53 protein-coding genes, 1 other RNA gene and 1 pseudogene (1 of these 55 running past the window's edge) are annotated in these 56,276 nt (G+C 61.8%); 38 read left to right on the top strand and 17 right to left on the bottom strand.

What is annotated here, in order from left to right; genetic code table 11:
• Positions 1-137: pseudogene (locus tag H040_RS18485) on the top strand (molybdenum cofactor biosynthesis protein MoaE); the annotation flags it as partial.
• 164 nt (positions 138-301) lie between these two features.
• On the opposite strand, the gene rhlB reads toward H040_RS18485, so the two are convergent.
• Together rhlB and H040_RS18495 are read right to left on the bottom strand one after the other, a co-directional pair.
• A complete protein-coding gene (rhlB, locus tag H040_RS18490; RefSeq protein ID WP_027918034.1) occupies positions 302-1,765 on the bottom strand; it encodes an ATP-dependent RNA helicase RhlB in 1,464 nt (487 codons plus the stop codon).
• 101 nt (positions 1,766-1,866) lie between these two features.
• The gene (locus H040_RS18495; RefSeq protein WP_027918033.1) at positions 1,867-2,523 is read right to left on the bottom strand and encodes an alpha/beta hydrolase; all 657 of its coding nucleotides are present in this window, start codon (positions 2,521-2,523) and stop codon (positions 1,867-1,869) included.
• Between the two features lie 331 nt (positions 2,524-2,854).
• Here H040_RS18495 and H040_RS18500 point away from each other — a divergent pair, with 331 nt between their 5' ends.
• The 4 genes from H040_RS18500 (at position 2,855) to H040_RS18515 (ending at position 7,011) form a co-directional block, all read left to right on the top strand.
• Positions 2,855-3,883 carry an amino acid ABC transporter substrate-binding protein gene (locus tag H040_RS18500; RefSeq protein ID WP_027918032.1) on the top strand — a complete coding sequence of 343 codons (1,029 nt, stop codon included), beginning with the start codon at positions 2,855-2,857 and terminating at the stop codon, positions 3,881-3,883.
• A gap of 66 nt (positions 3,884-3,949) precedes the next feature.
• Positions 3,950-5,128: an amino acid ABC transporter permease gene (locus H040_RS18505; RefSeq protein WP_027918031.1), complete on the top strand. Its 1,179-nt coding sequence runs from the start codon at positions 3,950-3,952 to the stop codon at positions 5,126-5,128.
• Positions 5,129-5,138: 10 nt separating this feature from the next.
• On the top strand, positions 5,139-6,236 hold the full coding sequence (locus H040_RS18510; protein ID WP_027918030.1) for an amino acid ABC transporter permease: 1,098 nt from the start codon (positions 5,139-5,141) through the stop codon (positions 6,234-6,236).
• Positions 6,237-6,246: 10 nt separating this feature from the next.
• Positions 6,247-7,011: an amino acid ABC transporter ATP-binding protein gene (locus tag H040_RS18515; RefSeq protein WP_027918029.1), complete on the top strand. Its 765-nt coding sequence runs from the start codon at positions 6,247-6,249 to the stop codon at positions 7,009-7,011.
• A gap of 36 nt (positions 7,012-7,047) precedes the next feature.
• Here H040_RS18515 and algW read toward each other — a convergent pair whose 3' ends face one another.
• Positions 7,048-8,208: a Do family serine endopeptidase AlgW gene (gene algW, locus H040_RS18520; protein WP_027918028.1), complete on the bottom strand. Its 1,161-nt coding sequence runs from the start codon at positions 8,206-8,208 to the stop codon at positions 7,048-7,050.
• Between the two features lie 169 nt (positions 8,209-8,377).
• Here algW and H040_RS18525 point away from each other — a divergent pair, with 169 nt between their 5' ends.
• The 3 genes from H040_RS18525 to cysN all read left to right on the top strand — a co-directional run bounded on the left by H040_RS18525 (position 8,378) and on the right by cysN (position 12,277).
• Positions 8,378-9,136: a Nif3-like dinuclear metal center hexameric protein gene (locus H040_RS18525; protein WP_027918027.1), complete on the top strand. Its 759-nt coding sequence runs from the start codon at positions 8,378-8,380 to the stop codon at positions 9,134-9,136.
• Between the two features lie 306 nt (positions 9,137-9,442).
• Positions 9,443-10,360, top strand: a complete 918-nt coding sequence (cysD, locus tag H040_RS18535) for a sulfate adenylyltransferase subunit CysD (protein WP_027918026.1) — start codon at positions 9,443-9,445, stop codon at positions 10,358-10,360.
• 15 nt (positions 10,361-10,375) lie between these two features.
• Positions 10,376-12,277, top strand: a complete 1,902-nt coding sequence (cysN, locus tag H040_RS18540; protein WP_027918025.1) for a sulfate adenylyltransferase subunit CysN — start codon at positions 10,376-10,378, stop codon at positions 12,275-12,277.
• 650 nt (positions 12,278-12,927) lie between these two features.
• Here the strand turns inward: cysN and H040_RS18550 are convergent.
• From H040_RS18550 to H040_RS18570, 5 genes are all read right to left on the bottom strand, one after another.
• Positions 12,928-13,188 (bottom strand): bacteriocin immunity protein, encoded by a 261-nt coding sequence (locus tag H040_RS18550; RefSeq protein WP_027918024.1) that lies wholly within the window; start codon positions 13,186-13,188, stop codon positions 12,928-12,930.
• A complete protein-coding gene (locus H040_RS18555; protein WP_256208041.1) occupies positions 13,188-13,544 on the bottom strand; it encodes an S-type pyocin in 357 nt (118 codons plus the stop codon). Before H040_RS18555 ends, H040_RS18550 begins: the two co-directional genes overlap by 1 nt.
• Before the next feature lie 121 nt (positions 13,545-13,665).
• Entirely contained in the window at positions 13,666-13,929 is a 264-nt protein-coding gene (locus H040_RS18560; protein ID WP_027918022.1) for a bacteriocin immunity protein, read from the bottom strand.
• On the bottom strand, positions 13,926-16,199 hold the full coding sequence (locus tag H040_RS18565) for an S-type pyocin domain-containing protein (protein WP_081784260.1): 2,274 nt from the start codon (positions 16,197-16,199) through the stop codon (positions 13,926-13,928). Before H040_RS18565 ends, H040_RS18560 begins: the two co-directional genes overlap by 4 nt.
• A gap of 114 nt (positions 16,200-16,313) precedes the next feature.
• Positions 16,314-16,793, bottom strand: coding sequence for an Lrp/AsnC family transcriptional regulator (locus tag H040_RS18570; protein ID WP_027918020.1), 480 nt, complete (start codon positions 16,791-16,793; stop codon positions 16,314-16,316).
• A gap of 127 nt (positions 16,794-16,920) precedes the next feature.
• Here H040_RS18570 and H040_RS18575 point away from each other — a divergent pair, with 127 nt between their 5' ends.
• The gene (locus H040_RS18575; RefSeq protein ID WP_027918019.1) at positions 16,921-18,117 is read left to right on the top strand and encodes a methionine gamma-lyase; all 1,197 of its coding nucleotides are present in this window, start codon (positions 16,921-16,923) and stop codon (positions 18,115-18,117) included.
• Positions 18,118-18,277: 160 nt separating this feature from the next.
• Here the strand turns inward: H040_RS18575 and H040_RS18580 are convergent, their stop codons facing one another.
• Positions 18,278-18,715 (bottom strand): YhcB family protein, encoded by a 438-nt coding sequence (locus H040_RS18580; RefSeq protein WP_027918018.1) that lies wholly within the window; start codon positions 18,713-18,715, stop codon positions 18,278-18,280.
• Between the two features lie 135 nt (positions 18,716-18,850).
• Here H040_RS18580 and H040_RS18585 point away from each other — a divergent pair, with 135 nt between their 5' ends.
• From H040_RS18585 to zapE, 3 genes are all read left to right on the top strand, one after another.
• Entirely contained in the window at positions 18,851-19,486 is a 636-nt protein-coding gene (locus tag H040_RS18585; RefSeq protein WP_027918017.1) for an alpha/beta hydrolase, read from the top strand.
• A gap of 25 nt (positions 19,487-19,511) precedes the next feature.
• The gene (locus tag H040_RS18590) at positions 19,512-20,855 is read left to right on the top strand and encodes a tryptophan--tRNA ligase (protein WP_027918016.1); all 1,344 of its coding nucleotides are present in this window, start codon (positions 19,512-19,514) and stop codon (positions 20,853-20,855) included.
• 198 nt (positions 20,856-21,053) lie between these two features.
• Positions 21,054-22,148 (top strand): cell division protein ZapE, encoded by a 1,095-nt coding sequence (gene zapE, locus H040_RS18595; protein ID WP_027918015.1) that lies wholly within the window; start codon positions 21,054-21,056, stop codon positions 22,146-22,148.
• A 118-nt stretch (positions 22,149-22,266) separates the two neighbouring features.
• Here the strand turns inward: zapE and H040_RS18600 are convergent, their stop codons facing one another.
• Both H040_RS18600 and H040_RS18605 read right to left on the bottom strand, forming a co-directional pair.
• Complete coding sequence (locus H040_RS18600) at positions 22,267-23,163, bottom strand: GlxA family transcriptional regulator (protein WP_177326689.1); 897 nt, start codon at positions 23,161-23,163, stop codon at positions 22,267-22,269.
• A 213-nt stretch (positions 23,164-23,376) separates the two neighbouring features.
• Positions 23,377-24,417 carry an NADP(H)-dependent aldo-keto reductase gene (locus H040_RS18605; RefSeq protein ID WP_027918013.1) on the bottom strand — a complete coding sequence of 347 codons (1,041 nt, stop codon included), beginning with the start codon at positions 24,415-24,417 and terminating at the stop codon, positions 23,377-23,379.
• Positions 24,418-24,674: 257 nt separating this feature from the next.
• Between H040_RS18605 and rplM the strand changes: the two genes are divergently transcribed.
• From rplM to H040_RS18640, 7 genes are all read left to right on the top strand, one after another.
• Positions 24,675-25,103 carry a 50S ribosomal protein L13 gene (gene rplM / locus H040_RS18610; protein WP_003251819.1) on the top strand — a complete coding sequence of 143 codons (429 nt, stop codon included), beginning with the start codon at positions 24,675-24,677 and terminating at the stop codon, positions 25,101-25,103.
• A 14-nt stretch (positions 25,104-25,117) separates the two neighbouring features.
• A complete protein-coding gene (gene rpsI / locus H040_RS18615) occupies positions 25,118-25,510 on the top strand; it encodes a 30S ribosomal protein S9 (protein WP_003260797.1) in 393 nt (130 codons plus the stop codon).
• A gap of 264 nt (positions 25,511-25,774) precedes the next feature.
• Positions 25,775-26,368, top strand: a complete 594-nt coding sequence (gene petA, locus H040_RS18620; RefSeq protein WP_027918012.1) for a ubiquinol-cytochrome c reductase iron-sulfur subunit — start codon at positions 25,775-25,777, stop codon at positions 26,366-26,368.
• Complete coding sequence (locus H040_RS18625) at positions 26,368-27,579, top strand: cytochrome b (protein WP_016395499.1); 1,212 nt, start codon at positions 26,368-26,370, stop codon at positions 27,577-27,579. Before petA ends, H040_RS18625 begins: the two co-directional genes overlap by 1 nt.
• Positions 27,579-28,358, top strand: a complete 780-nt coding sequence (locus H040_RS18630; RefSeq protein ID WP_027918011.1) for a cytochrome c1 — start codon at positions 27,579-27,581, stop codon at positions 28,356-28,358. Before H040_RS18625 ends, H040_RS18630 begins: the two co-directional genes overlap by 1 nt.
• Before the next feature lie 117 nt (positions 28,359-28,475).
• A complete protein-coding gene (locus H040_RS18635) occupies positions 28,476-29,099 on the top strand; it encodes a glutathione S-transferase N-terminal domain-containing protein (protein ID WP_027918010.1) in 624 nt (207 codons plus the stop codon).
• Positions 29,100-29,109: 10 nt separating this feature from the next.
• Positions 29,110-29,541, top strand: a complete 432-nt coding sequence (locus H040_RS18640) for a ClpXP protease specificity-enhancing factor (protein ID WP_027918009.1) — start codon at positions 29,110-29,112, stop codon at positions 29,539-29,541.
• A 51-nt stretch (positions 29,542-29,592) separates the two neighbouring features.
• Here H040_RS18640 and H040_RS18645 read toward each other — a convergent pair whose 3' ends face one another.
• From H040_RS18645 to H040_RS18665, 5 genes are all read right to left on the bottom strand, one after another.
• Positions 29,593-29,811 (bottom strand): YgdI/YgdR family lipoprotein, encoded by a 219-nt coding sequence (locus H040_RS18645; RefSeq protein ID WP_027918008.1) that lies wholly within the window; start codon positions 29,809-29,811, stop codon positions 29,593-29,595.
• Positions 29,812-29,915: 104 nt separating this feature from the next.
• Positions 29,916-30,494, bottom strand: coding sequence for a BON domain-containing protein (locus tag H040_RS18650; RefSeq protein WP_027918007.1), 579 nt, complete (start codon positions 30,492-30,494; stop codon positions 29,916-29,918).
• Positions 30,491-31,084: a phosphoheptose isomerase gene (locus H040_RS18655; protein ID WP_008097558.1), complete on the bottom strand. Its 594-nt coding sequence runs from the start codon at positions 31,082-31,084 to the stop codon at positions 30,491-30,493. The genes H040_RS18650 and H040_RS18655 overlap by 4 nt, the downstream gene beginning before the upstream one ends.
• 86 nt (positions 31,085-31,170) lie before the next feature.
• Complete coding sequence (locus H040_RS18660) at positions 31,171-31,542, bottom strand: YraN family protein (protein WP_027918006.1); 372 nt, start codon at positions 31,540-31,542, stop codon at positions 31,171-31,173.
• Positions 31,542-33,359: a penicillin-binding protein activator gene (locus H040_RS18665; RefSeq protein ID WP_027918005.1), complete on the bottom strand. Its 1,818-nt coding sequence runs from the start codon at positions 33,357-33,359 to the stop codon at positions 31,542-31,544. Before H040_RS18665 ends, H040_RS18660 begins: the two co-directional genes overlap by 1 nt.
• Positions 33,360-33,580: 221 nt before the next feature.
• Between H040_RS18665 and rsmI the strand changes: the two genes are divergently transcribed.
• The 18 genes from rsmI (at position 33,581) to lpxC (ending at position 52,968) form a co-directional block, all read left to right on the top strand.
• Positions 33,581-34,423, top strand: coding sequence for a 16S rRNA (cytidine(1402)-2'-O)-methyltransferase (gene rsmI, locus H040_RS18670; RefSeq protein WP_177326688.1), 843 nt, complete (start codon positions 33,581-33,583; stop codon positions 34,421-34,423).
• Positions 34,424-34,490: 67 nt separating this feature from the next.
• Positions 34,491-34,850, top strand: an RNA gene (gene rnpB, locus H040_RS18675) — RNase P RNA component class A.
• 309 nt (positions 34,851-35,159) lie between these two features.
• Positions 35,160-35,615, top strand: coding sequence for a division/cell wall cluster transcriptional repressor MraZ (gene mraZ, locus H040_RS18680; protein WP_011535546.1), 456 nt, complete (start codon positions 35,160-35,162; stop codon positions 35,613-35,615).
• Complete coding sequence (gene rsmH, locus H040_RS18685; RefSeq protein ID WP_027918003.1) at positions 35,612-36,559, top strand: 16S rRNA (cytosine(1402)-N(4))-methyltransferase RsmH; 948 nt, start codon at positions 35,612-35,614, stop codon at positions 36,557-36,559. Before mraZ ends, rsmH begins: the two co-directional genes overlap by 4 nt.
• The gene (gene ftsL, locus H040_RS18690) at positions 36,556-36,849 is read left to right on the top strand and encodes a cell division protein FtsL (RefSeq protein WP_027918002.1); all 294 of its coding nucleotides are present in this window, start codon (positions 36,556-36,558) and stop codon (positions 36,847-36,849) included. Before rsmH ends, ftsL begins: the two co-directional genes overlap by 4 nt.
• Positions 36,849-38,582, top strand: coding sequence for a peptidoglycan D,D-transpeptidase FtsI family protein (locus tag H040_RS18695; RefSeq protein ID WP_177326686.1), 1,734 nt, complete (start codon positions 36,849-36,851; stop codon positions 38,580-38,582). Before ftsL ends, H040_RS18695 begins: the two co-directional genes overlap by 1 nt.
• Positions 38,579-40,069, top strand: a complete 1,491-nt coding sequence (locus H040_RS18700; protein WP_371260235.1) for a UDP-N-acetylmuramoyl-L-alanyl-D-glutamate--2,6-diaminopimelate ligase — start codon at positions 38,579-38,581, stop codon at positions 40,067-40,069. Before H040_RS18695 ends, H040_RS18700 begins: the two co-directional genes overlap by 4 nt.
• Entirely contained in the window at positions 40,062-41,429 is a 1,368-nt protein-coding gene (locus H040_RS18705; RefSeq protein ID WP_027917999.1) for a UDP-N-acetylmuramoyl-tripeptide--D-alanyl-D-alanine ligase, read from the top strand. Before H040_RS18700 ends, H040_RS18705 begins: the two co-directional genes overlap by 8 nt.
• Complete coding sequence (gene mraY, locus H040_RS18710; RefSeq protein WP_027917998.1) at positions 41,429-42,511, top strand: phospho-N-acetylmuramoyl-pentapeptide-transferase; 1,083 nt, start codon at positions 41,429-41,431, stop codon at positions 42,509-42,511. Before H040_RS18705 ends, mraY begins: the two co-directional genes overlap by 1 nt.
• A 6-nt stretch (positions 42,512-42,517) precedes the next feature.
• Positions 42,518-43,864, top strand: coding sequence for a UDP-N-acetylmuramoyl-L-alanine--D-glutamate ligase (gene murD / locus H040_RS18715; RefSeq protein ID WP_027917997.1), 1,347 nt, complete (start codon positions 42,518-42,520; stop codon positions 43,862-43,864).
• Positions 43,861-45,075 carry a putative lipid II flippase FtsW gene (ftsW, locus tag H040_RS18720; protein WP_027917996.1) on the top strand — a complete coding sequence of 405 codons (1,215 nt, stop codon included), beginning with the start codon at positions 43,861-43,863 and terminating at the stop codon, positions 45,073-45,075. Before murD ends, ftsW begins: the two co-directional genes overlap by 4 nt.
• On the top strand, positions 45,065-46,144 hold the full coding sequence (murG, locus tag H040_RS18725) for an undecaprenyldiphospho-muramoylpentapeptide beta-N-acetylglucosaminyltransferase (RefSeq protein ID WP_027917995.1): 1,080 nt from the start codon (positions 45,065-45,067) through the stop codon (positions 46,142-46,144). Before ftsW ends, murG begins: the two co-directional genes overlap by 11 nt.
• Complete coding sequence (murC, locus tag H040_RS18730; protein WP_027917994.1) at positions 46,137-47,585, top strand: UDP-N-acetylmuramate--L-alanine ligase; 1,449 nt, start codon at positions 46,137-46,139, stop codon at positions 47,583-47,585. The genes murG and murC overlap by 8 nt, the downstream gene beginning before the upstream one ends.
• Positions 47,582-48,538, top strand: a complete 957-nt coding sequence (locus H040_RS18735) for a D-alanine--D-alanine ligase (RefSeq protein WP_027917993.1) — start codon at positions 47,582-47,584, stop codon at positions 48,536-48,538. Before murC ends, H040_RS18735 begins: the two co-directional genes overlap by 4 nt.
• Before the next feature lie 5 nt (positions 48,539-48,543).
• Positions 48,544-49,413 (top strand): cell division protein FtsQ/DivIB, encoded by an 870-nt coding sequence (locus H040_RS18740; protein ID WP_027917992.1) that lies wholly within the window; start codon positions 48,544-48,546, stop codon positions 49,411-49,413.
• Positions 49,414-49,427: 14 nt separating this feature from the next.
• On the top strand, positions 49,428-50,690 hold the full coding sequence (gene ftsA, locus H040_RS18745; protein ID WP_027594020.1) for a cell division protein FtsA: 1,263 nt from the start codon (positions 49,428-49,430) through the stop codon (positions 50,688-50,690).
• 55 nt (positions 50,691-50,745) lie between these two features.
• Positions 50,746-51,942, top strand: coding sequence for a cell division protein FtsZ (ftsZ, locus tag H040_RS18750; protein ID WP_027917991.1), 1,197 nt, complete (start codon positions 50,746-50,748; stop codon positions 51,940-51,942).
• A gap of 114 nt (positions 51,943-52,056) precedes the next feature.
• Positions 52,057-52,968 (top strand): UDP-3-O-acyl-N-acetylglucosamine deacetylase, encoded by a 912-nt coding sequence (gene lpxC / locus H040_RS18755; RefSeq protein ID WP_027917990.1) that lies wholly within the window; start codon positions 52,057-52,059, stop codon positions 52,966-52,968.
• Between the two features lie 52 nt (positions 52,969-53,020).
• On the opposite strand, the gene H040_RS18760 is transcribed toward lpxC, so the two are convergent.
• On the bottom strand, positions 53,021-53,482 hold the full coding sequence (locus H040_RS18760) for a DUF721 domain-containing protein (protein ID WP_027917989.1): 462 nt from the start codon (positions 53,480-53,482) through the stop codon (positions 53,021-53,023).
• Between the two features lie 377 nt (positions 53,483-53,859).
• On the opposite strand from H040_RS18760, the gene secA reads away from it, so the two are divergent.
• Positions 53,860-56,276: the 5' portion of a preprotein translocase subunit SecA gene (gene secA / locus H040_RS18765; RefSeq protein ID WP_027917988.1), read on the top strand. It continues 319 nt past the right edge of the window; only the first 2,417 of its 2,736 coding nucleotides appear in the window; it begins with the start codon at positions 53,860-53,862; its stop codon lies off the right edge, out of view.

A 56,276-nucleotide genomic window follows, 5' to 3' on the forward strand; every position in this document is an offset into this window, starting at 1 on the left:
CGGCCTTCGATGCCTGCAACTTCATCATGGACTACCTGAAGACCCGGGCGCCGTTCTGGAAGAAGGAAAATACCCAGGAAGGACCGCGCTGGGTGGAAGGCAAGCAGAGTGACCAGGATGCCGCTGGGCGCTGGTAATTTTTGGTTTGATGGCCGGGGCTTTGCCCCGGTTCGCGGGTAAACCCGCTCCCACAGGGATCTTCACAGCATTCTGAAATTGGGTACCACAGGTAAACCGCTGCCCGCAGACCCTGTAGAGAATCCTGTGGGAGCCGGTTTACCCGCGAAGAAATCGGCGCCGATCAGTGGTGCTTGCGCGGCACCGGCTTCAACAGCTCATCCGGCGGCATCTCGCACTTGATCTTGCGCCCCAACAGCTCTTCGATCGCCGGCAGCTGGTAGGAGTCATCCTCACCGGCAAAGCTGATCGACACACCGCTGGTGCCAGCACGGCCGGTACGGCCAATGCGGTGCACGTAATCATCCGGGTCTTCCGGCAGGGTGAAGTTGATCACGTGGCTGATGCCGTCGATGTGAATCCCGCGCCCGGCCACGTCGGTGGCCACCAGCACGGTGATGCGCCCTTCACGGAAGCTCTCGAGGGTACGAATACGCTTGTGCTGCGGAACGTCACCCGACAACTGCGCGGCATTGATACCGTCGCGCACGAGTTTTTCCTCGATGCGCCGCACCTCGTCCTTGCGGTTGGCGAACACCATCACCCGTTCCCACTTGTTCTGGGTCACCAGGTTGTACAGCAGCTTGTACTTGTCGCTGCCGGCCACCGCATACACGTGTTGCTCGACCGTTTCGCTGGCGACGTTCTCCGGCTCGATCTCGACGATCGCCGGGTTGGTGGTCCACTGCTTGGCCAGGTTCATCACATCTTCGGTGAAGGTGGCGGAGAACAGCAGGGTCTGGCGTTCGCTCTTTGGCGGGGTCTGGCGGATGATCTGCCGTACCTGGGGGATGAAGCCCATGTCGAGCATGCGGTCGGCTTCGTCCAGCACCATCACCTCGACCATGTCCAGGTGCACTTCGCCGCGCTGGTTGAAGTCCAGCAGACGGCCCGGGGTGGCCACCAGGATGTCGCAGTGACGGGATTCCAGGGCCTTGAGCTGCTTGTCGAAGTCCATGCCGCCGACGAAGCTCATCACGTTCAGGCCGGTGTACTTGGTCAGGGCGACGGCGTCCTTGGCGATCTGCACCACCAGCTCGCGGGTGGGGGCGATGATCAGTGCGCGTGGCTCGCCCATGTAGCGTTCTTTCGGCGGCGGCGTCTGCTGCAGCTGGGAAATGATCGAAATCAGGAACGCCGCAGTCTTGCCAGTACCGGTCTGGGCGCGACCGATGGCGTCCTGGCCAGCCAAGGTGTAACCCAGTACCTGCGCCTGGATCGGCGTGCAGTAAGGGAAGCCGAGGTCGTGGATGGCATGCATCAGCTCGTTGGAGAGCTTGAAGTCGTGGAAACGGGTCTTGCCTTCCTGAGGCTCGACCACGAAATCTTCCGGCTTCCACAGGCTTGCCTGGGGCTTGGGCTTGCGTTCGCGACGTGGTTTGTCCTTGGCCGGCTTGGCGGCGGGCGCTGGCGCACCGGTGGCTGCTTCGGCTATCGCGGCGGCCTTGGCGCGGGGCGCGGCTGGTTTGGGCTCGGGCCGGGCCTCTGCTGTAGGGGCGGGCGCCGTTGGCGTCACGCTGGCAGCAGGAGCGACGGCCTGTGGCGCGGCGTCTCCTTTGCCGAATATTTTCTTGAGTGCCTTGAGCACGATCGTCTCATCAACTGGTTAAGGAATGTACGCCGGGCAGTGTAATGCAAGATCTGGACGCGGCGTAGCGGAAAACTCCCACAGCTACAAATGGGGTTGGCTTATTGCAATTGCTTGCTCAGCCAGTCGTGGATATCGCTGAGCTCCTCGACTGCCACTTCGTGTTCCATCGGGTATTCGTGCCAGCGTGCGGCAACGCCCCAGGTATTGAGGTATTCGAACGCGGTACGGCCCATGGACGGGATCACCACCGGGTCGTGCACGCCATGCAGGCAAAGGGCCGGGGTGCGTTGCTGGCAGGCGCTTAGCTGATGGCTGTCAGTGAAGGTCGGGGCGTAAGTGGACAGGGCAATCACGCCGCCCAGCGCCTCTTGCCACTTTATATAGGCAGTGTGCAGCACCACCGCGCCGCCCTGGGAGAAGCCGGCGAGGATGATCCGCGACAAATTGATGCCCTTGGCCTGTTCGGCCTTGATCAGGCCGATGATCTGTTCAGCTGACTCTTCCAGTTGCGCTTCGTCAATGGCGCGGGCCGGGGTCATGGCCTTGATGTCGTACCAGCTTGGCATGGCATAGCCGCCATTGATGGTCACCGGGCGGGTCGGTGCCTGGGGCATGACGAAGCGAGTGCTGAGCAGGCGCTCCTGCATGAATTCGGCAACAGGTAGGAAGTCGTAACGGTCGGCACCCAAACCGTGCAACCAGATCACACAGGCGTCAGCGGTTTTCTGGGGTTCGAGAATCAGCGGGTTGGTCATGACTGCTCCGAAAGAGTGCGGGTGTTGTTATCGCGTGCGTGAAAAGAAGGCGCGGGAATTGATTGTCAGAAAAAGAATGTCGCAACGATACAACTTTCCCTACTTGACGATCGCTTAAACGCTACAGCCAACAAATCTGGTACGCGCTTTGCAATTCTTCATTCGATGCAAAGGGCAGGCCGTGACGGTAACACCCTTTGCACGCGAAGGCTGTCACAGAACAGCCCATTGCGCCAATTGACCCAATAACAAGCCAACAAGGGTCGGATGCGCCTCAAAAGGGTGCGGTGCAATTCCGGCTCGTACAACAAGAGCGATTTGGAGGTTGTGAATGAAGATGTTGAAAACCACCCTGGCAGTCCTGACCGCTGCCGCCGCGCTGGGCGCCGTAAGCACTGCCCAGGCCGGCGCCACCCTCGATGCGGTAAAGAAGAAGGGCTTCGTCCAGTGTGGCGTGAGCGACGGTCTTCCGGGCTTCTCGGTACCTGATGCGCAGGGCAAGATCGTCGGTATCGACGCCGATGTGTGCCGCGCCGTGGCCGCCGCCGTGTTCGGCGATGCGACCAAGGTCAAGTTCAGCCAGCTCAACGCCAAGGAACGCTTCACCGCGCTGCAATCGGGCGAAGTCGACGTGCTGTCGCGCAACACCACCTGGACCAGCTCGCGTGATGCCGGCATGGGCCTGGTGTTCGCCGGCGTCACCTACTACGACGGTGTTGGCTTCCTGGTCAACAAGAAGCTGGGCGTTTCCAGCGCCAAGGAGCTCGACGGCGCAACCATCTGCATCCAGGCGGGTACCACCACTGAACTGAACGTGTCGGACTTCTTCCGTGCCAATGGCCTGAAGTACACCCCGATCACCTTCGACACCTCTGACGAGAGCGCCAAGTCGCTGGAGTCTGGCCGTTGCGACGTGCTGACCTCGGACAAGTCGCAGCTGTTCGCCCAGCGCTCCAAGCTGGCCGCGCCGACCGACTACGTGGTTCTGCCGGAAACCATCTCCAAGGAACCGCTGGGCCCTGTGGTGCGTAAGGGCGATGAAGACTGGTTCAGCATCGTCAAGTGGACCCTGTTCGCGATGCTCAACGCTGAAGAGGCCGGTATCACCTCGAAGAACGTCGAGGCCGAAGCCAAGTCCACCAAGAACCCGGACGTTGCCCGCCTGCTGGGCGCGGATGGCGAGTACGGCAAGGACCTCAAGCTGCCCAAGGACTGGGTAGTGCAGATCGTCAAGCAAGTCGGCAACTACGGCGAAGTGTTCGAGAAGAACCTTGGCCAGAGCACCGACCTGAAGATCGACCGTGGCATGAACGCCCTGTGGAACAACGGCGGCATCCAGTACGCGCCACCTGTGCGCTGATGGCTGCACCTGCGGCGGCATCCCGCCGCCGCAGGTTGTTCGAATCCCTATTTTTCGGGGCACTTCATGCAAAATCAAATTGGCGCACCCAAGGGGCTGTCCCTGAACGACCCGCGTGTGCGCGCCTGGCTGTTCCAGATACTCACGATCGCCTTCGTGGTGGGCCTGGGCTGGTACCTGTTCCACAACACCCAGACCAACCTGCAACACCGGGGCATCACCTCGGGTTTCGACTTTCTCGAGCGCAGCGCCGGCTTCGGCATCGCCCAGCACCTGATTCCCTATGTGGAATCCGACAGCTATGCGCGGGTGTTCGTCATCGGCCTGCTCAATACCCTGCTGGTGACCTTCATCGGTGTCATTCTGGCGACGATCCTGGGCTTCATCATCGGTGTGGCACGCCTGTCACCGAACTGGATGATCAACAAACTGGCGACCGTATATGTGGAGACGTTCCGCAATATCCCGCCGTTGCTGCAGATCCTGTTCTGGTATTTTGCCGTGTTCCTGACCCTGCCGGGGCCACGGGGCAGCATCAACATCGACGACACCTTCTATATCAGCAACCGTGGCCTGAACATGCCCGGCGCCTCCATGGCTGACGGCTTCTGGCCGTTTGTCGCTGCCGTGGTGCTGGCGATCGTGGCCATCGTGGCGATGGTGCGTTACGCCAACAAGCGCTTCAACGAAACCGGCAAACCGTTCCACAAGTTCTGGGTGGGGCTGGCGCTGTTCATTGCCATCCCGGGCCTGTGCGTGCTGCTGTCTGGCAGCCCGGTGCACTGGGAAGTACCACAACTGAAGGGCTTCAACTTTGTTGGCGGATGGGTGCTGATACCTGAGCTGCTGGCATTGACGTTGGCACTGACTATCTATACCGCCGCGTTCATCGCTGAAATCGTGCGCTCGGGTATTCGTTCGGTCAGCCATGGTCAGACCGAAGCCGCCCGTTCCCTTGGCCTGCGTGAGGGCCCGACCCTGCGCAAGGTGATCATTCCCCAGGCACTGCGGGTGATCATTCCGCCGCTGACTAGCCAGTACCTGAACCTGGCGAAGAACTCGTCGCTGGCGGCCGGTATCGGCTACCCGGAGATGGTCTCGCTGTTCGCCGGTACCGTGCTCAACCAGACCGGCCAGGCCATCGAGGTGATCGCCATCACCATGAGTGTCTATCTCGCCATCAGCATCAGCATTTCGCTGCTGATGAACTGGTACAACAAGCGCATAGCGCTGATCGAGCGGTGAGGATACGCCCGTGAATGCCCATGTTTTCAAACCTGACATGCCGCCACCGGTGAAAACCGTCGGCGTGCTCGCATGGATGCGTGCAAACCTGTTCTCCAGCTGGCTCAACACCCTGCTGACCCTGTTCGCCGTGTACCTGGTGTGGCTGATCGTGCCGCCGCTGGTGCAATGGGCGCTGATCGACGCCAACTGGGTCGGCACCACCCGCGCCGATTGCACCAAAGAAGGCGCCTGCTGGGTGTTCGTGCAGCAGCGTTTCGGTCAGTTCATGTATGGCTACTACCCGGTCGAACTACGCTGGCGCGTGGACCTCACCGTGTGGCTGGCCGTGCTGGGTGCCGCACCGCTGTTCATCAAGCGCTTCCCGCGCAAGGCCATCTACGGCCTGAGCTTCCTGGTGCTGTACCCAGTCATTGCCTACACCTTGCTGCACGGCGGCCTGCTGGGCCTGACCAATGTCGCCACCAGCCAGTGGGGCGGCCTGATGCTGACCTTGGTGATTGCCACCGTGGGTATCGTCGGCGCCTTGCCGCTGGGCATCCTGCTGGCCCTCGGGCGGCGTTCGAGGATGCCCGCGGTGAAGGTGGTCTGCGTCACCTTCATCGAGTTCTGGCGTGGCGTGCCGCTGATCACCGTGCTGTTCATGTCGTCGGTGATGCTGCCGTTGTTCCTGCCTGAAGGCATGAGCTTCGACAAACTGCTGCGGGCGATGATCGGGGTGATCCTGTTCCAGTCGGCGTATGTCGCCGAGGTGGTGCGCGGTGGCCTGCAGGCCATCCCCAAGGGCCAGTACGAAGCTGCCGCGGCCATGGGCCTTGGCTACTGGCGCGCGATGGGCCTGGTGATCCTGCCGCAAGCGCTCAAGCTGGTAATCCCCGGCATCGTCAACACCTTCATCGCCCTGTTCAAGGACACCAGCCTGGTGATCATCATCGGCCTGTTCGACTTGCTCAACAGCGTCAAGCAAGCCGCCGCTGACCCGGCCTGGCTGGGCATGGCCACCGAGGGCTATGTGTTCGCCGCCCTGGTGTTCTGGATTTTCTGTTTCGGTATGTCCCGCTACTCCATGCACCTGGAGCGCAAGCTGGACACTGGCCACAAGCGTTAGGAGTTTCGAAATGAGTGAAGCGATCAAGCAGCCTGCCGGCCCCGAAGGCATCATCCAGATGCAGGGCGTGAACAAGTGGTACGGCCAGTTCCATGTGCTCAAGGACATCAACCTGAACGTGCGCCAGGGCGAGCGTATCGTGCTGTGCGGCCCGTCCGGCTCGGGCAAGTCGACCACCATCCGTTGCCTCAACCGCCTGGAGGAGCACCAACAGGGCCGCATCGTGGTCGATGGCGTGGAGCTGACCAACGACCTCAAGCAGATCGAAGCGATCCGCCGCGAGGTGGGCATGGTGTTCCAGCACTTCAACCTGTTCCCGCACCTGAGCATTCTGGAAAACTGCACGCTGGCGCCGATGTGGGTGCGCAAGATGCCCCGGCGCAAGGCCGAGGAAATCGCCATGCACTACCTGGAGCGGGTACGTATTCCAGAGCAGGCGCACAAGTTCCCGGGGCAGCTCTCGGGTGGCCAGCAGCAGCGCGTGGCAATTGCCCGGGCGCTGTGCATGAAGCCGAAGATCATGCTGTTCGACGAGCCGACGTCGGCGCTGGACCCGGAAATGGTCAAGGAAGTGCTCGACACCATGGTCGGCTTGGCCGAGGACGGCATGACCATGCTCTGCGTGACCCACGAGATGGGCTTTGCCCGCACCGTGGCGAACCGGGTGATCTTCATGGACAAAGGGGAGATCGTCGAGCAGGCGGCACCGGATGACTTCTTCGACCGACCGCGCAGCGACCGGACCAAGCTGTTCCTCAGCCAGATCCTGCACTGATGCAAAAAGGGGCTGCAAAGCAGCCCCTTTTTGCCCTTACTTCTCTTCCGAGTTGGTGGCGGGTGCCGGTGGCGGCCGAAGCCCTACTTCGGCAATCAGCTTCAGCTGCTGACCATTGCGCATCACCTCGATGGTGATCTTGTCGGTCGGCTTGATCCGCGCCACCTGGTTCATCGACTTGCGCCCGTCGCCAGCGGGTTCACCGTTGATGCTCAGGATCACGTCACCCAGCTGCAACCCGGCCTTCTGTGCCGGGCCGTCGCGGAAGATACCGGCCACCACGATGCCAGGGCGGCCCTGCATGCCGAACGATTCGGCCAGTTCCTGGCTCAACGGCTGCACCTCGATGCCCAGCCAGCCACGGATCACCTGGCCGTGTTCGACGATCGATTTCATCACCTCCAGCGCCAGCTTGATCGGGATGGCGAAGCCGATGCCCTGGGAGCCGCCGGACTTGGAGAAGATTGCCGTGTTGATACCGACCAGGTTGCCATTGGCGTCGACCAGCGCACCACCGGAGTTGCCCGGGTTGATCGCCGCGTCGGTCTGAATGAAGTCTTCGTAGTTGTTCAGGCCCAGCTGGTTGCGGCCGGTGGCGCTGATGATGCCCATGGTCACGGTCTGGCCAACACCGAACGGGTTGCCAATGGCCAGCACCACATCACCGATGTGGATGTTGTCTGAGCGGCCGATGGTGATGGCTGGCAGGTTCTTCAGGTCGATCTTCAACACCGCCAGGTCGGTTTCCGGGTCGCTGCCGATCACCCGTGCCAAGGTTTCGCGGCCGTCCTTCAGGGCCACGACGATCTGGTCGGCGCCGCTGGTGACGTGGTTGTTGGTCAGCAGGTAGCCCTCGGGGCTCATGATCACCGCCGAACCCAGGCTCGACTCCCAGCGGCGCTGCTTGGGCAGGTTGTCACCGAAGAAGCGGCGGAACTGCGGGTCCTCGAACAGCGGGTGAGCGGTCTTGTTCACCACCTTGGTGGTGTACAGGTTGACCACCGCCGGGGCGGCGAGGGTCACGGCGTCGGCGTAGGACACCGGCCCCTGCATGATCCGCGTGGTTTGCGGGGCTTGCTGCAGGTTGACGTCCTGGCTGGGCAGGCCGACCCACTCTGGGTAGCGCTGGATGATCAGTACGGCGATCAGAATGCCGGTGAGCAGGGGCCAGCCAAAGTAACGCAAAGCCTTGAACATGAACGAGTCCTGGAAAGAGCGGGGGGCCATCGGCCGCGCAGTGGGGCATGAGCGCGCGCGATCATACACCGGTTCCCCCGATGCCGGCGACGGCCCATAATGGCCGGCATTATACGGGCGTTCTCCAGGCGTTGCGCCCGAGAAAAGCGCAGATTTCGAGGAGATTTTCATGGCCGTCGCACTCAACACCCTCGTCGAGGAAGCCGAACGCTACCTGGGCAGCGCGAAGATCCAGGATTATTGCCCCAACGGCCTGCAGGTCGAGGGGCGGCCGCAGGTCAGCCGCATCGTCAGCGGCGTCACTGCCAGCCAGGCGCTGCTGGATGCTGCGGTCGAGGCCGAGGCCGACCTGATCCTGGTGCACCACGGTTACTTCTGGAAGGGCGAGAACCCCTGCGTTACCGGGATCCGTCAGCGCCGGCTGAAGACATTGCTCAAGCACGACATCAGCCTGCTGGCGTTTCATTTGCCGCTGGATGTGCACCCCGAGGTTGGCAACAACGTGCAGTTGGCGCGGCAACTGGATATCACCGTCGAAGGCCCGCTGGACCCGGAAAACCCCAAGGTCGTCGGGCTGGTCGGCTCGCTGAGCGAGCCGGTGACCGCGCGTGATTTTGCCCGCCGGGTGCAGGAAGTGCTCGGGCGCGAGCCGTTGCTGGTGGAGGGCGACCAGATGATTCGCCGGGTCGGCTGGTGCACCGGGGGCGGGCAGGGCTACATCGATACCGCTATCGCTGCCGGAGTGGACCTGTATCTCACCGGCGAGGCGTCGGAGCAGACCTATCACAGCGCCCGCGAGAACGGGGTCAGCTTTATTGCCGCCGGGCACCATGCAACCGAGCGGTACGGCGTGCAGGCGCTGGGCGATTACCTGGCGCGGCGCTTTGCCCTGGAGCATCTGTTCATCGACTGCCCAAATCCGATCTGATATCGGCGTCGCCTGCTTCGCGGGTAAACCCGCTCCCACAGGGATAGCGCCAGTCTTCATGAGTTGAGCAATTCAGCTGCTCCCACAGGGATAGGGCCAAGCCTGAGGTCTGTGCATCACCTGTGGGAGCGGGTTTACCCGCGAAAGCGCCAGGCCTGCCAGCCCCAAACCCTCAGTCATATCGTTAGACTTTTTCGATCTAGCCCGCCTCCTAAATAGAAGCAGCCGCTGTGATAAAGTGGCTCGCTCGAACACGGCCCGCTGGCCGTCCATAAGATCGTTTTTCGTGTTTTTTCGTGAGTAGCCATGGTCGACAAACTGACGCACTTGAAACAGCTGGAGGCGGAAAGCATCCACATCATCCGCGAGGTGGCCGCCGAGTTCGATAACCCGGTGATGCTGTACTCGATCGGCAAGGATTCCGCCGTGATGCTGCACCTGGCGCGCAAGGCCTTCTTCCCGGGCAAGCTGCCGTTCCCGGTGATGCACGTCGACACCCAGTGGAAATTCCAGGAGATGTACAGCTTCCGCGACAAGATGGTCGAGGAAATGGGCCTGGAGCTGATCACCCACGTCAACCCTGAGGGTGTGGCGCAGGGCATCAACCCGTTCACGCATGGCAGCTCCAAGCACACCGATATCATGAAGACCCAGGGCCTCAAGCAGGCACTGGACAAGTATGGTTTCGATGCTGCCTTTGGTGGCGCGCGCCGCGACGAAGAGAAGTCGCGGGCCAAGGAGCGTGTCTACTCGTTCCGTGACAGCAAGCACCGCTGGGACCCGAAGAACCAGCGCCCGGAGCTGTGGAACGTCTACAACGGCAAGGTCAACAAGGGCGAGTCGATCCGCGTCTTCCCGCTGTCGAACTGGACCGAGCTGGACATCTGGCAGTACATCTACCTCGAAGGCATCCCGATCGTGCCGCTGTACTTCGCCGCCGAGCGTGAAGTCATCGAGAAGAACGGCACCCTGATCATGATCGACGACGATCGCATCCTCGAGCACCTCTCCGAGGAAGAGAAGGCGCGCATCGTCAAGAAGAAGGTGCGTTTCCGTACCCTCGGCTGCTACCCGCTGACGGGCGCTGTCGAGTCGGAAGCCGAGACCCTGACGGACATCATTCAGGAAATGCTCCTGACCCGTACGTCCGAACGCCAGGGCCGTGTCATCGACCACGATGGCGCCGGTTCCATGGAAGACAAGAAACGCCAAGGCTACTTCTAATTTCAGGGTTACTCCATGTCGCACCAATCTGATCTGATCAGCGAGGACATCCTCGCCTACCTGGCCCAGCACGAGCGCAAGGAACTGCTGCGCTTCCTGACCTGCGGCAACGTCGACGATGGCAAGAGCACCCTGATCGGGCGCCTGCTGCACGACTCCAAGATGATCTACGAGGACCACCTCGAAGCCATCACCCGTGATTCGAAGAAAGTCGGCACCACCGGCGAAGAAGTCGACCTGGCGTTGCTGGTCGACGGTCTGCAGGCCGAGCGTGAGCAGGGCATCACCATCGATGTCGCCTACCGCTACTTCTCCACCGCCAAGCGCAAGTTCATCATCGCCGACACCCCGGGCCACGAGCAGTACACCCGCAACATGGCCACCGGTGCGTCGACCTGTGACCTGGCGATCATCCTGGTCGATGCCCGCTACGGCGTGCAGACCCAGACCCGCCGCCACAGCTACATCGCATCCTTGCTGGGCATCAAGCACATCGTGGTTGCGGTCAACAAGATGGACCTCAAGGGCTTCGATGAAGAAGTCTTCGAGTCGATCAAGGCCGATTACCTGAAGTTCGCCGACGCCATCAACCTGACCCCGAGCAGCCTGCACTTCGTGCCGATGTCGGCGCTCAAGGGCGACAACGTGGTCAACCACAGCGATCGCTCGCCGTGGTACGCCGGCCCGACGCTGATGGAAATCCTCGAAACCGTCGAAGTGTCGGCCGACCGCAACTTCACCGACCTGCGGTTCCCGGTGCAGTACGTCAACCGCCCGAACCTGAACTTCCGTGGCTTCGCCGGGACCCTCGCCAGTGGCGTGGTGCACAAAGGCGACGAAATCGTCGTGCTGCCTTCGGGCAAGAGCAGCCGGGTCAAGTCCATCGTCACCTACGAAGGCGAACTGGAAAACGCCGGCCCAGGCCAGGCGGTGACCCTGACCATGGAAGACGAGATCGATATCTCCCGTGGCGACCTGCTGGTGCACGCCGATAACGTGCCACCGGTGACCGACCAGTTCGACGCCATGCTGGTGTGGATGGCCGAAGAGCCGATGCTCCCAGGCAAGAAATACGACATCAAGCGCGCCACCAGCTATGTGCCGGGCTCGATTGCCAGCATCACCCACAAGGTCGATGTGAATACCTTGGAGCAGGGGGCTGCAAGCGCTCTGCAGTTGAACGAGATTGGCCGCGTCAAGGTAGCCTTGGACGCCTCGATCGCCCTGGACGGTTACAACAGTAACCGCACCACTGGCGCGTTTATCGTCATCGACCGCCTGACCAACGGCACCGTCGGCGCCGGCATGATCATCGCGCCGCCAGTCCTGCCGCACGGCAGCACTGGCCAGCATGGCAAGCAGGCTCACGTGGCTACCGAAGAGCGCGCCCTGCGCTTCGGCCAGCAACCGGCCACCGTGCTGTTCAGCGGCCTGTCCGGGGCTGGCAAGAGCACTCTGGCCTATGCCGTCGAGCGCAAGCTGTTCGACATGGGCCGTGCGGTGTACGTGCTCGATGGGCAGAACCTGCGCCATGACCTGAACAAGGGCCTGCCACAGGACCGTGCCGGCCGCACCGAGAACTGGCGTCGCGCCGCCCACGTGGCGCGCCAGTTCAACGAAGCCGGCCTGCTGACCCTGGCTGCGTTCGTTGCCCCGGATGCCGAAGGCCGCGAACAGGCCAAGGCGCTGATCGGCAAGGACCGCCTGGTGACCGTTTACGTTCAGGCCTCGCCGCTGGCGTGCCGCGAGCGTGACCCGCAAGGCCTGTACGCTGCGGGTGGCGACAACATTCCGGGCGAGAGCTTCCCGTTCGACGTGCCGCTGGATGCGGACCTGGTGATCGATACCCAGAGCACCAGCGTTGAAGAAGGCGTGAAGCAGGTGCTGGATGTGCTGCGTCAGCGTGGCGCCATCTAAACGCAGGTGCTGAATGAAAAACCCCGCTTCGGCGGGGTTTTTTGTTTGCGGGGCGGGAACATACAGTTTGGTTACCGGGCGCTTGCCGTGACATTTTCAGCGCCTATGAAAACGAGCGCCGCCCGCGCGGCGCATCGCGGATAAATCCGCTCCCACATTTGCTGCAACGTGGCCATGCCTGATAGGCCATGGTTGTCAGCCTTGTGCGTTCGGTTGGATTTTGAGATTGGCGCTGACACCGCTCCGCATGTCTCAAGACATGCGCCAAGGCAGGCGACCCTGACCTCACAGGTTCGGCACGTTGCAACAAATGTGGGAGCGGATTTATCCGCGATGCGCCGCGCGGGCGGCGCTCGATTTGCGCACCGCTGCACAACTCAAGACAGGCACTTGGTAGACATCACGCTATTTCTTGGCAAGCCATAGGCAGGTAGCTGATATCAAGTATCACAAGGCCACTGTTTTGTACCCTCTAGCCTTTCTTGCCTCGACGGAATCGAAGTGCCGGTCATAGTCACTTCGGCGTTCACATCCTTGCTTGTAAGGATCCATATCGCAGGCAAATTTCTGGTTTTGCCGATCAGGCAAAAGCAGGTTTCTGCCATTGGTGCAACCGGATAGAAGCCGCATCAACATCCATACAGATGTGTTCATTGCATGTCATTGAACAAGGGAAGTTCCTTTGATTTTCGCCAAGCAATGATCCGTGCGATCACCCCCTCGGCGCAGCCCTCGAGGTCGTTTGCCGGGTAGTAGAGGAGATCAGAGCCATCCGGGTGGCCGGCCATCTCGATAAAGTGTTCGAGCAAGCGATCCTGCCAAGCCGAGGTACCGGAAGCCTGTAGCAATTCCTCAACCACAGTCCTGAACTCGGTGCGCGTGTAACTTGTAAGGGAGCGTTTTTGACTCATCACCACTTCACCTCCGATGACAGCGCATACTGCAGGGCACTCATGATCCGCAGGTTCTCGGCATCGTACATCGCACCGCCAAAGGCGGGTGAGTCGAGGTGGCAGATCTCGAAGTTGCGCACGCCTTTTGCGGTTTCAGCGAAAGGCGCGCGGGGTGGCCAGCCTTGCTTGATGCGGTTGAGTTGCGAGGTAACGAATTGTTGGGAGTAGATCGGGTCTTCTGCAATTGCCAGCCAGAAGGCCTGAGAGAAATCGTCGAAGTCGATGAAGGTTTGTTCAGCAAGTTTGTTTGCTATATGCCCGGGGAGTGGGAATGCCATGTCAGCGTTTCTCTCTTGAAGTGATGTCGAGATCATGGCTATGTTTTTTTGGGATGGAAATATTCACCGTGCTACATTGGATGTAGGTTCATTTTGAAGAATTTGTAGGAGCGTTCTCACTCCAAAGGGAGGTACCCCGCCGGAGCGGGGTGTACGTTCAGTTTTCCTTGAATCCAGGTTTTCCGTTTGCTGCACGCCACGCTTTGATAATGCTCAGAACTGCTTCAAGCTCACTCTGCTCATCATTTTCAGGCCAGTAAATCAGGTCTGTACCGCTAGGGTGCTCGGTAACTGCAGTAAAGTGTTCCAGCAATGGATCTAGTATCTCATCTGGCTCTTCGGCATTAGCGCGATAGATCTCCTTGAGAAACTCAATGAACTCCAACTCCGTGTAATCGCTGTAGTTGGATTTAATACTCATGACTTGTCTCCATAATGAATCTTGTGATGCGCTGCTGGTGTGACAACCCTGATGTTGTCGATGTCGTACACTTCGCCGCCTTCGCTGATTGGCACTACGTGATGCAGCTCAAAACTTTTCTTTTTTCCGTAAATGTCAGAATTTCTTGCTCTGGGAGCGTGCCCATTTTCGCGCATGCGAATAATGTTCTGTTTGGAAAACTGCCTTGAGAGCTCGGGGTCAATTGCTACAATTTTCCAGAGTTTTTCTCGAAAAGCATCGTAGCTCCGAAATTCTATACCTCTAAGCTGGTCAGCAATATGTGCCGGTATCGGCGCGCCTTCACCGCGTGTGGCCTCGCCAAGCCAGAGCCCTGTTACTTGTGCACCGATTCCTGTGGCGATACCTGGCTCATACCTTGGACTCTTGAACACCACCAGGATAGGCGGCAATCCCGAGTCGATCGGGAAGGTGATGATCAGCCGTTCCTGATCGAGAAGATCCAGTGCAGGATAGCTTTCCGTTGTGTTGCTGACAGGGTTGAGGCTGCTGCCGGAGTAAACAATCGTGCCCGGCGGAGCGGGTGGCAGGCTAGTGGAGCTACCTTCACCACCTCCGGGCGGGCTGGCGGGTGTCCAGGTCAGGATGCGCTGTGGGTTCTCCAGTGCGAGGCTGTATACCTGCCGTTCAGCATCGAATGTTGCGGCCCTTACCGGCACTGCCTTACCGCCGGGAACCACGTACAAGCTGATGTCGTTTGCGTCTTCACTACCAGCAAGTAAATAAGGCAGGTCCACGCTGGCTGATGAAAGGGCGAGGGCGGCCAGGTCAGGTCCGTCTGGTGGAGAAAGGCTGGAAAGAGGCGTGCTGATCAGGTACCGCCTTTCCGAATTACCCAGCGTTGCAGGCCAGGCTGCCGAAAGTATGGCTACAGCCAAGGGGGCCGCTGTGGTAGCCAATCGACCTACCGCTGCGATGATTGCTTCGCGAATAGCAACCGACGCGACATCCGCAGCAAAGGTCGCCAACCCGATCGGAATGACGGTCGTCGCCGAGACAGCGGAGTGGGTGTCATTGATGTAACTGATGCGTTGGCGTGCTGCCTCGGCTTGCTGCCGGGCCGCTTCTTCGGCAGTTGCATGTTCGGCTGCAATCCTTGCCTGCAGTTGTTCCATTTCCATCGCTCGCTGGGTCAGGTTCGCCATGGACGCGCTGAATTGCTGCAAATAGCGAATGGACTCTGTGAGCGCCAGTGCCCGGTGATAATCTGCCCAAAGCACGCCGGCCCGGCGGGTAGCCTGTTCGTCGACGAGGTCTTGCAGTGCCTCGGTTTGAGGCTTGGAAAGTGGCGACACGATGTTCGGGTTGGAGTCACTGAAAGCGGGTATCTCGGCTTGCTTCGCGGTGATCAGCACATTGGCAGTGTTTATGTAGGCCGAAAAGCGCTGGATGAGGGTATCGGTTTCCTGGGTTGGTGTGGATTGAGCCACTTGGTGCTGCAGGAAGCTGGGCAGGCAGTCGAAGCAGATCTGCTGCTCATGAAGAATTTGCCCATACCGCCGTTCGATGGCTTTGGGCAGGTCGACAGCAGGTTGCGCAATTTCTGCCTCGTCGACCTGGCGAGCCATTTCAGGCAGGTCCACCGCCAACGCCTGAAACGTCTGCGCTGCGATGTGCAAGCGGTAGGCGGCATCGACAGAAGCATTGAACGTCTCCCAGACTTGTCGGCCCCATGCCTCGCCAGAGGTGCCCATCGGGAATGCGCCATCGTCATTCAAACGGGTGGCGAAGGAGTCGTAGCGTTTATAAAAGGGAATGGCACCGTAGAAGCTGATTGCCACGGGGGCGATTTGAAGATACTCGGCGCGCCTTTGTTGCAAGCTCGTAGTGGCCAGTTTTTGGCGTAGCTCCAGATGCTGGACAGGCTGACCCGCAGCTTCCGCGATCGCCTGTTGTTCGATGGCAGCGCGTTCAGCGCTGATTTGCGCGGGCAGTTGCTCAAGAGCGGGTGCATATTGTTCGGCGTAGATATTGTTGACGGCAGTAAACTCCTCGCCGAAAACCGTTCGCCAGCCTTTTTCCTGGGCGAAAGGGCTAGGCCCTCCAGTACCTCGAGGCCGCCCTGCATCCAGTCCCCAGCCGCCATAGCCGGTCCCTGACAACGGGGGCAACGGGCTGAGAGGCACTCGATCTGGGGCTTGCGCGCGCGTCAAGACGCCCTCATTCAGATTCAGCGCACCGCGGGTATCACGGAAGGGTTCACCAAATTTGACGGTTTCATTTTGAACCATGTAGTCATCCTCCTGGTCGCTACATGGCAAAGCGTGCTCCAGGCAGTTTTTCCTGTATGTCAGGCGCTGCTCGTCAATCAGTAGGAGTGTTCCTGCTGATTGGAAAGATCTGGTTTAAATATGCTTTTCGGAAACAGGAATAACGCGCTTTTCCTTAACAGCCTTGTAGGAAAAGCTTGAATAAATCTCCTTCACCCCTGGCAGCCGCTGCAGCACTTCCCGGGTAAATTCGCCAAACGACTCTAGATCCTTCGCCAGAATCTCCAATAGAAAGTCATACCGCCCGGAGATGTTATGGCAAGCAACAATCTCGGGAATCTCCATCAGCCTTTGCTCGAACGCTAAAGCCATATCTTTGGTATGCGAGTCCATCATGATGCTGACAAATGCCGTCACCCCAAACCCAAGCGACTTGGGCGAAAGAATGGCCTGATAACCGGTGATGTAGCCGTTGTCCTCCAGCAACTTGACCCGTCGCCAGCAAGGCGAGGTGGTCAGCGAGACCTGGTCGGCGAGTTCGGAAACGGTGAGGCGGGCGTTGTCCTGCAAGGCCGCTAGCAGGGCGCGGTCAGTGCGGTCGAGGCTTGAAGGCATGTTTTGCCCTCCTGGTGTTGTATTTGTTGTTTTCTTTCCAAAACAGCCGCCAATGCGTGGGCAACTTTGGAAAATATCAGGCAGCTCGGTGGCATAAGCTTATAGCAAACCACCAGAGGCTGTTGCCATGCGCGACTCCCATAACAACACCGGTTTTTCCACCCGCGCCATCCACCATGGCTACGACCCGCTTTCCCACGGTGGTGCTCTGGTACCCCCGGTTTACCAGACTGCAACGTATGCCTTCCCCAACGTCGAATACGGCGCGGCGTGCTTTGCCGGGGAACAGGGCGGGCACTTCTATAGCCGCATCTCCAACCCGACCCTGGCCTTGCTGGAGCAGCGCATGGCGTCGCTGGAAGGGGGCGAGGCAGGCCTGGCGCTGGCCTCGGGCATGGGCGCCATCACCTCGACCTTGTGGACTCTGCTGCGCCCCGGTGACGAACTGATCGTCGGGCGCACGGTGTATGGCTGCACCTTTGCCTTCATGCACCATGGCATCGGTGAGTTCGGGGTGAAAATCCGCCATGTCGACCTCAACGACACCCAGGCGCTGAAAGCAGCGATCACCCACAAGACCCGGATGATCTACTTCGAAACACCGGCCAATCCAAACATGCAACTGGTCGATATCGCGGCGGTGGCCGAAGCGGCGCGGGGGCATGACCTGCATATCGTGGTCGACAACACCTATTGCACGCCGTATCTGCAACGCCCTCTGGAGCTGGGCGCCGACCTGGTGGTGCATTCGGCGACCAAGTACCTCAGTGGCCATGGTGATATCACGGCTGGCCTGGTGATCGGGCGCAAGGCGCTGGTGGGCCGGATTCGCCTTGAAGGCCTCAAGGACATGACTGGCGCGGTACTGTCGCCGCACGATGCCTCACTTTTGATGCGTGGCATCAAGACCCTCGCGTTGCGCATGGACCGTCACTGCGCGAATGCCCTGCAAGTTGCTGAATTCCTTGCGTGTCAGCCGCAGGTGGAGCTGATCCAGTATCCGGGGCTGCCCTCGTTCGCTCAATACGAACTGGCGCAGCGGCAGATGCGCTTGCCGGGCGGCATGATCGCTTTCGAGCTCAAGGGCGGGATCGAAGCCGGGCGGCGCTTCATGAATGCGCTGCAACTGTTTGCCCGGGCGGTGAGCCTGGGCGATGCCGAGTCGCTGGCGCAGCACCCTGCGAGCATGACCCATTCCAGCTATACGCCCGAAGAGCGGGCGCATCACGGGATTTCCGAGGGCCTGGTGCGGTTGTCGGTGGGGCTGGAAGATGTCGAGGATCTGCTGGCGGATGTCGAGCAGGCTTTGAAGGCTTGCAGCTAGATTGCTTGCTCGGGCCTCTTCGCGGGTAAACCCGCTCCCACAAAGACCGCGCAGCCTTCAAAACCTGTGAAGTCCTGTGGGAGCAGGTTTACCCGCGAAGAGGCCAGTGAATCCCGCCCAAGAAAAAGGCCTCATGCGAGGCCTTGTTCGTTTAAGCGGTTCAGCGCTTGAGCCCGTAGCTCTCGTCGAGCATGCCCGGCGAGTTCGGCGACTTCGGTGCATAGTCGCGCGGCACTTCGGCGGTGTCCTTCGGTGGGGTCAGGCGGTCACGCGGACCCTGTGTACCCTCGGAGTGCAGGGCGGCAAGCAGGCGCTGGCGGGTCAGCTCGTCGAGCGCCAGGTGGTTGGCGCCGTCGGCCAGGTGATCCTGCACGTCCTGATAGCTCTGGGTCAGCTTCTTGACCAATACCGCAGTGCTGTTGAAGTGGGTAACCACCTGGTTCTGGTAGCTGTCGAAACGCTGCTGGATATCGTCCAGCTGACGTTGGGTGCTGCTGGGCGCCGCATTGGGCAACAGGCGGGCCACGATGAAACCGACCGCCACACCGATGACCAGGGCCAGGGTTGGCAACAACCAAACAAGGAGCGAGAGTTCCACGAGTCCTTCCTCTATAAACGGCTTTGCTTTACGTTAACGGCTCAGACCTGCGCTGTATACCGCGAGCGATCGCAAATCAGAACAGAATTCCTCACCTAGACGAAACGACCCCCCTTGAGGTCACGGAGTAGTGCCTTGCTTGTTCGCGAAACCCCCTTGTTCATCGATGGCCCGATCGGCCAGCTTGAAGCCCTGTACCTGGATGTGGCCGATGCCCGCGGTGCGGTGTTGATCTGCCACCCCAATCCGGTCCAGGGCGGCACCATGCTCAACAAGGTGGTTTCGACCCTGCAGCGCACCGCCCGCGACGCCGGCTATGTGACTTTGCGCTTCAACTACCGCGGTGTCGGCCAAAGTGCCGGCAGCCATGACATGGGCGCTGGCGAGGTGGCCGATGCCGAGGCCGCCGCAGCGTGGCTGCGCGCGAAGCACCTTGAGCTGCCGCTGGTGCTGATGGGCTTCTCGTTCGGCGGCTTTGTCGCCACCAGCCTGGCCGGGCGCCTTGAAGCGCAGGGTGTGGAGCTGCAACAGCTGTTCATGATCGCCCCGGCGGTGATGCGCCTGACCGCCGACTTCCCGCTGCCACAGCGCTGCCCGATCGCCGTGGTGCAGCCAGACGCCGATGAAGTCGTCGATCCGCAACTGGTTTACGAATGGTCCCACGCACTGGGTCGCCCCCATGAGCTGCTGAAAGTGGCAGAATGCGGACACTTCTTCCATGGCAAGCTGACCGATCTGAAGGATCTGCTGCTGCCGCGCCTTTCGAACTGAGCCAAGCCTGAATAAGCGAACACCCATGACCACGCGCATCCTCACCGGTATCACCACCACCGGCACCCCGCACCTGGGCAACTACGCCGGCGCCATCCGCCCGGCGATCGTCGCCAGCCAGCAGCCCGGTGTCGACTCGTTCTATTTCCTGGCCGACTACCACGCCTTGATCAAGTGCGACGACCCGCTGCGCATCCAGCGTTCGCGCCTGGAAATCGCCGCCACCTGGCTGGCCGGTGGCCTGGACCCGGCAAAGGTGACCTTCTACCGCCAGTCCGACATCCCCGAGATCCCGGAGCTGACCTGGCTGCTGACTTGCGTCGCGGCCAAGGGCTTGCTCAACCGCGCCCACGCCTACAAGGCCTCGGTGGACAAGAACCTGGAAACCGGCGAAGACCCGGATGCCGGCGTGACCATGGGCCTTTACAGCTACCCCGTGCTGATGGCCGCAGACATCCTGATGTTCAATGCCAACAAGGTGCCGGTCGGCCGTGACCAGATCCAGCACGTGGAAATGGCCCGTGACATCGGCCAGCGCTTCAACCACCTGTTCGGCCAGGGCAACGACTTCTTCGCCCTGCCGGAAGCGGTGATCGAGGAGAGCGTGGCGACCCTGCCGGGCCTGGACGGGCGCAAGATGTCCAAAAGCTACGACAACACCATCCCGTTGTTCACCAGCGCCAAGGACATGAAAGACGCCATCTCGCGCATCGTCACCGACTCGCGTGCGCCTGGCGAAGCCAAGGACCCGGACAATTCGCACCTGTTCACCCTGTTCCAGGCCTTCTCGACGCCAGCGCAGTGCGCAGCGTTCCGCGATGAGCTGCTGCAGGGCCTGGGCTGGGGCGAGGCCAAGCAGCGCCTGTTCCAGCTGCTCGACGGCCAGCTGGCCGAGAAGCGTGAGCACTATCACCAACTGATCTCGCGCCCGGCAGACCTGGAGGACATCCTCCTTGCCGGCGCCGCCAAGGCGCGCAAGATCGCCACCCCGTTCCTCGAGCAGCTGCGCGAGGCCGTTGGCCTGCGTTCGTTCCGCAGCAGCGTGCAGGCCACCACCGAGGTGAAGAAGAAAGCCGCCAAGAGCGCACGCTTTGTCAGCTTCCGTGACGAAGACGGCAGCTTCCGCTTCCGCCTGCTGGCCGCCGATGGCGAGCAGCTGTTGCTGTCGCGCAGTTTCGCCGACGGCAAGAGCGCCGGTGCCGTGAGCAAGCAGTTGCAGCAGGGCGGCGAAGCCGACGTGCGTGTCGAAGGCCTGGGCTTCAGCCTGTGGCTCAACGGCGAGCAGGTTGCCGACGGGCCGCAGTTCGACAGCGCCGAAGCCCGTGATTCGGCTGTCGAAAGCCTTCGTGTAGCGCTTCAGCCGTTGTAGGAGCGGATTTATCCGCGAACACCGGCATAGCCGGTGCCAGGCACCGCGTTGTCTGCTTCGCGGGTAAATCGGGGCGCCGAACCGCCGCTCCCACAGGAATGCGAACCGCCTGAGGCATTTCGCCGCAAGTCTGATTGCCATTAAGCGGGCCTGTCGCTACAGTGACGGCCCGTTTTTTGTTGCCTCGCTAACGAAATCATGACGCCCCTAGAACGATATCAAGCAGATCTGAAACGTCCCGACTTCTTCCATGACGCGGCGCAGGAAACTGCGGTGCGTCACCTGCAGCGTCTGTACGACGACCTGGTGCGCGCGCAGAACAACAAGCCGGGCGTGTTCGGCAAGCTGTTCGGCAAGAAGGAGCAGACGCCGGTCAAAGGCCTGTACTTCTGGGGTGGGGTAGGACGCGGCAAGACCTATCTGGTCGACACGTTCTACGAAGCGCTGCCGTTCAAACAGAAGATGCGCACGCACTTCCACCGCTTCATGAAGCGCGTCCACGAGGAAATGAAAACCCTCAAGGGCGAAAAGAACCCGCTGACCATCATCGCCAAGCGCTTCAGCGAAGAAGCCAAGGTGATCTGCTTCGATGAGTTCTTCGTTTCCGACATCACCGATGCCATGATCCTGGGCACCTTGATGGAAGAGCTGTTCAAGAACGGTGTTTCGCTGGTGGCGACCTCCAACATCGTCCCTGACGGCCTGTACAAGGACGGCCTGCAGCGCGCGCGCTTCCTGCCGGCTATTGCCATGATCAAGCAGTACACCGACGTGGTGAACGTCGACAGCGGCGTCGACTACCGTTTGCGTCACCTGGAGCAGGCCGAACTGTTCCACTTCCCGCTCAACGATGCGGCGCACCAGAGCATGCGCGCCAGCTTCAAGGCGCTGACGCCCGAGTGCACCCAGGCCGTCGAGAACGACGTGCTGATGATCGAAAACCGCCCGATCAACGCCCTGCGCACCTGCGACGACGTAGCCTGGTTCGACTTCCGTGCCCTGTGCGATGGGCCGCGCAGCCAGAACGACTACATCGAGCTGGGCAAGATCTTCCATGCCGTGTTGCTGAGCAATGTGGAGCAGATGGGCGTCACTACCGATGACATCGCTCGCCGCTTCATCAACATGGTGGACGAGTTCTACGACCGTAACGTCAAGCTGATCATCTCGGCCGAGGTAGAGCTGAAAGACCTGTACACCGGCGGGCGCCTGAGCTTCGAGTTCCAGCGCACCCTGAGCCGCTTGCTGGAAATGCAGTCGCACGAATTCCTCTCGCGCGCACACAAGCCCTGAAGGCAGCTGCAAGCCACAAGCTGCAAGCGGTAAGAAAAAGCCAGAACAGTTCGAGAGCTGTTCTGGCTTTTTTGCTTTTTCTTGCCGCTTGCAGCTCCGGCTTGAAGTTCAGGTGGCCTCAGGCCTCTTGCATGAACTGCTGGCGATACTGGTTCGGCGACAACTCAGTATGCTGGCGGAACAACCGCGCAAAGAAACTCGCATCGTCGTAACCGACCTCATAACTGATGGTCTTGATGCTTTTGCGCGTGCTCGACAGCAGCCCCTTGGCCGTCTCGATGCGTAACCGCTGCAGGTAGTGCAACGGCTTGTCACCGGTCGCCCCCTGGAAGCGCCGCATGAAGTTGCGGATGCTCATGCCATGGTTGCGGGCAACATCCTCGAAGCGGAACTTGTCGGCGAAGTGTTCCTCCAGCCAGTGCTGGATCTGCAGGATGATCAGGTCCTGGTGCAGTTTCTGGCCGCCAAAACCCATACGCCCAGGCGTGTAGTTGCGCTGCACTTCGTAGAGGATGTCGCGGGCTACGGCTCGCGCCACATTTGCGCCGCAGAAGCGCTCGATCAGGTAGATGTAAAGGTCGCAGGCGGATGTGGTGCCGCCGGCGCAGTACAGGTTGTCGGCGTCGGTCAGGTGCTTGTCCTGGTTCAGGCGGATCTTCGGGAAGCGTTCGGCGAAGCTGTTGAAGAAACGCCAGTAGGTGGTTGCTTCCTTGCCGTCGAGCAGGCCGGATTCAGCCAGCCAGAACACCCCGCTGGCTTCGGCACACAGTACGGCGCCACGGGCGTGCTGTTCGCGCAGCCATGGCAGCACCTGTGGATAACGTTGCAGGAGGTTGTCGAAATCGTCCCAGAAGGCCGGGAGGATGATCACGTCGGCATCATCGAGGCCGCCTTCGACCGGCAGCTGCACATGGCTGAAGCTGTCCACCGGCTGGCCATCGGGGCTCACCAGGCGAATCTCGAACATGGGCTGCAAGCCCAGGCCCAGCTGCTTGCTGTAGCGCAGGCTGGCCAGATGGAAGAAATCCTTGGCCTGCATCAGGGTCGATGCGAACACCTTGTCAATGGCCAGGATGCTGACGCGCCGCAACGACGCCGAGGGTTGGGTAAACATCATTGTCATTGTTCTTATAGGGTAGAGTGGTCAATCACCGGCTGGATCGTCTTATTTTTTGGCGATTGTGTCTACCCCGTGTAACAGAGGGGCCGCGAGGCGGCCCCTTGCGGCTCAGGGTGCGGGGTTCGGCTGTTCCTGGTGGATTGCCTCGATTGCCGCCAGCAGTTCGTCGCTGAGGTTCAGCTGCAGGCTGTCGAGGTTGCTCTGCAGTTGCACCAGGTCGGTCGCGCCGATGATGTTGCTGGTCACGAACGGCTGCCGGGTGACGAACGCCAAGGCCATCTGCGCCGGATCCAGGCCGTGCGCCTGGGCCAGCTGTACATAACGGCTGCAGGCCGCCACGGTCTGCGGGTTGGAGTAGCGGGCGAAGCGGCTGAACAGGGTCAGCCGGCCCTTTTCTGGCCGTGCACCGTGCTCATACTTGCCCGAGAGCATGCCGAACGCCAGCGGCGAATAAGCCAGCAGGCCGCACTGCTCGCGGATTGCCACCTCCGCCAGGCCCACCTCGAAGCTGCGGTTGAGCAGGTTGTAAGGGTTCTGGATCGACACCGCACGCGGCCAGCCACGGCTATCGGCCAGGTGGAGGAATTTCATCGTGCCCCATGGCGTTTCGTTGGACAGGCCGATGTGGCGGATCTTGCCGGCACGCACCTGCTCGTCGAGTACTTCAAGGGTTTCTTCCAGTGGGGTGAACAGGTCGTTGGCCAGGTGCTGGTAACCGAGCTTGCCGAAGAAGTTGGTGCTGCGCTCCGGCCAGTGCAGCTGGTAGAGGTCGATGCGGTCGGTCTGCAGGCGCTTGAGGCTCTCGTCCAGCGCGGCAACGATGTGCTGGCGGTTGTGCTTGAGCTGGCCGTCGCGGATGTGGCTGATGCCGTTGCCGGGGCCGGCGACCTTGCTCGCCAGCACCCAGTCGTCGCGGTCGCCGTTGGCGCGGAACCAGTTGCCGATGATGCGCTCGGTGGCCGCGTAGGTTTCAGGGCGTGGTGGCACCGGGTACATCTCGGCGGTGTCGATGAAGTTGATGCCGCTGGCCTTGGCCAGGGCAATCTGCTCGAAGGCCTCGTCCTGGGTGTTCTGCTCACCCCAGGTCATGGTGCCCAGGCACAGGGCGCTGACGTCGAGGTCGGTACGGCCGAGCTTGCGGTATTCCATCGGGAAAACACTCCTTGGCAAAGAAGCCCATCAAAGCAGGTTGAAATTTTTCGCGCAATCTGGATAATTCTGCCCCTCTCCGTGTGGCGGAAGTGATGCACCACCACGCAGGAAGAACCCCGTCGAACATTGGCGTGCCCGACCCGAGCCCCCAAAAGCGTCAGCGTTCGGCTGCGCGCTTGCCCTTGGCAAGCTGTGCACTATCCAGTAAGATTCGCCGTCTATTTTTCGCTGGGCGGCCTCTGAGGCTTTAGAGAATGAAAACTTTTACTGCTAAACCGGAAACAGTAAAGCGCGAGTGGTTCGTAGTTGACGCCGCTGGCCAGACCCTGGGTCGTCTGGCTACCGAAATCGCTACCCGTCTGCGTGGCAAGCACAAACCAGAATACACCCCTCACGTTGACACCGGCGACTACATCGTCGTCATCAACGCTGAACAGGTTCGTGTGACTGGTGCCAAGTCTTCCGACAAAATGTACTACTCCCACTCCGGTTTCCCGGGCGGTATCAAGGAAATCAACTTCGAGAAGTTGATCGCCAAGGCCCCTGAGCGTGTTATCGAAACCGCGGTCAAAGGCATGCTGCCTAAGAACCCGCTGGGTCGCGACATGTACCGTAAGCTGAAAGTGTACGCGGGTGCTGCTCACCCACACACTGCTCAGCAGCCTCAAGAACTGAAGATCTAACGGGAAAGTTCATTATGTCGGCGACTCAAAATTACGGCACTGGCCGTCGCAAGACCGCAACCGCTCGCGTTTTCCTGCGTCCGGGTACTGGTAACATTTCCATCAACAACCGTTCTCTGGACGTGTTCTTCGGTCGCGAAACCGCTCGCATGGTTGTTCGCCAGCCACTTGAGCTGACCGAAACCGTTGAGAAGTTCGACATCTACGTCACCGTTTCCGGTGGTGGTGTCAGCGGTCAGGCCGGTGCGATCCGTCACGGTATCACCCGCGCTCTGATGGAATACGACGAAACCCTGCGTGGCGCTCTGCGTCGTGCTGGCTACGTCACCCGCGACGCTCGTGAAGTCGAGCGTAAGAAAGTGGGTCTGCGTAAAGCGCGTAAGCGTCCTCAGTACTCCAAGCGTTAATACCGCTTCGGCAGTCGAAAAAAGCCCGGTTCCTTGGAACCGGGCTTTTTTTTGTGCTTGAACTAACCTGTCAGCATGTCGGTGACCGCTTGTCGCATAGACGCAGATCAAGCAAAGCGCGGGTTATAGCTCCCTGTGGGGGTAATCACCTTGTCACTGTGTGGATTTGTTTCTTACCATGGCGGCCAATTTTTAGCGCCACAGACACAACCTAAGTACAGGCCAGGTACAACTGGCCAAGCAAAGCTGATGGGAGAGGACTGAATGAGCAATGACGGCGTCAACGCAGGCCGGCGCCGCTTCCTCGTAGCCGCGACATCCGTGGTCGGGGCAGCGGGGGCAGTGGGGGCTGCGGTACCGTTCGTGGGGTCATGGTTTCCCAGTGCCAAGGCGAAGGCGGCCGGCGCACCGGTGAAGGTCAATATTGCCAAGGTCGAGCCGGGGCAGCAGATGGTTGCCGAGTGGCGTGGCCAGCCGGTATTCATCGTGCGGCGAACGCAGGAGATCCTTGGCAACCTGAAGAAGATCGAAGGTGACCTCTCCGACCCTCAGTCGAAGAGCTCGGTGCAGCCGGCTTATGTCGACCCCGAGGTTCGCTCGATCAAGCCGGAAATCCTCATTCTCGTAGGCCTGTGTACGCACCTGGGCTGCTCGCCGACCTTCCGCCCGGAAGTCGCGCCCGCAGACCTCGGGCCGAAGTGGGTCGGTGGCTATTTCTGCCCTTGCCACGGCTCCCACTACGACCTCGCTGGTCGTGTGTACAAGTCGCAGCCGGCGCCTCTCAACCTGCCAGTGCCGCCGCATTCTTATGAGTCGGACGACATCGTCGTCATCGGCGTCGACCAGGAGAAAGCATGATGAGCAAGTTCATGGACTGGATTGACGCTCGCTTCCCCGCCACCAAGATGTGGGAAGACCATCTGAGCAAGTATTACGCGCCCAAGAACTTCAACTTCCTGTATTTCTTCGGCTCGCTGGCCCTGCTGGTACTGGTCAACCAGATCGTCACTGGCGTGTGGCTGACCATGAGCTTCACGCCCTCGGCGGAAGAGGCCTTCGCCTCGGTCGAGTACATCATGCGTGACGTGGAGTACGGCTGGATTCTGCGCTACCTGCACTCCACGGGCGCCTCGGCGTTCTTCATCGTGGTCTACCTGCACATGTTCCGCGGCCTGCTCTATGGCTCCTACCAGAAGCCCCGTGAGTTGGTGTGGCTGTTCGGCATGCTGATCTATCTGGCGCTGATGGCCGAAGCCTTTATGGGCTACCTGCTGCCGTGGGGGCAGATGTCGTACTGGGGTGCCCAGGTGATCATCTCGCTGTTCGGTGCCATTCCGGTCATCGGTGGCGACCTGACCCAGTGGATCCGCGGTGACTACCTCATCTCGGGCATCACCCTGAACCGCTTCTTCGCCTTGCATGTGGTAGCGCTGCCGATCGTGATTCTGGGGCTGGTCGTGTTGCACATCCTGGCCCTGCACGAAGTAGGCTCGAACAACCCTGATGGCGTGGACATCAAGAAGAAAAAGGACGAAAACGGCATTCCGCTCGACGGCATTCCGTTCCACCCGTACTACACCGTCAAGGACATCGTCGGCGTGGTGGTGTTCCTCTTCGTGTTCTGCGCCGTAGTGTTCTTCTTCCCGGAGATGGGTGGTTACTTCCTGGAAAAACCCAACTTCGAGCAGGCGAACGCGTTCAAGACGCCAGAGCATATCGCCCCTGTGTGGTACTTCACGCCGTTCTACGCGATCCTGCGAGCGGTGCCTGACAAGCTCATGGGCGTAATCGCCATGGGTGCTGCGATTGCGGTGCTGTTCGTGCTGCCTTGGCTCGACCGCAGTCCGGTACGCTCCATGCGCTACAAGGGCTGGATCAGCAAGGTCTTCCTGCTGGTGTTCTGCATTGCTTTCGTCATTCTCGGCATTCTCGGTGTGTTGGCGCCTACTCCTGGGCGTACCTTGCTGTCGCAGGTGTGCACGGTGCTGTACTTCGCCTACTTCCTGCTGATGCCGTTCTACACAAGGCTCGAGAAGACCAAACCGGTTCCGGAAAGGGTGACTGGCTGATGAAAAAGTTGATTGCAGTATTTTTGCTGGCAGTGATGCCTGCCTTTTCCTTTGCTGCCGAACATGGCCTGGAGCTGGACAAGGTCGATATCGACCTGACCGACAAGGCTGCCATGCAGGACGGTGCACGTACCTTCGCCAACTATTGCATGGGCTGCCACAGCGCCAAGTTCCAGCGTTACGAGCGGGTGGCCGATGACCTTGGCATCCCCCATGAGCTGATGCTCGAGAAGCTGGTGTTCACCGGCGCCAAGATCGGCGACCACATGCAGATCGGCATGCAGCCCAGCGATGCCAAGACCTGGTTCGGTGCAGCGCCGCCCGACCTGACCCTGGTCGCCCGGGTGCGGGGTACCGACTGGCTGTACACCTACCTGCGCAGCTTCTATGAAGACAAGTCTCGCCCGTATGGGGTCAACAACAAGGTGTTCCCGAACGTCGGTATGCCTAACGTGCTGGTCGGCCTGCAAGGCAACCAGGTGGTTGGCTGCAAGCAGGTGCAGATGGTGGTCGATGGCAAGAAGCAATTCGACCCATTGACGGGTAGTCCGCTGACCCATGAAGCGTGTGACCAGCTGACCATTACGCCGAATTCCGGTACCCTGAACACCGAGCAGTTCGACGAGAAGGTCAAGAACCTGGTGACCTTCCTGGCCTATTCGGCCAACCCGGTCAAACTGGAAAGCCAGCGCATCGGTACCTACGTGTTGCTGTACCTGGCTTTCTTCTTCGTATTTGCCTACTTGCTCAAGCGCGAATACTGGAAGGACGTGCACTGATCACGCAGTAATTTCTGGTAGTTGAACGCGCCCGCGGGGCCCCGGCAGAGTTGCCAGGGCCCCGCGGGCGCGTTTTCATTTAGAGTTTTACAAGCATTCCTTGCGAGGAGGCGCTACATGGGCGCAACCAACCGGTTAGCCTGCTATTCCGACCCTGCTGACCATTATTCTCATCGGGTGCGCCTTGTGCTCGCCGAGAAGGGCGTCAGCGTGCAGGTCATCGACGTCGACCCCGCGCGGCTGCCACCCAAACTGGCAGAGGTGAACCCTTACGGCAGCGTACCGACCTTGGTCGATCGTGATCTGGCGTTGTACGAGTCGACCGTGGTGATGGAATACCTCGAGGAGCGTTACCCGCATCCGCCGCTGATGCCGGTTTACCCGGTGGCGCGAGGCAACAGCCGCCTGCTGATGCACCGCATTCAGCGTGACTGGTGCGCCCTGGCTGATATCATTCTCGACCCACGCAGCGCTGAGGCCGCCCGCACCGAGGCGCGCAAGGCGCTGCGCGAGAGCCTGACCGGTGTCTCGCCGCTGTTCGGTGAGTTCGCTTGCTTCATGAGCGAGGAGCAAAGCCTGGTCGACTGTTGTCTATTGCCCATACTCTGGCGTTTGCCGGTAATGGGTATCGAATTGCCGCGGCAGGCCAAGCCGCTGCTGGATTACATGGAGCGACAGTTCGCCCGCGAGCCTTTCCTGGCAAGCTTGTCCTCCGTTGAACGTGAAATGCGCAAGCTTTAAGGAGCCGTTGATGAACTCCAGTCGCCCCTATCTGGTTCGAGCACTGTACGAGTGGATCGTCGACAACGATTGCACCCCCCATATGCTGGTCAATGCCGAATTCCCGGCAGTCCAGGTGCCGCAGGGTTTCGCCAGTGATGGCCAGATCGTCTTGAACATCTCGCCGAGTGCTGTGCGTAATCTGCACATGGACAACGACGCCGTGAGCTTCGAGGGTCGCTTCAGTGGTGTTGCCCATTCGTTGTTCGTGCCGGCCGGTGCCATTCTGGGTATCTATGCCCGGGAGAATGGCCAGGGCATGGTCTTCGAGCTTGAGCCGCCGCTGATGGATGGCGATGAGCTGGAAGACGAAGGCGTTGAGCCGGATGACGATGGCCCTCCGGAAGGCGGTGGCCAGCCACCGCGTCCAAGCGGGCGGCCCAGCCTGAAGGTGGTCAAGTAACAAAAAAGGCGATCCGCATGGATCGCCTTTTTCTTTGCCGCGAAGTTGCGCTTACAGGTCGCTGATGGTGCGGACCTGGTCACGGTTGATGCGGGTGCGCTTGCCGTCGAGCTGTTGGAACTCGTAGAAGCCCGTGTCCTTCTCGAAGTGCGGGGTGTCGACGGCCTGGATTTCGCGGCCATCGTTGAGGGTGATCAGGCTTGGGGTAGAGCAGCCGGCCAGGGTGGCGAAGGCGCCGAGCAGCAGGGCGGGCAGCAGAAGCTTTTTCATGCGGTGTTTCCTGGATATCGGGAAGGTTGGAGCGGATGGTTTGCTGTGCCGGCCCCTGTGGGAGCTGGTAAGCCTGAGAAGGGCTGGCACAGGTCAGGGCTTGATCAGTCGATGTACTCGAACAGCTTGACGATCTTTTGCACGCCAGACACGCCCTGAACCACGGCGGTCGCGGAGTTGGCTTCTTGCTGAGTTACCAGGCCCAGCAGGTACACGATGCCGTTCTCGGTGATCACCTTGATCCGCGAGCTTGGCACGGCATTGTCGGTGAGCATCTGGGTCTTGATCTTGGTCGTCAGCCAGGCGTCGTTGTTGCGCGCAAGGATCGAGGAGGGCTGCATCACCTGCAGCTCGTTGTGCACTTTCTTCACTCGCTGGACCTGGCTGGCGGTCTGTTCGGCCAGGCTCTTGAGGTCGGCGCGCGGGGTTTGGCCGGCGAGCAGGACGATACCGTTGTAGCTGCTGACGACAATGTGCGAGCTCTTGTCCAGGTCAGGGCTGGCCTTGGCAATGTTGACCGAGGCCTTGGTCTCGATCAGCGAGTCGTCGATCTTGCTGCCGATGGTGCGAGTGCCACGATCATCTTCAATCGGCGAGTTGCGGGTCGAGTTCAGTACCGAGCTGCAGCCGGTGACGCTCAGGCACAGGGTCAGGGCCATCAGGCCAAGGCGGATGGGGGTCATTCTTCACTCCCGAACAGTTGGCTGTCGATCAGATCGCACAGGCAGTGGATCGCCAGCAGGTGGACTTCCTGAATACGTGCAGTGACCGTCGACGGTACGCGGATTTCCACGTCTTCGGGCAGCAGCAGCGAAGCCATGCCGCCGCCGTCACGTCCGGTCAATGCTACGACAATCATTTCGCGATCATGTGCGGCCTGGATCGCTTGAATTACGTTGGCAGAGTTGCCGCTGGTCGAAATCGCCAGCAGCACGTCGCCGGGTTGGCCCAGGGCGCGGATCTGCTTGGAGAAGATTTCGTTGTAGCTGTAATCGTTGGCGATCGAGGTCAGCGTCGAGCTGTCGGTGGTCAAGGCAATGGCCGGCAGGCTCGGGCGCTCACGCTCGAAGCGGTTGAGCAGCTCCGAAGAGAAGTGCTGGGCATCGCCGGCCGAGCCGCCGTTGCCGCAGGCGAGCATCTTGCCCTCGTTGAGCAGCGCATTGACCATGACCAGGCTTGCCTGCTCGATGTGCGGTGCCAGGATGTCCATTGCCTGTTGCTTGGTGTCGATGCTGGCCTGGAACAGCCGGCGAATTCGGGATTGCATGTCCATCTGGTGACCTTAAGTGGGGCGGTGGCCTTTGCTGTGCGCAACAGGGACCAGCCCGCGAAACATAGAGCAAAAAAAACGAAGTGGGTTCAGCATTCGAAGGCGTTTTTCAGCCATTGAAATGGCCGGCCTGCATGGCGGCTGCCCTGCAGGGCGACAACGTCGAAGCGGCAGGGGTGATCGGCCCAGCGGGACTCCTTCTGCAGGAACAATGTGGCGGCAAGCACCAGCCGTTTCTGCTTGCGCCCGTCAATGCTGCCGAGGGCGCCACCGAAGCCCGCATGCAACCGATAGCGGACTTCGACGAATACTACTGTATCGGCGTCGAGCATGACCAGATCAAGCTCGCCGCCTTTGCATCGCCAATTGCGTGCCAGCAGTTGCAGGCCCTGCCCTTGAAGGTACTCAAGGGCTTGGGTTTCTGCCGCCTGGCCGGCGCTGCTAGGCGATGCTTCGGGCATCAGTGCGAGGTGTCCGGCAGGCGCTTGACCTGGCCGCCAGAGAACTCGGCCCACGGCAGCTGGCGCTCGACGCGCTGGCTGGCGTTGATGCTCAGGCTGCCCGACAGGCCCTGCACGCGGTTGTCGGGCAGTGCCTTGAGCTGGCCCAGGCGAGGCGCCAGGCTGTAGGCGTCGACACCCATGGCGTACAGGCGGCCAAGGCTGCCGGCAGCTTGTGGCCATTGCTGCACTACCTGCTGGCGCAAGCTGTTGCTGGTGTCGAGCAGCCATGGGGTTTCGCAGAAGCGAATGCCGTTCATGTCGTTGTACTGGTTGACGTCACCGCTGGCGCTGTACAGGTTCGAGGTGGCGTAGACCGGTACGTCACCGGCGTACTGGAAGTTCAGGGTCGGTTTGATCTGCTGCGCCTGCTGCGGGGTCGAGGCGAGGAAGATGAAGTCGATGTCCTGGCGGCGCGACGGCTGTGCCGCGATGCTGCCGCCCACGGTGCTCTGCAGGCTCTGGGCGCGCCCTTCGCTCTGGCGCAGCTGGAACAGGTTGGCGATCTGCTGGGCCAGGGCGACGGGTTGGGCGATGCGCTCGGCGGCGATGAGGGTGCCACCATTGCCTTCCCAGTCCTGGCGGAAGGCGGCCAGCACGCGGTCGCCCCACTCACCGCTCGGTACCAGGGCAACGGCGCGGACCATGCCGTCGGCGCGGGCGCGGCGTGCGACTTCGCGGGCTTCGTCCTCGGCGGCGAGGCCGAACTGGAACAGCTGCGGTGGTGCCTTCTGGCCGGCGTCGGCGTAGTTCAGGGCGAGGGTGGTGATGGGCAGTTGCGCGTTGGCCGCGAGCTTTTTCACCAGCGGTTTTTCCAGTGGGCCGACCACCAGTTGTACGCCGTCGGCCTGTGCCTGGCGATAGAAGTCGTCGAGCGAGCCGATGCGCGAGCTGTCGTAGACCTGCACGGCAGGTGCCTGCCCGCCAGCCTGCTGGGCCTGGAAGTGGGCAGCCATGAAGCCGTCACGCAGGGCGCGTGCAACGCCGGCCAGGGGGCCTTCCTGAGGCAGCAGCAGGGCAATTTTGGTCAGCGGCTGGCTGGCCAGTTCCTTGAGCTTGGTCAGGGCCAGCGGCAGTTGCTTGGCGGCCGGATGATCGGGGTGCTGCTTGCGCCAGGCTTCGATGGCGGCCTGCTGCTGCTCCAGAGTGCCGGCGCTTTTCACGGCCAGCGCCAGGCTGGTCCAGCCTGCCAGAATCTCGTTGTTGGCAGGTTGTTGCAGCTGTTCGGCCGGCAGCGAGGCAACCAGGGCCCAGGTCGCGTCATTGTTCGCGCTGGCGGCCTGGCCGCTGAGCAGCGGGCTCAGCAGCACGCGCTGCTGGGCGGCGGCCAGGGCCTGGCCATCGGCCTCGAGGGCCGCGGCGTGGACGCTGTAAGTGCGCACCTGCTGTTGCTCTGGCAGCTCTGCGATGTGCTGCAGGCTTGGATGGGACAGCGCAGTCAGGGCGGCCTTTGGCTGGTTGCGGCTCATGGCCAGTTCGGCGCCGAGGGTGGCGGCGAAAATCTGCTGGGCCGGCTTGAGGGTGTCCATCGGCACCTGCTCGAGGATGCGTGCGGCGCGAGGGAGGTCCTTCTGCTTGTAGGCCAGGTCGGCAGCGCTCAGGCGCAGCAGGGCAGCGTCTTCGGCGGACTTGCTGGTGGCGGCCTTCTCGAGCAGTTGCTCGATGCTGGCATCCGGGGTGCGTGGCAGTTCGCCCAGGCTGGATGAGGGCGAGCTGGCGCAGGCTGCCAGCAGGGCAGCGAGGCAGAGGGCTGTGAGCAGCCGCAGGCAAGCGATCATGTAAAGGTCCTGTTACTCGATCAAGTTGGCCGACAATTGTACCCAAGCGGCGGCCGGGGCGCGATCTGCCGTTAGCAGAACCTTCACTATAGGCGGCTCGCCGGGGGCTGCCGATGAAGTTCTTTGCGCCCTGTTACCGGCGCTCGGGCTACAATGGCGCCTTTGATCCGAAAGGCAGGGTGTGTGCAGTGACTGATGTGGCCGGGACTTCGAAATCCACCATGGGGACGCTTTATGTGGTCGCGACCCCCATCGGCAACCTTGACGACATGAGCGCCCGGGCGCTCAAGGTGCTGGCCGATGTCGCCCTGATCGCCGCCGAGGACACCCGTCATTCGGTTCGTCTGCTGCAGCACTTCGGCATCGATACGCCGCTGGCGGCTTGCCATGAGCATAACGAGCGCGACGAAGGCGGGCGCTTCATCACCAAGCTGCTGACGGGGGAAGATGTGGCCCTGGTATCCGATGCCGGTACACCGTTGATTTCCGACCCGGGTTACCACCTGGTGCGCCAGGCCCGGGCCGCAGGCGTCAGCGTGGTGCCAGTGCCTGGCGCCTGCGCATTGATTGCCGCGCTATCGGCTGCTGGCTTGCCGTCTGACCGGTTCATCTTCGAAGGCTTCCTGCCGGCCAAGGCTGCCGGGCGTCGGGCACGCCTGGAGCAAGTCAAGGAGGAGCCGCGCACGCTGATCTTCTACGAGGCGCCGCACCGCATCCTCGAATGCCTGGAAGACATGGAGCTGGTGTTCGGTGGTGAGCGCCCGGCGCTGCTGGCGCGCGAGTTGACCAAGACCTTCGAGACCCTCAAAGGCCTGCCGTTGGCTGAATTGCGCGCGTTCGTCGCCGGGGACAGCAATCAGCAGCGGGGTGAGTGCGTGGTGCTGGTCGGTGGCTGGAGTGCGCCAGAAGGCGAGGATGCGATCAGCGCCGAAGCGCAGCGCGTCCTGGATCTTCTGCTGGCAGAGCTGCCGCTGAAAAGAGCGGCGGCATTGGCGGCGCAGATCACCGGCGTGCGCAAGAATCTGCTGTATCAAGTTGCCCTGGAAAAGCAGAAAGCTCAGTAGTGGCAATTAGACATTGTTCACGGTATCGCTTGTTCTTGCGCGCGCGTGCCGTTAACCTTGTCGGCGGAGAGTCGATCGGACAGTCGCTGCCGTCTTTTGTTCCGCAAAAGATGGGGGAGGAAAGTCCGGGCTCCATAGGGCAGAGTGCCAGGTAACGCCTGGGAGGCGCGAGCCTACGGAAAGTGCCACAGAAAATAACCGCCTAAGCACTTCGGTGCCGGTAAGGGTGAAAAGGTGCGGTAAGAGCGCACCGCACGACTGGCAACAGTTCGTGGCTAGGTAAACCCCACTCGGAGCAAGACCAAATAGGGTTCCATCAGGCGTGGCCCGCGTCGGAACCGGGTAGGTTGCTAGAGGCGTCCAGTGATGGCCGTCGTAGAGGAATGACTGTCCTCGACAAAACCCGGCTTACAGATCGACTCTCCACCTTTTCCTTTCCTGCTTGATTCGATAGCAGATCCCTTCTGGTAATACCAAAAAGATCTTACTCTTAATAATTTACTTTAACTTCGAACGGCATTCGTTTGAGCTGGTTTGATTTTTCTCGTGTTTTTCCCCTCCTGGCAGTCCTTCCGCATTCCTTTGTTGCGCTAAATCTCGGTCCTGTAAGGGTTTTCCTTATGAACGTGCCTTGACGGTGCAGCGGGCGGATTCCTATAGTGTGCGCAAGTGGCAGAAAGTGGGATGAAGTGGGTTTTCTGGCACAAAAAAGCTAACATTGTGGGGGATCGCTACCGTGTTTCGCGGAGCCAACGCCGTCAGCCTCGATGCCAAGGGCCGTCTCGCGATGCCGAGCCGGTACCGTGACGAGCTCGATTCGCGTTGCAATGGTCAGCTGATCGTGACCATCGACGCCGTTGACCCCTGCTTGTGTGTTTATCCCCTCGACGAGTGGGAACAGATTGAAGCCAAGTTGCGTGCCTTGCCGTCGTTGCGTGAGGAAAACCGCCGCCTGCAGCGTTTGCTGATCGGTAATGCGGTTGACCTGGAGCTCGATGGCAGTGGGCGTTTCCTGGTACCGCCCCGCCTGCGTGAGTACGCCAAGCTGGACAAGAAGGCGATGCTGGTGGGGCAACTGAACAAATTCCAGCTGTGGGATGAAGATGCCTGGAACGCGGTTTCGGCAGCCGATCTTGCAGCTATCCAACAACCGGGCGCCATGCCCGACGATTTGCGTGACCTGATCCTGTGACCATAGATAGCGGCTTCAACCACATCACCGTCCTGCTCGATGAAGCTGTCGAGGCATTGGCCCTGCGCGCCGACGGTTGCTATCTGGACGGCACCTTCGGGCGTGGCGGCCATAGCCGCCTGATTCTCAGCAAGCTCGGGCCGCAAGGGCGGCTGCTGGGCTTCGACAAAGATCCTCAAGCGATTGCCACCGGGCAAGCGCTGGCGGCCGAAGACGGCCGCTTTGTCATTGTGCAGCGCAGCTTTGCCGAGCTGGGCGCGGAAGTGGCCGAGCGCGGTCTGGACGGCAAAGTCAGTGGCATCCTGCTGGACCTGGGGGTGTCCTCGCCGCAGCTGGATGACCCAGAGCGTGGCTTCAGCTTCCTCAACGATGGCCCGCTGGACATGCGCATGAACCCGGATCAGGGCATTAGCGCTGCCGAGTTCATCGCCACCGCGCCGGTCGAGGAAATTGCCCGCGTCTTCAAGGAATACGGCGAAGAGCGTTTTGCCGGGCGTATGGCGCGTGCCGTGGTCGAGCGCCGCGAGAAGCAGCCATTCACCCGCACCGCCGATCTGGCTGAAGTGCTCAAGGTTGCCAACCCCGCCTGGGAGAAGGGCAAGAACCCGGCGACCCGCGCCTTCCAGGGGCTGCGCATTCACGTCAACAACGAACTGGGTGATCTCGAGGCCGGCCTTGAAGCTGCGCTCGACGCACTGGAGGTGGGCGGCCGCCTGGCGGTCATCAGCTTCCACTCGTTGGAAGACCGCATCGTCAAACTGTTCATGCGCAAGCTGGTCAAGGGTGAGGCCGACAACCTGCCACGCAACCTGCCGGTACAGCACAAGGTCTTCGAGCCGAAGATCAAGCTGATCGGCAAGGCCCAGTTTGCCTCCGAAGCCGAACTCAAGGCCAACCCGCGGTCGCGCAGCGCCGTGATGCGGGTGGCGGAGAAGCTTCGGTGAGCCGGCTATTTGCCAAACCTCTGCCAGGCGGAAGCTTCCTGATGCTTCTGCTGTTTGTCGGCGTGCTCGTTTCGGCGATCGCCGTGTCGTACAGCGCCCACTGGAATCGCCAGTTGCTCAACACCTTGTACGGCGAGCTCAACGAACGGGACAAAGCTCAGGCCGAGTGGGGCCGGCTGATTCTCGAACAAAGCACCTGGACAGCCTCCAGCCGTATCGAGACCTTGGCCTCCGAGCAGCTGAAAATGCGCGTGCCGGCGGCTGACGAAGTGCGGATGGTGGCGCCATGATGAAGCTCGAAGGCGCACTCTATCCTTGGCGCTTCCGGGTAGTGATCGGTTTGCTGGCACTGATGGTCGGCGCGATCTGCTGGCGCATCATCGACCTGCAGGTCGTCGACCGCGACTTCCTCAAGGGCCAGGGCGATGCCCGCAGCCTGCGTCACATCCCCATCCCTGCGCACCGTGGTCTGATCACCGACCGCAACGGCGAGCCGCTGGCCGTCAGTACGCCGGTCACCACCTTGTGGGCCAACCCCAAGGAAATGCAGGCGTCCAAGGACCGCTGGCCACAGCTGGCTGCTGCTCTCGGGCAGAACGCCCAGCAACTGACCGAGCGCCTGACCCAGCAGGCCAACAAGGAATTCATCTACCTGGTCCGCGGCCTGACCCCAGAGCAGGGCCAGCACGTGCTCGACCTGAAGGTGCCGGGCGTATATGGCCTGGAAGAATTCCGCCGCTTCTATCCTGCCGGTGACGTGACCGCGCACATGGTCGGCTTCACCGACCTCGACGACCACGGCCGAGAAGGCGTAGAGCTGGCCTACGATGAATGGCTGGCCGGCGTGCCCGGCAAGCGGCAAGTGATCAAGGATCGGCGCGGCCGGTTGATCAAGGATATCCAGGTTACCAAGAACGCCAAGGCCGGCAAGACCTTGGCGTTGTCGATCGACCTGCGCCTGCAATATCTGGCCACCCGCGAACTGCGCAACGCGATTGCCGAGCAGGACGCCAAGGCCGGCAGCCTGGTGATCATGGACGTCAAGACCGGTGAGGTCCTGGCCATGGTCAACCAGCCGACCTACAACCCTAACAACCGTCGCAGCATGTTCCCGGCCGCCATGCGTAACCGGGCCATCATCGACGTGTTCGAGCCGGGTTCGACGGTGAAGCCGATCTCGATGAGTGCGGCGCTGCAGAGCGGCCGCTGGAAACCGACCGACAAGGTCGAGGTGTATCCGGGTAGCCTGCAGATCGGTCGCTACACCATCAAGGACGTGTCCAGGAGCGAGGGCCCGATCCTCGACCTGACCGGCATCCTGATCAACTCCTCCAACGTCGGCATGAGCAAGATCGCCTTCGATATCGGCGGTGAAGCCATCTACCGGGTCATGTCCCAGGTCGGCTTGGGCCAGTACACCGGCCTTGGCTTCCCGGGCGAGCGTGTCGGCAACCTGCCCAACCACCGCGAGTGGCGCAAGGCTGAAACCGCGACCCTGTCCTACGGCTACGGTGTGTCTGTGACGGCCTTGCAGCTGGTGCACGCCTACGCGGCGCTGGCCAACGACGGCAAAATGGTGCCGCTGTCGATCCTCAAGGTCGACAAGGCGCCTGAAGCAGTGCAGGCCATCCCCAAGGAAACTGCCGAAACCATCCAGGGCATGCTGCAGCAGGTGATTGAAGCACCGCGCGGCGTGTTCCGTGCCCAGGTGCCGTTCTATCACGTGGCCGGCAAGTCCGGTACCGCCCGCAAGGCTACCGTCGGCTCCAAGGGCTACACCGAAAACGCCTACCGCTCGCTGTTCGCCGGCTTCGGCCCAATGAGCGACCCACGCTACGCCATCGTCGTGGTCATCGACGAACCGGGCAAGGGTGGCTACTTCGGCGGCCTGGTGTCGGCCCCCGTATTCAGCAAGGTCATGTCGGGCACTCTGCGCCTGATGAATGTGCCGCCAGACAACCTGCCGCCGCCTAGCGATCCGCAGCAGGCCAGTGCAGCACCCGCCAAGGGAGGGCGTGGATGATGACAATGCCACTGAGCAAGCTTTTCGCCCACGCCAGCCGTGATCCGCTCATCCGTGAGCTGACCCTGGACAGCCGCCAGGTGCGTCAGGGCGACCTGTTCCTGGCCGTGCCCGGTGCCAAGGTCGACGGCCGTGAGCACATAGCCGATGCGCTGTCGCGTGGCGCCGCTGCCGTTGCCTACGAAGAGCAGGGCGCTAGCGTGTTGCCGCTGACCGATGTGCCGCTGATTCCTGTCAAAGGCCTGATCAGCCAGCTGTCGCAGATCGCCGGCCGCTTCTATGGCGAGCCGAGCCGCCAGCTGAACCTGGTGGGTGTCACCGGTACCAATGGCAAGACCAGCGTCACCCAGCTGGTGGCTCAGGCGCTCGATGCGCTGGGCCAGCGCTGCGGCCTGATCGGCACCCTGGGCACCGGCTTTTATGGCGAGCTGCAAAGCGGCCGACTGACCACGCCCGATCCGATCGCGGTGCAGTCGACTCTCAACGATCTCAAGAAAGGTGGCGCCAAGGCCGTGGCCATGGAGGTCTCCTCCCATGCCTTGGAACAGGGCCGTGTCGCTGCGCTGGAATTCGACATCGCGGTCATGACCAACCTGTCCCGCGACCATCTCGATTACCACGGCAGCATGGAGGCTTACGAGGCCGCCAAGGCCAAACTGTTCGCCTGGCCGAGCCTGCGTTGTCAGGTGGTCAACCTGGACGATGGGTTCGGCCGTCGCTTGGCAGACGATTTCGCCCGTCGTCCGGTTGCCGATCATATCGAGACCCGGCTGCTCAGCTATAGCCTGGAAAACCCGGACGCCTCGCTGTTCTGCCGCGAAGCACACTTCGATGACGATGGCGTGCGCGCCACGCTGGTGACTGCCCAGGGCGAGCGCATCCTGCGCAGCCAGCTGCTTGGCCGCTTCAACCTGAGCAATGTGCTGGCAGCGGTGGCCACGTTGCTGGCGCTCGACTACTCGCTGGACGAAATTCTCAAGGTCATCCCGCACCTGCAGGGCCCGGTCGGCCGCATGCAGCGCCTGGGTGGCGGTGACAAGCCGCTGGTGGTGGTCGATTACGCCCACACCCCCGACGCGTTGGAAAAAGTCCTCGAAGCACTGCGTCCGCATGCCCACGGCCAGCTGCTATGCCTGTTCGGCTGTGGCGGCGATCGCGATCGCGGCAAGCGCCCGCTGATGGCCGAAGTGGCCGAGCGCCTCGCCGACCGCGTGCTGGTTACCGATGACAACCCGCGTACTGAAGACCCGCAAGGCATCTTCGACGATATTCGCCCGGGCTTCGCCAAGCCCGCCGAGGTCGAGTTTGTTGCTGGCCGTGGCGAGGCCATTGCGCACCTGATCGCCACTGCCGCTGCCAATGACGTGATCGTCCTGGCCGGCAAGGGCCACGAGGATTACCAGGAGATCAATGGCGAGCGCCATGCTTTCTCCGACTTGATCGAAGCCGACAAGGCACTTGCAGCCTGGGAGGCTCCACATGCTTAAGCCCATGACCCTCAGTCAGTTGACCGGCGCCCTGAATGCCCGCCTGGTCAACGCCGACGCCAGCTTCACCGGTGTCAGCATCGACAGCCGCAGCGTAACTGCCGGTCAGCTGTTCGTTGCCTTGACCGGGCCGCGCTTCGATGGCCATGACTACCTGGCCGACGTGCAGGCCAAAGGTGCTGTCGCTGCGCTGGTCGAGCGCGAAATCGCCGATGTCGGTCTGCCGCAGCTGCTGGTTGCCGACTGCCGTGTCGCACTCGGCCAGCTCGGTGCGCTGAACCGCGCCGCGTTCGACAAACCGGTAGTCGCCATCACCGGTTCCAGTGGCAAGACCACGGTCAAGGAAATGCTCGCCAGCATCCTGCGCACCCGGGGCCTGGTGCACGCCACGCGTGGCAACCTGAACAACGATCTCGGTGCACCGCTGACCTTGCTGGAAATCGCCCCGGAGCACAGCGCCGCGGTGATTGAGCTGGGCGCTTCGCGCATCGGCGAGATCCGCTACACCGTCGGGCTGACCCAGCCGCAGGTGGTGATCATCAACAACGCCGGTACTGCCCACGTTGGCGAGTTCGGTGGCCCTGAAAAGATCGTCGAAGCCAAGGGCGAAATCCTCGAAGGCTTGGGCGAGGGTGGCACCGCCATCCTCAACCTGGCTGACAAGGCGTTCGAGATCTGGCGCAAGCGCGCTGGCAACCACCGCATCTTCAGCTTCGCCCTGGACAACCCACAGGCTGATTTCCATGCCAGCGACATTGGCAGGGATGCGCGTGGCTGCCCATCGTTCAAGCTGCACGGCCCCGATGGCAGTGTGCCGGTGCAGCTGAACCTGCTGGGCACCCACAACGTAAGCAACGCTCTGGCTGCCGCTGCCGCCGCCCATGCCGTTGGTCTGAGCCTGAGTGGCATCGCCGCCGGCCTCAACGCCGTGCAACCGGTCAAGGGCCGCACCGTGGCGCAAGTCGCGCCGAACGGCGTGCGGGTAATCGACGACAGCTACAACGCAAATCCCACCTCCATGTGTGCTGCCATTGATATACTCGCCGGCTTTTCCGGGCGCACCGTTCTGGTGCTAGGAGATATCGGCGAACTGGGCCAGTGGGCGGAAGAAGGCCACCGGCAGGTGGGTGATTACGCACGCGGCAAGGTTGACGCCGTGTATGCAACGGGTTCCAACATGATTCATGCGGTCAAGGCGTTCGGTGCCAATGGCCGTCATTTCGCAACTCAAGCTGAGCTGATCGACGCCGTTCGCGCCGAAACCGCCAGCGACACCACTATCTTGATCAAGGGCTCGCGCAGCGCTGCGATGGAAAACGTCGTGGCGGCATTGTGCGGTGCCAGCGGGGAGAAACATTAATGCTGCTGCTGTTGGCTGAGTATCTGCAACAGTTCCACAAGGGCTTCGCGGTCTTCCAGTACCTGTCCCTGCGCGGGATTCTTGGTGTACTGACCGCGTTGTCGCTGGCGCTGTGGCTGGGGCCGTGGATGATCCGTACCCTGCAGATTCGCCAGATTGGTCAGGCCGTTCGTAACGACGGCCCGCAATCGCACCTGTCCAAGTCCGGTACCCCGACCATGGGGGGCGCACTGATCCTGTCTGCCATCGGCATCAGCACCTTGCTGTGGGCCGACCTGTCCAACCGCTACGTCTGGACTGTGCTGATCGTCACCCTGCTGTTCGGTGCCATTGGCTGGGTAGACGACTACCGCAAGGTGATCGAAAAGAACTCGCGTGGCTTGCCGAGCCGCTGGAAATACTTCTGGCAGTCGGTGTTCGGTCTTGGCGCGGCAGTGTTCCTGTACATGACCGCACCGACCAGCGTCGAAACCACCCTGATCGTGCCGTTCCTCAAGGACGTCACCATCCCGCTGGGTATCGGTTTCATCGTCCTCACCTATTTCGTCATCGTTGGCTCCAGTAACGCGGTCAACCTGACTGACGGCCTCGATGGCCTGGCAATCATGCCAACCGTGATGGTTGGCGGTGCGCTGGGCATCTTCTGCTACCTGTCGGGTAACGTGAAGTTCGCCGAGTACCTGCTGATCCCTTACGTGCCGGGCTCGGGCGAGCTGATCGTGTTCTGCGGCGCGCTGATTGGTGCCGGCCTGGGCTTCCTGTGGTTCAACACCTATCCGGCCCAGGTATTCATGGGCGACGTCGGCGCGCTGGCGCTGGGCGCCGCCCTGGGCACCATCGCCGTGATCGTGCGCCAGGAAATCGTGCTGTTCATCATGGGCGGCATCTTCGTGATGGAAACCCTGTCGGTGGTGATCCAGGTTGCCTCGTTCAAGCTCACCGGCAAGCGCGTGTTCCGCATGGCGCCGATTCACCACCACTTTGAACTCAAGGGCTGGCCTGAGCCGCGCGTGATCGTCCGTTTCTGGATCATCACCGTGATTCTGGTGCTGATCGGCCTGGCAACCCTGAAACTGAGGTAGAAAAGCGTGTCATTGATCGCTTCCGACCAATTCCGCATCGTTGTCGGCCTCGGCAAGAGCGGCATGTCCCTGGTTCGCTTCCTGGCGAACCGGGGCATTGCCTTTGCGGTCGCCGACACCCGTGAGCAACCGCCGGAACTGGAAACCCTGCGCCGTGATTACCCGCAGGTGGAAGTGCGCTGTGGTGAGCTGGACGTGGACTTCCTGTGCCGCGCCAACGAGCTGTACGTGAGCCCGGGTCTGGCCCTTGCCACCCCGGCCCTGCAACAGGCGGCGGCGCGTGGTGTGCAGCTGTCCGGTGACATCGAGCTGTTCGCCCGCCATGCCAAGGCGCCGATCGTGGCGATCAGCGGCTCCAACGCGAAAAGCACCGTCACCACCCTGGTTGGCGAAATGGCCGCCAAGGCCGGCAAGCGCGTTGCCGTGGGCGGCAACCTGGGCACCCCGGCGCTGGACCTGCTGAGCGACGACGTCGAGCTGTATGTGCTGGAACTGTCGAGCTTCCAGCTGGAAACCACCGACCAGCTCAATGCCGAAGTCGCCACCGTGCTGAACATCAGCGAAGACCACATGGACCGCTACAGCGGGCTGCCGGCCTACCACCTGGCCAAGCACCGGATCTTCCGTGGTGCTCGCCAAGTCGTGGTCAACCGCCAGGATGCCCTGAGCCGGCCGCTGCCCGTAGAAGGTCGCCCGTGCTTCACATTCGGCCTGAATCAGCCGGACTTCAAAGCCTTCGGCCTGCGTGAAGTAGATGGCGAGAAGTACCTGGCATACGAATTCGAGACACTGATGCCAGTGCGTGAGCTGAAGGTTCGCGGCGCCCACAACCAGAGCAACGCCCTGGCGGCCTTGGCCCTCGGCCATGCCGCCGGCCTGCCGTTCGCGCCAATGCTCGAAGCGCTGCGTGAGTTCAAGGGCCTGGCCCACCGCTGCCAGTGGATCCGTGAGCGCAATGCGGTCAACTGGTACGACGATTCCAAGGCCACCAACGTCGGTGCTGCGCTGGCGGCGATCGAAGGCCTGGGCGCGGACATCGAAGGCAAGTTGGTGCTGATCGCCGGTGGCGACGGCAAGGGCGCCGATTTCGCCGCACTGCGCGAGCCGGTCAAGCGCTTCTGCCGCGCCGTGGTGTTGCTCGGCCGTGATGCTGAACGGTTGGCCGAGGCGCTGGGTGACGACGTTCCGCTGGTGCGGGTCAAGACCCTGGACGATGCCGTGCAGCAATGTGCCGAACTGGCCGAGGCGGGCGATGCCGTGCTGCTGTCGCCGGCCTGCGCCAGCCTCGACATGTTCAAGAACTTTGAAGAGCGCGGGCGCCTGTTCGCCCAGGCGGCGGGAGGGCTGGCATGATCTTCGGCATCCTCAAGCCGTACCCGTCGCCGCTGATCAGCGGCCGTGGCGTCGACCTCGACTTCGCCATGCTGGCCGGTTGCCTCGCGCTGCTGGGCCTGGGCCTGGTGATGATCACCTCGGCCTCCTCGGAAGTGGCTGCGGTGCAATCGGGCAACCCGCTCTATCACATGTTCCGCCATCTGGTGTACGTGTTCCTCGGCCTGGTTGCCTGTGGCGCGACCATGATGGTGCCGATTGCCACCTGGCAGCGCATGGGCTTCATGATGCTGATCGGCGCCTTCGGCCTGTTGGTGCTGGTGCTGGTGCCAGGTATCGGCCGCGAAGTGAACGGTTCGATGCGCTGGATCGGCTTCAGCTTCTTCAACGTCCAGCCGTCGGAGATCGCCAAGGTCTTCGTGGTCATCTATTTGGCTGGTTACCTGGTACGGCGCCAGACCGAGGTACGCGAAACCTGGATGGGCTTCTTCAAGCCGTTCATCGTGCTGCTGCCGATGGCCGCCCTGCTGCTGATGGAGCCAGACTTCGGTGCCACCGTGGTGATGATGGGGGCCGCCGCCGCGATGCTGTTCCTCGGCGGGGTGGGGCTGTTCCGTTTCAGCCTGATGGTGGTACTGGCGGTGGCTGCGGTGTTCATCCTTGTGCAGGCGCAACCTTACCGGATGGCGCGTCTGATCACCTTCACCGACCCCTGGTCCGACCAGTTCGGTTCCGGCTACCAGCTGACCCAGGCACTGATTGCCTTCGGCCGCGGCGAGTGGCTGGGCGTCGGCCTTGGCAACAGCGTGCAGAAGCAGTTCTACCTGCCTGAAGCACACACTGACTTCGTGTTCTCGGTACTGGCCGAAGAGCTCGGCGTGGTCGGCTCGCTGGTGACCATCGCGCTGTTCGTCTTCGTCACCATTCGCGCGCTGTACATCGGCCTGTGGGCAGAGAAGGCCAAGCAGTTCTTCGCCGCCTACATGGCGTTCGGCCTGGCGTTCCTGTGGATCGGCCAGTTCCTGATCAATATCGGCGTGAACGTCGGCCTGCTGCCGACCAAGGGCCTGACCCTGCCGTTCCTCAGTTACGGTGGTTCGTCGCTGGTGATCTGCTGTGCCTGCGTGGGCTTGCTGTTGCGCATCGAGTGGGAAAGTCGCACGCACCTGGGCAGCGAGGAGCACGAATTCAAAGAAAGTGATTTTGCCGAGGAGACCAATCATGGCCGCTGACGGCAAGAATGTACTGATCATGGCGGGCGGCACAGGGGGCCACGTGTTCCCGGCCCTGGCCTGTGCCCGTGAATTCCAGTCGCGCGGATACACCGTGCACTGGCTGGGCACACCGCGCGGCATCGAGAACGAGCTGGTGCCGCAAGCCGGCTTGCCACTGCACCTGATCCAGGTCAGCGGCCTGCGTGGCAAGGGCAAGCTCTCGTTGCTCAAGGCGCCGTTCACCCTGGTCAAGGCGGTGCTCCAGGCGCGCCGTATCGTGCGCGAGCTCAAGCCCGTGTGCGTGGTCGGCTTCGGCGGCTACGTGACGGGCCCAGGCGGCGTTGCCGCACGGCTGTGTGGGGTGCCGCTGGTGATCCACGAGCAGAACGCCCGCGCCGGCACCACCAACCGTCTGCTGCTGCCGCTGGCGGCGCGTGTCTGCGAAGCCTTCCCGGCGACCTTCGACGCCAGCGACAAGCTGCGTACCACTGGCAACCCGGTGCGCCCGGAGCTGTTCATGGATGCCCTGCGGGCCCCTCTGGCCGAGCGCCGCGCACGCCTGCTGGTGATGGGAGGCAGCCTGGGTGCGGAACCATTGAACAAATTGTTGCCTAAGGCCCTGTCCGAAGTGCCGGCGAACCTGCGCCCAGAGGTGTTCCACCAGGCCGGCAAGCACCATGCGCCAGCCACTGCCGAGCGTTACCGCGAGGCGGGTGTAGAAGCCCAGGTCGAACCGTTCATCAAGGACATGGCCCATGCCTATGGCTGGGCCGATATCGTGGTCTGCCGGGCCGGTGCCCTGACCGTCAGCGAACTCGCGGCGGCGGGCCTGCCTTCGATGCTGGTGCCCTTGCCCCACGCGATCGACGACCACCAGACCCACAATGCCCAATATCTGGCCCGGGAAGGCGCTGCCTTCCTTATGCCACAAGCGACAACTGGCGCAGCGCAACTCGCTGAACGCCTGAACGAGGTGCTGATGCAACCCGAGAAACTCAACACCATGGCTGGCACCGCACGGCGCCTGGCCAAGCCTGCTGCAACCAGCACCGTGGTCGATATCTGCCTGGAGGTGGCCCATGGTTGAAAGCCAGAAAGCCATGCCCCAGCCGAAGATGGGCCGTATCAACCGCATCCACTTCGTCGGTATCGGCGGTGTGGGCATGTGCGGTATCGCTGAAGTGCTGCTGAACCTGGGCTACCAAGTGTCCGGTTCTGACCTCAAGGCGTCGCCGGTCACCGAGCGCCTGGAGTCGTTCGGCGCTGAAATCTTCGTCGGCCACCGCGCCGAGAACGCTGCCAACGCCGATGTGCTGGTGGTGTCCAGTGCGATCAACCCGGCCAACCCGGAAGTCGCCACTGCCCTGGAGCGTCGCATCCCTGTGGTGCCGCGTGCTGAAATGCTCGCCGAGCTGATGCGCTACCGTCACGGCGTGGCGGTTGCCGGTACCCACGGCAAGACCACCACCACCAGCCTGCTGGCCTCGGTGTTCGCTGCCGGCGGCCTGGACCCGACCTTCGTCATCGGTGGCCGCCTGACCGCTGCCGGCACCAACGCGCAGCTGGGCACCAGCCGTTACCTGATTGCCGAAGCCGACGAAAGCGATGCCAGCTTCCTGCACCTGCAGCCGATGGTGGCCGTGGTCACCAACATCGACGCCGACCACATGGCGACCTACGAAGGCGACTTCAACAAGCTGAAGAAGACCTTCGTCGAGTTCCTGCACAACCTGCCGTTCTACGGCCTGGCCGTGATGTGCCTGGACGACCCGGTCGTGCGTGAGATCCTGCCGCAGGTCAAGCGCCCGACCGTTACCTACGGTTTCAGCGAAGAGGCCGACATCCGCGCCATCAATGTGCGTCAGCAGGGCATGCAGACCCACTTCACCGTGCTGCGCCGCGACCGCGAGCCGCTCGAGGTGTCGGTGAACATGCCTGGCAACCACAATGTGCTCAACGCCTTGGCCACCATCGCCATCGCCACCGACGAAGGCATCAGCGATGAAGCCATCGTCCAGGGCCTGTCCGGCTTCCAGGGCGTCGGCCGCCGCTTCCAGGTATACGGCGAACTGCCGGTCGATGGCGGCAGCGTGATGCTGGTCGATGACTACGGCCACCATCCGACCGAAGTGGCCGCAGTGATCAAGGCCGTGCGCGGTGGCTGGCCAAGCCGCCGCCTGGTAATCGTCTACCAGCCGCACCGCTACAGCCGTACCCGCGACCTGTACGACGATTTCGTCCAGGTGCTGGGTGATGCCAACGTGCTGCTGCTGATGGAGGTCTACCCGGCCGGCGAAGAGCCGATCCCCGGTGCCGACAGCCGCCAGCTGTGCCACAGCATCCGCCAGCGCGGCAAGCTGGACCCTATCTACATCGAACGTGGCGCCGAGCTGGCGCCGCTGGTCAAGCCACTGCTGCGCGCTGGCGACATCCTGATCTGCCAGGGTGCCGGTGATGTCGGTGGCCTGGCCCCGCAACTGATGAAAAGCCCGCTGTTCGCTGGCGCCAAGCAGGAGAAGTCGAAATGACCAGCGCCTACGAACAACTGCACTCGACCCTGGACGTGAAAGCGTTCGGCCGCGTGGCCGTGCTGTATGGCGGCAAGAGCGCCGAGCGTGAGGTGTCTCTGAAGTCTGGCGCCGCCGTGCTCGACGCGCTGACCAGCGCCGGTGTCGACGTGGTCGGCATCGACGTCGGTGACGACCTGCTGGCGCGCCTGCAGAACGAGAAGATCGACCGCGCTTTCATCATCCTCCACGGCCGTGGCGGTGAAGACGGCAGCATGCAAGGCCTGCTCGAGTGCCTGGGCATCCCCTACACCGGCAGCGGCATCCTCGCTTCGGCCCTGGCGATGGACAAATTGCGCACCAAGCAGGTGTGGCAGAGCCTGGGTATTCCGACCCCGCGCCACGCGGTACTGGGCAGCGAACACGATTGTGTTGCCGCCGGTACGGAACTGGGCTTCCCGTTGATCGTCAAACCGGCCCATGAAGGCTCCAGCATCGGCATGGCCAAGGTGAACAGCGTGGAAGAGCTGGTCGCCGCCTGGAAGGATGCCGCCCAATACGATTCACAAGTCCTGGTCGAGCAATGGATTCACGGCCCGGAGTTCACCATCGCCGTTCTGCGTGGCCAGGTGCTGCCGCCGATCGCCCTGGGTACTCCGCACGTGTTCTACGACTACGACGCCAAGTACATCGCCAATGACACCCAGTACCGCATCCCGTGCGGCCTGGACAGTGCCAAGGAACAGGAACTGATCGACCTGACCGCGCGCGCCTGCGATGCCATTGGCATCGAAGGCTGGGGCCGGCTGGACGTGATGCAGGACGAGCAGGGCCGGTTCTGGCTGCTCGAAGTCAACACCGCACCGGGCATGACTGATCATAGCCTGGTGCCCATGGCGGCCCGCGCGGCCGGCCTGGACTTCCAGCAACTGGTGCTGGCGATCCTGGCTGAAAGCGTTGCGACGCGAGGTTAACCATCATGCAAGGCGCAATGATACGTCAGCAGCAACCCGTTACCGGCCGTAGCAAGCCGGTGCCGCGCGGTGCCAGCCGACTGGTGGCCGACGAGCCCGTATCGGCGCGCCTGCCGCGGCCCAGCCTGGGCGGCCTCAAGCGCCTGCTGTGGCCGATCGTGCTGGTGGCTGCAGGCTTCGGCGCCTATGAGGGCGCTATCCGCCTGATGCCTTATGCCGACCGGCCGATCACCAAGATCGACGTGCAGGGTGACCTCAGCTACATCAGCCAGCAGTCGGTGCAGCAGCGCATCGCGCCGTATGTGGCGGCGAGCTTCTTCAGCGTCGACCTCACGGCGATGCGTGCCGAGCTCGAGCAGATGCCGTGGATCGCCCACGCCGAAGTGCGCCGGGTGTGGCCGGACGAAGTGGTGATTCGCCTGGAAGAACAGCTGCCGGTGGCACGCTGGGGTGACGAGGCCCTGCTCAACAACCAGGGCCAGGCCTTCACCCCGCGCGAACTGGCCAACTACGAGCACTTGCCGCAGTTGGCCGGCCCGCAGCGCGCTCAGCAACAAGTCATGCAGCAGTATCAGGTATTGAGCCAGATGCTGCGCCCCCTGGGTTTTTCCATCGCTCGCCTGGAGTTGCGTGAGCGTGGCAGCTGGTTCCTGACCACCGGTGCGAGCAGCGCCGGGCCCGGCATCGAGCTGCTGTTGGGGCGCGACCATCTGGTGGAAAAGATGCGCCGTTTCATTGCCATTTACGACAAGACACTCAAAGAGCAGATCACCACTATCGCCCGCATTGATCTGCGTTACTCCAACGGACTTGCCGTTGGCTGGCGGGAACCGAACGCACCGACGACGGCCAAACCCGCCGTTGCGAAGAATTAGAGAGAGGCAGGACCATGGCAAACGCGCATAGCGGCAAAATGATCGTCGGGCTGGACATCGGCACCTCCAAGGTGGTGGCGCTGGTGGGTGAAGTGGGCGAAGACGGCACCCTCGAGATCGTGGGTATTGGTACCCATCCGTCCCGCGGCTTGAAAAAAGGCGTGGTGGTGAACATCGAGTCGACCGTGCAGTCGATCCAGCGCGCGGTGGAAGAAGCCCAGCTGATGGCCGGCTGCCGCATCCACTCGGCGTTCGTCGGCGTGGCTGGCAACCACATCCGCAGCCTGAACTCCCACGGCATCGTCGCCATCCGCGACCGTGAAGTCAGCGTCGCCGACCTCGAGCGTGTGCTCGACGCCGCCCAGGCCGTGGCCATTCCGGCCGACCAGCGCGTGCTGCACACGCTGCCGCAGGACTACGTGATCGACAACCAGGAAGGCGTGCGCGAGCCGCTGGGCATGTCTGGCGTACGTCTGGAAGCCAAGGTCCACGTGGTCACCTGCGCGGTCAACGCCGCGCAGAACATCGAGAAGTGCGTGCGCCGCTGCGGCCTGGAAATCGACGACATCATTCTCGAGCAGCTGGCTTCGGCCTACTCGGTGCTGACCGATGACGAGAAAGAGCTGGGCGTGTGCCTGGTGGACATCGGCGGTGGGACCACCGACATCGCCATCTTCACCGAGGGCGCGATCCGCCACACCGCGGTGATCCCGATTGCCGGCGACCAGGTCACCAACGACATCGCCATGGCCCTGCGTACGCCGACCCAGTACGCCGAAGAAATCAAGATCCGCTACGCCTGCGCCCTGGCCAAACTGGCCGGCGCCGGCGAGACCATCAAGGTGCCGAGCGTGGGTGATCGCCCACCGCGCGAGCTGTCGCGTCAGGCCCTGGCCGAGGTGGTGGAGCCACGTTACGACGAGCTCTTCACCCTGATCCAGGCCGAGCTGCGCCGCAGCGGCTACGAGGACCTGGTGCCAGCCGGCATCGTTCTCACCGGCGGCACCGCGAAGATGGAAGGTGCCGTGGAACTGGCCGAGGAAATCTTCCACATGCCGGTACGCCTGGGCGTCCCGCACAGCGTTCGGGGGCTGAGCGACGTGGTGCGCAACCCGATCTATTCCACCGGCGTGGGCCTGCTCACCTACGGCCTGCTCAAGCAGTCCGAGGACATGGTCCTGACTGGTAACAGCAACAGCAGCAGCAACAGCTATGGCGATGAACCGAAGGCCCCAGTGCTTGAGCGCTTCAAGCGGTGGGTCCAGGGCAACTTCTAAGTTTCAAAGCAGTAGTGGTAGGCGCGACAACTAGAGAACTGTAAGGAGAGGGAAAATGTTCGAGCTCGTAGACAACGTCCCGCAAAGTCCGGTCATCAAGGTGATCGGCGTCGGCGGTGGCGGCGGCAACGCCGTCAACCACATGGTGAAGAGCAGCATCGAAGGCGTCGAGTTCATCTGCGCCAACACCGATGCCCAGGCGCTGAAAAACATCGGCGCACGCACCATCCTGCAACTGGGTACCGGCGTGACCAAGGGTCTGGGTGCCGGTGCCAATCCGGAAGTTGGCCGTCAGGCCGCGCTGGAAGACCGTGAGCGCATCGCCGAGGTGCTGCAGGGCACCAACATGGTGTTCATCACCACCGGCATGGGCGGCGGTACCGGTACCGGTGCGGCGCCGATCATCGCCGAAGTGGCCAAGGAAATGGGCATCCTCACCGTTGCAGTGGTGACCCGTCCGTTCCCGTTCGAGGGCCGCAAACGTATGCAGATCGCCGATGAAGGCATCCGCATGCTGGCTGAGAGCGTCGACTCGCTCATCACCATCCCCAACGAGAAGCTGCTGACCATCCTGGGCAAGGATGCCAGCCTGCTGTCCGCCTTTGCCAAGGCCGACGATGTACTGGCCGGTGCCGTTCGCGGTATCTCCGACATCATCAAGCGCCCGGGCATGATCAACGTCGACTTTGCCGACGTGCGCACCGTCATGGGTGAAATGGGCATGGCGATGATGGGTACTGGCTGCGCCAGCGGCCCGAACCGCGCTCGCGAAGCCACCGAAGCGGCGATCCGCAACCCGCTGCTCGAAGACGTCAACCTGCAGGGCGCCCGCGGCATCCTGGTGAACATCACCGCAGGTCCTGACCTGTCGCTGGGTGAATACTCCGACGTGGGTAGCATCATCGAAGCCTTCGCCTCCGACCACGCCATGGTCAAGGTCGGCACCGTGATCGACCCAGACATGCGCGACGAACTGCACGTGACCGTGGTTGCCACTGGTCTGGGCGCGCGCATCGAAAAACCGGTGAAGGTGGTCGACAACACGCTGCAGACCGCTCAGCAGGTGTATGAATCCTCCAACCCGGCTCCGGTTCGCCAGGAGCAGCCAGCCGTCAACTACCGTGACCTGGAGCGCCCGACCGTAATGCGCAACCAGGCCCACGCAGGTGCTGCCGCGGCAGCTAAACTCAACCCTCAGGATGACCTGGACTACCTCGATATCCCAGCCTTCCTGCGTCGTCAGGCCGATTGATGGAATTTATCAGGGGTATAAGGGTGATTGGTGTTCAGCAAAGGCCGGGTCTGTTATCATCCCCAGCCTTTGTTGATACCTGTTCGCATTATTTGCGCTGAAGCGGCCAATGCCATGATTAGACAACGCACCCTGAAGAATACCATCCGTGCCACGGGCGTCGGCCTGCACTCCGGGGAGAAGGTCTACCTGACCCTCAAGCCTGCGCCTGTCGACACCGGCATCGTCTTCCGTCGCGCCGACCTTGACCCTGTGGTCGAGATCCCGGCGCGTGCGGCCAATGTAGGTGAGACCACCATGTCCACCACGCTGGTCAACGGTGACGTCAAGGTCGATACGGTCGAGCACCTGCTCTCCGCCATGGCGGGCCTGGGCATCGATAACGCCTACGTCGAGCTCTCCGCCTCGGAAGTGCCGATCATGGATGGCAGCGCCGGTCCCTTCGTATTCCTGATTCAGTCTGCCGGCCTGGAAGAGCAGGACGCAGCCAAGAAGTTCATCCGCATCCTGCGCGAAGTGACAGTGGTGGAGGGCGACAAGAGCGCCACCTTCCTGCCATTCGACGGGTTCAAGGTGAGCTTCGAGATCGACTTCGATCACCCGGTCCTCAAGGGCCAGACCCAGAGTGCGGTCGTCGACTTCTCCAGCACCTCGTTCGTGAAAGAGGTCAGCCGCGCCCGTACCTTCGGCTTCATGCGTGACATCGAGTACCTGCGCAAGCACAACCTTGCGTTGGGCGGCAGTGTCGAGAACGCCATCGTGGTCGACGAGACCGGTGTGCTCAACGAAGACGGCCTTCGTTCCGATGACGAATTCGTCAAGCACAAGATCCTCGACGCCATTGGCGACCTCTATCTGCTGGGCAACAGCCTGATCGGCGAGTTCAAGGGCTACAAGTCCGGCCACGCGCTGAACAACCAGCTGCTGCGCAAGCTCATCGAAGAAACCGATGCCTGGGAAGTGGTCACTTTCGAAGATGCCAGCACGGCACCGATCTCGTACATGCGCCCTGTTGCGGCCGTGTAAGTTCGAACACTCTCTAGTTCATTGAGGCCACCTTCGGGTGGCCTTTTTTATTTCAGGGCTTTTCTTTGTTTTGCGCGTGGCTTGCCAACCGTTCCAAGGCAGCACGCAGTTTGGGGTCGGCGATGCCTTCAGCGGAGTCGCGGAGGCTCTCGGCGGCGTAGTTCGACAGTTCGGTCGTATTCGCCCCGCGTTTGGCCGGCACCAGAGGCGGCTGCACCTTGTAGAGAATGCGTTGCAGATTGCCGAACGCTTCCAGGGCCTGCAGCTGGCGCTGCAAGCGCTTTTGCTGGTAGCGCAGGCGGGTGGCCCAGTGGCCGTCGGTGACCACCAGCAGCAGCGTGCCATCGCGCCACGAGGCCACATGGCAATGCTCGCGGGCAGCCGGTTGCAGCTGGCTTTCCAGCAGGCGCTGCAGGTGCGCCAGGCGTTCGGCCTGGTTCAGCAGCAGGCGCAGCGGGCGGTTCTGGCGCAGCAGGGTGGCGGGCGGCTGGGCGGGGGAGGGTTTGAAGGCCATGGTGGTTTGCATGAAGTCACAAGATGGGCAGTCTAACACCTCTGCTGCCTGCGCTGGCCTCTTCGCGGGCCACAGGAAAACACTGCCTTGAGACGCTGATGATCCTGTGGGAGAGGGCTTGCCCGCGAAGCGGCCGGTACAGGCAATACAAAATACGAGCCATTCTCGATACCTTTCATCTTCCTCTGGGTTGAACTCAGGGAAAATGCCCCTATCTTAGAAAAGCCCCCGCCTAAGCGCTGTGCCAGCATCGTGGCAATCGACCACTTTCCTCACCATCGTTTCCGGGTAGAATGCTCGTTCGCATGCGGCCTCAGGGCTGCACGGGCGACTCATGGGGCCGCCCTCCATCCCTACGTGTGGAAGATCCTGCCGATATGTTTGCGCCTTTGTTAAAAAAACTTTTTGGAAGCAAGAACGAGCGTGAAGTCAAACGCATGCTCAAGACGGTAGCTATCGTCAATGCCTTCGAAGAGAAGATGGTGGCCCTCTCCGATGAGCAGCTGCGGGCCAAGACCGCAGAGTTCAAGGAGCGCCTGGCCAAAGGCGAGACGTTGGACCAGTTGCTGCCCGAAGCCTTCGCCGTGGCCCGTGAAGCCGGCAAGCGCGTCATGGGCATGCGCCACTTCGATGTGCAGCTGATCGGCGGCATGACCCTGCACGAGGGCATGATCGCAGAAATGCGTACCGGTGAAGGCAAGACCTTGGTCGGTACCCTGGCCGTCTACCTCAACGCACTGTCCGGCAAGGGCGTGCACGTGGTCACGGTCAACGACTACCTGGCCCGCCGTGACGCCAACTGGATGCGCCCGCTGTACGAATTCCTCGGTCTGTCCGTGGGCATCGTCTCGGCCTTCCAACCGCCTGAAGAAAAGCGCGCCGCTTACGCCGCCGACATCACCTACGGCACCAACAACGAATTCGGTTTCGACTACCTGCGCGACAACATGGCGTTCAGCCAGGAAGAGAAGTTCCAGCGTGAACTCAACTTCGCGGTCATCGACGAAGTCGACTCGATCCTCATCGACGAAGCGCGTACCCCGCTGATCATCTCCGGGCAGGCCGAAGACAGCTCCAAGCTGTACATCGAGATCAACCGCCTGATCCCGCGCCTGACCCAGCACATCGAAGAAGTCGAAGGCCAGGTCACCCAGGAAGGCCACTTCACCATCGACGAGAAGAGCCGCCAGGTCGAGCTCAACGAAGCCGGTCACCAGTTCATCGAAGAGATGCTCACCCAGGCTGGCCTGCTGGCCGAAGGCGAGAGCCTGTACTCGGCGCATAACCTGGGCCTGCTGACCCACGTCTACGCCGGCCTGCGTGCGCACAAGCTGTTCCACCGCAACGTCGAGTACATCGTCCAGGACGGCCAGGTTCTGCTGATCGACGAGCACACCGGCCGTACCATGCCCGGCCGTCGCCTCTCCGAAGGCCTGCACCAGGCCATCGAGGCAAAAGAAAACCTGAACATTCAGGCCGAAAGCCAGACCCTGGCTTCGACCACCTTCCAGAACTACTTCCGCCTGTACAACAAGCTGTCCGGCATGACCGGTACCGCTGACACCGAGGCGTTCGAGTTCGCCCAGATCTACGCCCTCAACGTGATGGTCATTCCGCCGAACAAGCCGCTCGCGCGTAAGGACTTCAACGACCTGGTGTACCTGACCGCCGACGAGAAATACGCCGCGATCATCGCCGACATCAAAGAGAGCATGACCCAGGGCCGCCCGATTCTGGTGGGTACCGCGACCATCGAAACTTCGGAGCACATGTCGAACCTGCTGAAGAAGGAAGGTATCGACCACAAGGTACTGAACGCCAAGTACCACGAGAAGGAAGCCGAGATCATCGCGCAAGCCGGTGCTCCGGGTGCGCTGACCATCGCCACCAACATGGCCGGCCGTGGTACCGACATCCTCCTCGGCGGTAACTGGGAGGCCGAAGTGGCTGCCCTGGAAAACCCTACTCCCGAGCAGATTGCCCAGATCAAGGCCGACTGGCAGAAGCGTCACCAGCAGGTGATTCAAGCCGGTGGCCTGCACGTGATCGCCTCCGAGCGCCACGAATCGCGCCGTATCGACAACCAGCTGCGTGGCCGTTCCGGCCGTCAGGGCGACCCGGGTTCGAGCCGCTTCTACCTGTCGCTGGAAGACAGCCTGATGCGCATCTTCGCCTCCGACCGGGTGAAGAACTTCATGAAGGCGCTGGGCATGCAGTCTGGCGAGGCCATCGAGCACCGCATGGTCACCAATGCCATCGAAAAAGCCCAGCGCAAGGTCGAAGGCCGCAACTTCGACATCCGCAAACAGCTGCTTGAATACGATGACGTGGCCAACGAACAGCGCAAGGTGATCTACCACATGCGCAACAGCCTGCTGGCGGCCGAGAACATTGGCGACACCATCGTCGAGTTCCGCCAGGAAGTGCTGGACGCCACCATCAGTCAGCACATTCCGCCGCAGTCGCTGCCAGAGCAGTGGGACGTGGCCGGCCTCGAAGCGTCGCTGGCCAGCGACTTCGCCATCAAACTGCCGATCCAGCAGTGGCTGGACGAGGACGATCACCTCTACGAGGAGACCCTGCGCGAGAAGCTGTTGAACGAGATCACCACTGCTTACACCGAGAAGGAAGACCAGGCCGGCCTCGAAGCCCTGCGTACCTTCGAGAAGCAGATCCTGCTGCGCGTGCTGGACGACCTGTGGAAAGACCACCTGTCGACCATGGACCACCTGCGTCACGGTATCCACCTGCGTGGTTATGCGCAGAAGAACCCGAAGCAGGAGTACAAGCGCGA

Source organism: Pseudomonas sp. URMO17WK12:I7, from assembly GCF_003269045.1.
In the GTDB taxonomy this organism is placed as follows: Bacteria; Pseudomonadota; Gammaproteobacteria; order Pseudomonadales; family Pseudomonadaceae; genus Aquipseudomonas; species Aquipseudomonas putida_J.

Coding starts and splice junctions, on each gene's coding strand:
- H040_RS18645 (WP_027918008.1), bottom strand. CDS start 29,811: ATGAAAAAGCTTCTGCTGCCCGCCCTGCTGCTCGGCGCCTTCGCCACC.
- ftsA (WP_027594020.1), top strand. CDS start 49,428: ATGGCAAACGCGCATAGCGGCAAAATGATCGTCGGGCTGGACATCGGC.
- H040_RS18630 (WP_027918011.1), top strand. CDS start 27,579: ATGAAAAAGTTGATTGCAGTATTTTTGCTGGCAGTGATGCCTGCCTTT.
- cysN (WP_027918025.1), top strand. CDS start 10,376: ATGTCGCACCAATCTGATCTGATCAGCGAGGACATCCTCGCCTACCTG.
- H040_RS18575 (WP_027918019.1), top strand. CDS start 16,921: ATGCGCGACTCCCATAACAACACCGGTTTTTCCACCCGCGCCATCCAC.
- H040_RS18495 (WP_027918033.1), bottom strand. CDS start 2,523: ATGACCAACCCGCTGATTCTCGAACCCCAGAAAACCGCTGACGCCTGT.
- H040_RS18555 (WP_256208041.1), bottom strand. CDS start 13,544: ATGATCTCGACATCACTTCAAGAGAGAAACGCTGACATGGCATTCCCA.
- H040_RS18570 (WP_027918020.1), bottom strand. CDS start 16,793: ATGCCTTCAAGCCTCGACCGCACTGACCGCGCCCTGCTAGCGGCCTTG.
- H040_RS18655 (WP_008097558.1), bottom strand. CDS start 31,084: ATGGACATGCAATCCCGAATTCGCCGGCTGTTCCAGGCCAGCATCGAC.
- H040_RS18650 (WP_027918007.1), bottom strand. CDS start 30,494: ATGACCCCCATCCGCCTTGGCCTGATGGCCCTGACCCTGTGCCTGAGC.
- murG (WP_027917995.1), top strand. CDS start 45,065: ATGGCCGCTGACGGCAAGAATGTACTGATCATGGCGGGCGGCACAGGG.
- rplM (WP_003251819.1), top strand. CDS start 24,675: ATGAAAACTTTTACTGCTAAACCGGAAACAGTAAAGCGCGAGTGGTTC.
- H040_RS18700 (WP_371260235.1), top strand. CDS start 38,579: ATGATGACAATGCCACTGAGCAAGCTTTTCGCCCACGCCAGCCGTGAT.
- H040_RS18760 (WP_027917989.1), bottom strand. CDS start 53,482: ATGGCCTTCAAACCCTCCCCCGCCCAGCCGCCCGCCACCCTGCTGCGC.
- H040_RS18605 (WP_027918013.1), bottom strand. CDS start 24,417: ATGGAATACCGCAAGCTCGGCCGTACCGACCTCGACGTCAGCGCCCTG.
- cysD (WP_027918026.1), top strand. CDS start 9,443: ATGGTCGACAAACTGACGCACTTGAAACAGCTGGAGGCGGAAAGCATC.
- H040_RS18635 (WP_027918010.1), top strand. CDS start 28,476: ATGGGCGCAACCAACCGGTTAGCCTGCTATTCCGACCCTGCTGACCAT.
- petA (WP_027918012.1), top strand. CDS start 25,775: ATGAGCAATGACGGCGTCAACGCAGGCCGGCGCCGCTTCCTCGTAGCC.
- zapE (WP_027918015.1), top strand. CDS start 21,054: ATGACGCCCCTAGAACGATATCAAGCAGATCTGAAACGTCCCGACTTC.
- H040_RS18590 (WP_027918016.1), top strand. CDS start 19,512: ATGACCACGCGCATCCTCACCGGTATCACCACCACCGGCACCCCGCAC.
- algW (WP_027918028.1), bottom strand. CDS start 8,208: ATGTTCAAGGCTTTGCGTTACTTTGGCTGGCCCCTGCTCACCGGCATT.
- rpsI (WP_003260797.1), top strand. CDS start 25,118: ATGTCGGCGACTCAAAATTACGGCACTGGCCGTCGCAAGACCGCAACC.
- murC (WP_027917994.1), top strand. CDS start 46,137: ATGGTTGAAAGCCAGAAAGCCATGCCCCAGCCGAAGATGGGCCGTATC.
- lpxC (WP_027917990.1), top strand. CDS start 52,057: ATGATTAGACAACGCACCCTGAAGAATACCATCCGTGCCACGGGCGTC.
- ftsW (WP_027917996.1), top strand. CDS start 43,861: ATGATCTTCGGCATCCTCAAGCCGTACCCGTCGCCGCTGATCAGCGGC.
- H040_RS18740 (WP_027917992.1), top strand. CDS start 48,544: ATGCAAGGCGCAATGATACGTCAGCAGCAACCCGTTACCGGCCGTAGC.
- H040_RS18695 (WP_177326686.1), top strand. CDS start 36,849: ATGAAGCTCGAAGGCGCACTCTATCCTTGGCGCTTCCGGGTAGTGATC.
- H040_RS18560 (WP_027918022.1), bottom strand. CDS start 13,929: ATGAGTATTAAATCCAACTACAGCGATTACACGGAGTTGGAGTTCATT.
- mraY (WP_027917998.1), top strand. CDS start 41,429: ATGCTGCTGCTGTTGGCTGAGTATCTGCAACAGTTCCACAAGGGCTTC.
- H040_RS18660 (WP_027918006.1), bottom strand. CDS start 31,542: ATGCCCGAAGCATCGCCTAGCAGCGCCGGCCAGGCGGCAGAAACCCAA.
- ftsZ (WP_027917991.1), top strand. CDS start 50,746: ATGTTCGAGCTCGTAGACAACGTCCCGCAAAGTCCGGTCATCAAGGTG.
- H040_RS18500 (WP_027918032.1), top strand. CDS start 2,855: ATGAAGATGTTGAAAACCACCCTGGCAGTCCTGACCGCTGCCGCCGCG.
- H040_RS18525 (WP_027918027.1), top strand. CDS start 8,378: ATGGCCGTCGCACTCAACACCCTCGTCGAGGAAGCCGAACGCTACCTG.
- H040_RS18565 (WP_081784260.1), bottom strand. CDS start 16,199: ATGGTTCAAAATGAAACCGTCAAATTTGGTGAACCCTTCCGTGATACC.
- H040_RS18735 (WP_027917993.1), top strand. CDS start 47,582: ATGACCAGCGCCTACGAACAACTGCACTCGACCCTGGACGTGAAAGCG.
- H040_RS18505 (WP_027918031.1), top strand. CDS start 3,950: ATGCAAAATCAAATTGGCGCACCCAAGGGGCTGTCCCTGAACGACCCG.
- H040_RS18705 (WP_027917999.1), top strand. CDS start 40,062: ATGCTTAAGCCCATGACCCTCAGTCAGTTGACCGGCGCCCTGAATGCC.
- H040_RS18515 (WP_027918029.1), top strand. CDS start 6,247: ATGAGTGAAGCGATCAAGCAGCCTGCCGGCCCCGAAGGCATCATCCAG.
- H040_RS18665 (WP_027918005.1), bottom strand. CDS start 33,359: ATGATCGCTTGCCTGCGGCTGCTCACAGCCCTCTGCCTCGCTGCCCTG.
- rsmI (WP_177326688.1), top strand. CDS start 33,581: ATGGGGACGCTTTATGTGGTCGCGACCCCCATCGGCAACCTTGACGAC.
- H040_RS18640 (WP_027918009.1), top strand. CDS start 29,110: ATGAACTCCAGTCGCCCCTATCTGGTTCGAGCACTGTACGAGTGGATC.
- H040_RS18625 (WP_016395499.1), top strand. CDS start 26,368: ATGAGCAAGTTCATGGACTGGATTGACGCTCGCTTCCCCGCCACCAAG.
- H040_RS18550 (WP_027918024.1), bottom strand. CDS start 13,188: ATGAGTCAAAAACGCTCCCTTACAAGTTACACGCGCACCGAGTTCAGG.